The 55357-nt window shown below is 70.2% G+C and carries 55 protein-coding genes, 4 tRNA genes and 2 pseudogenes (1 of these 61 cut by a window edge); 34 read left to right on the plus strand and 27 right to left on the minus strand.

Annotated features, from left to right (window positions below; translation table 11 throughout):
• The 4 genes and pseudogenes from AB0P17_RS02645 to AB0P17_RS02660 all read right to left on the minus strand — a co-directional run.
• Positions 1–327: pseudogene (locus AB0P17_RS02645) on the minus strand (hypothetical protein); the annotation flags it as partial.
• Positions 328–646: 319 nt separating this feature from the next.
• Positions 647–1318, minus strand: a complete 672-nt coding sequence (locus AB0P17_RS02650; RefSeq protein WP_365806941.1) for a response regulator transcription factor — start codon at positions 1316–1318, stop codon at positions 647–649.
• Between the two features lie 246 nt (positions 1319–1564).
• Positions 1565–2878, minus strand: coding sequence for a sensor domain-containing protein (locus AB0P17_RS02655; protein WP_365806942.1), 1314 nt, complete (start codon positions 2876–2878; stop codon positions 1565–1567).
• A 346-nt stretch (positions 2879–3224) separates the two neighbouring features.
• Positions 3225–4448: a sensor domain-containing protein gene (locus AB0P17_RS02660; RefSeq protein WP_365806944.1), complete on the minus strand. Its 1224-nt coding sequence runs from the start codon at positions 4446–4448 to the stop codon at positions 3225–3227.
• Positions 4449–4640: 192 nt separating this feature from the next.
• Here AB0P17_RS02660 and AB0P17_RS02665 point away from each other — a divergent pair, with 192 nt between their 5' ends.
• The 13 genes and pseudogenes from AB0P17_RS02665 to AB0P17_RS02725 all read left to right on the plus strand — a co-directional run bounded on the left by AB0P17_RS02665 (position 4641) and on the right by AB0P17_RS02725 (position 16524).
• Positions 4641–5060, plus strand: a complete 420-nt coding sequence (locus AB0P17_RS02665) for an NADH-quinone oxidoreductase subunit A (protein WP_365807315.1) — start codon at positions 4641–4643, stop codon at positions 5058–5060.
• A complete protein-coding gene (locus AB0P17_RS02670; protein WP_365806946.1) occupies positions 5051–5815 on the plus strand; it encodes an NADH-quinone oxidoreductase subunit B family protein in 765 nt (254 codons plus the stop codon). Before AB0P17_RS02665 ends, AB0P17_RS02670 begins: the two co-directional genes overlap by 10 nt.
• Positions 5812–6579: pseudogene (locus AB0P17_RS02675) on the plus strand (NADH-quinone oxidoreductase subunit C); the annotation flags it as partial. The gene AB0P17_RS02670 and the pseudogene AB0P17_RS02675, both read left to right, overlap by 4 nt.
• 119 nt (positions 6580–6698) lie before the next feature.
• Entirely contained in the window at positions 6699–7667 is a 969-nt protein-coding gene (locus tag AB0P17_RS02680; protein ID WP_365806947.1) for a complex I subunit 1 family protein, read from the plus strand.
• A 2-nt stretch (positions 7668–7669) separates the two neighbouring features.
• Positions 7670–8221: an NADH-quinone oxidoreductase subunit I gene (locus tag AB0P17_RS02685; RefSeq protein WP_365806949.1), complete on the plus strand. Its 552-nt coding sequence runs from the start codon at positions 7670–7672 to the stop codon at positions 8219–8221.
• A complete protein-coding gene (locus tag AB0P17_RS02690; protein WP_365806951.1) occupies positions 8218–8769 on the plus strand; it encodes an NADH-quinone oxidoreductase subunit J in 552 nt (183 codons plus the stop codon). The genes AB0P17_RS02685 and AB0P17_RS02690 overlap by 4 nt, the downstream gene beginning before the upstream one ends.
• On the plus strand, positions 8769–9134 hold the full coding sequence (nuoK, locus tag AB0P17_RS02695) for an NADH-quinone oxidoreductase subunit NuoK (protein ID WP_365806953.1): 366 nt from the start codon (positions 8769–8771) through the stop codon (positions 9132–9134). The genes AB0P17_RS02690 and nuoK overlap by 1 nt, the downstream gene beginning before the upstream one ends.
• The gene (locus tag AB0P17_RS02700; protein WP_365806955.1) at positions 9131–11134 is read left to right on the plus strand and encodes an NADH-quinone oxidoreductase subunit L; all 2004 of its coding nucleotides are present in this window, start codon (positions 9131–9133) and stop codon (positions 11132–11134) included. Before nuoK ends, AB0P17_RS02700 begins: the two co-directional genes overlap by 4 nt.
• 27 nt (positions 11135–11161) lie before the next feature.
• Positions 11162–12835: an NADH-quinone oxidoreductase subunit M gene (locus AB0P17_RS02705; RefSeq protein WP_365807316.1), complete on the plus strand. Its 1674-nt coding sequence runs from the start codon at positions 11162–11164 to the stop codon at positions 12833–12835.
• The gene (locus AB0P17_RS02710) at positions 12832–14412 is read left to right on the plus strand and encodes an NADH-quinone oxidoreductase subunit N (protein WP_365806958.1); all 1581 of its coding nucleotides are present in this window, start codon (positions 12832–12834) and stop codon (positions 14410–14412) included. Before AB0P17_RS02705 ends, AB0P17_RS02710 begins: the two co-directional genes overlap by 4 nt.
• A 272-nt stretch (positions 14413–14684) precedes the next feature.
• Positions 14685–15548, plus strand: coding sequence for a zinc metalloprotease HtpX (gene htpX, locus AB0P17_RS02715; protein WP_365806960.1), 864 nt, complete (start codon positions 14685–14687; stop codon positions 15546–15548).
• Positions 15545–15937, plus strand: coding sequence for a YccF domain-containing protein (locus tag AB0P17_RS02720; protein ID WP_365806962.1), 393 nt, complete (start codon positions 15545–15547; stop codon positions 15935–15937). Before htpX ends, AB0P17_RS02720 begins: the two co-directional genes overlap by 4 nt.
• A 317-nt stretch (positions 15938–16254) precedes the next feature.
• The gene (locus AB0P17_RS02725; protein WP_365806964.1) at positions 16255–16524 is read left to right on the plus strand and encodes a GlsB/YeaQ/YmgE family stress response membrane protein; all 270 of its coding nucleotides are present in this window, start codon (positions 16255–16257) and stop codon (positions 16522–16524) included.
• On the opposite strand, the gene AB0P17_RS02730 is transcribed toward AB0P17_RS02725, so the two are convergent.
• From AB0P17_RS02730 to AB0P17_RS02740, 3 genes are all read right to left on the minus strand, one after another.
• The gene (locus tag AB0P17_RS02730; RefSeq protein WP_365806965.1) at positions 16510–17250 is read right to left on the minus strand and encodes an alpha-ketoglutarate-dependent dioxygenase AlkB; all 741 of its coding nucleotides are present in this window, start codon (positions 17248–17250) and stop codon (positions 16510–16512) included. The two genes, AB0P17_RS02725 and AB0P17_RS02730, sit on opposite strands and share 15 nt — an antisense overlap.
• Positions 17247–17768 (minus strand): methylated-DNA--[protein]-cysteine S-methyltransferase, encoded by a 522-nt coding sequence (locus AB0P17_RS02735; protein ID WP_365806967.1) that lies wholly within the window; start codon positions 17766–17768, stop codon positions 17247–17249. The genes AB0P17_RS02730 and AB0P17_RS02735 overlap by 4 nt, the downstream gene beginning before the upstream one ends.
• 139 nt (positions 17769–17907) lie before the next feature.
• Positions 17908–18396: a YajQ family cyclic di-GMP-binding protein gene (locus AB0P17_RS02740; protein ID WP_365806968.1), complete on the minus strand. Its 489-nt coding sequence runs from the start codon at positions 18394–18396 to the stop codon at positions 17908–17910.
• A 220-nt stretch (positions 18397–18616) separates the two neighbouring features.
• Between AB0P17_RS02740 and AB0P17_RS02745 the strand changes: the two genes are divergently transcribed.
• Positions 18617–18698 (plus strand) — tRNA-Tyr (locus tag AB0P17_RS02745).
• Positions 18699–18811: 113 nt separating this feature from the next.
• Here AB0P17_RS02745 and AB0P17_RS02750 read toward each other — a convergent pair.
• Positions 18812–19471 carry an NAD(P)H-binding protein gene (locus tag AB0P17_RS02750; protein WP_365806970.1) on the minus strand — a complete coding sequence of 220 codons (660 nt, stop codon included), beginning with the start codon at positions 19469–19471 and terminating at the stop codon, positions 18812–18814.
• Positions 19472–19538: 67 nt separating this feature from the next.
• Positions 19539–20828 (minus strand): hydrolase, encoded by a 1290-nt coding sequence (locus tag AB0P17_RS02755; protein ID WP_365806971.1) that lies wholly within the window; start codon positions 20826–20828, stop codon positions 19539–19541.
• Positions 20829–21087: 259 nt separating this feature from the next.
• On the opposite strand from AB0P17_RS02755, the gene AB0P17_RS02760 reads away from it, so the two are divergent.
• From AB0P17_RS02760 to AB0P17_RS02785, 6 genes are all read left to right on the plus strand, one after another.
• A tRNA-Thr gene (locus AB0P17_RS02760) sits at positions 21088–21160 on the plus strand.
• A 47-nt stretch (positions 21161–21207) separates the two neighbouring features.
• A tRNA-Met gene (locus AB0P17_RS02765) sits at positions 21208–21280 on the plus strand.
• 93 nt (positions 21281–21373) lie between these two features.
• On the plus strand, positions 21374–21538 hold the full coding sequence (gene rpmG, locus AB0P17_RS02770; protein WP_003956487.1) for a 50S ribosomal protein L33: 165 nt from the start codon (positions 21374–21376) through the stop codon (positions 21536–21538).
• Positions 21539–21625: 87 nt separating this feature from the next.
• On the plus strand, positions 21626–22078 hold the full coding sequence (locus AB0P17_RS02775; protein WP_365806973.1) for a MaoC family dehydratase N-terminal domain-containing protein: 453 nt from the start codon (positions 21626–21628) through the stop codon (positions 22076–22078).
• Positions 22079–22083: 5 nt separating this feature from the next.
• Positions 22084–22512: a MaoC family dehydratase gene (locus tag AB0P17_RS02780; RefSeq protein ID WP_365806975.1), complete on the plus strand. Its 429-nt coding sequence runs from the start codon at positions 22084–22086 to the stop codon at positions 22510–22512.
• Positions 22513–22699: 187 nt separating this feature from the next.
• Complete coding sequence (locus AB0P17_RS02785) at positions 22700–23755, plus strand: UDP-N-acetylmuramate dehydrogenase (protein WP_365806977.1); 1056 nt, start codon at positions 22700–22702, stop codon at positions 23753–23755.
• Positions 23756–23788: 33 nt separating this feature from the next.
• Here the strand turns inward: AB0P17_RS02785 and AB0P17_RS02790 are convergent, their stop codons facing one another.
• Together AB0P17_RS02790 and AB0P17_RS02795 are read right to left on the minus strand one after the other, a co-directional pair.
• On the minus strand, positions 23789–24820 hold the full coding sequence (locus AB0P17_RS02790) for an adenosine deaminase (RefSeq protein ID WP_365806978.1): 1032 nt from the start codon (positions 24818–24820) through the stop codon (positions 23789–23791).
• 168 nt (positions 24821–24988) lie between these two features.
• On the minus strand, positions 24989–26215 hold the full coding sequence (locus tag AB0P17_RS02795; protein WP_365806980.1) for a pyridoxal phosphate-dependent aminotransferase: 1227 nt from the start codon (positions 26213–26215) through the stop codon (positions 24989–24991).
• A 386-nt stretch (positions 26216–26601) separates the two neighbouring features.
• Between AB0P17_RS02795 and AB0P17_RS02800 the strand changes: the two genes are divergently transcribed.
• From AB0P17_RS02800 to AB0P17_RS02845, 10 genes are all read left to right on the plus strand, one after another.
• Positions 26602–26674: transfer RNA gene (locus AB0P17_RS02800), tRNA-Trp, on the plus strand.
• Positions 26675–26777: 103 nt separating this feature from the next.
• A complete protein-coding gene (gene secE / locus AB0P17_RS02805) occupies positions 26778–27062 on the plus strand; it encodes a preprotein translocase subunit SecE (RefSeq protein ID WP_365806981.1) in 285 nt (94 codons plus the stop codon).
• Positions 27063–27134: 72 nt separating this feature from the next.
• Positions 27135–28004, plus strand: a complete 870-nt coding sequence (gene nusG / locus AB0P17_RS02810; RefSeq protein ID WP_365806983.1) for a transcription termination/antitermination protein NusG — start codon at positions 27135–27137, stop codon at positions 28002–28004.
• 165 nt (positions 28005–28169) lie between these two features.
• Entirely contained in the window at positions 28170–28604 is a 435-nt protein-coding gene (rplK, locus tag AB0P17_RS02815; protein ID WP_030351419.1) for a 50S ribosomal protein L11, read from the plus strand.
• Between the two features lie 82 nt (positions 28605–28686).
• Positions 28687–29409: a 50S ribosomal protein L1 gene (gene rplA, locus AB0P17_RS02820; protein WP_365806985.1), complete on the plus strand. Its 723-nt coding sequence runs from the start codon at positions 28687–28689 to the stop codon at positions 29407–29409.
• Between the two features lie 157 nt (positions 29410–29566).
• Positions 29567–30493 (plus strand): hypothetical protein, encoded by a 927-nt coding sequence (locus AB0P17_RS02825; protein WP_365806987.1) that lies wholly within the window; start codon positions 29567–29569, stop codon positions 30491–30493.
• A 247-nt stretch (positions 30494–30740) separates the two neighbouring features.
• Entirely contained in the window at positions 30741–31301 is a 561-nt protein-coding gene (gene rplJ / locus AB0P17_RS02830) for a 50S ribosomal protein L10 (RefSeq protein ID WP_365806988.1), read from the plus strand.
• Positions 31302–31405: 104 nt separating this feature from the next.
• Positions 31406–31789, plus strand: coding sequence for a 50S ribosomal protein L7/L12 (rplL, locus tag AB0P17_RS02835; RefSeq protein WP_365806990.1), 384 nt, complete (start codon positions 31406–31408; stop codon positions 31787–31789).
• A gap of 620 nt (positions 31790–32409) precedes the next feature.
• On the plus strand, positions 32410–35892 hold the full coding sequence (gene rpoB, locus AB0P17_RS02840) for a DNA-directed RNA polymerase subunit beta (RefSeq protein WP_365806992.1): 3483 nt from the start codon (positions 32410–32412) through the stop codon (positions 35890–35892).
• Positions 35893–36017: 125 nt separating this feature from the next.
• Complete coding sequence (locus AB0P17_RS02845) at positions 36018–39932, plus strand: DNA-directed RNA polymerase subunit beta' (protein ID WP_365806994.1); 3915 nt, start codon at positions 36018–36020, stop codon at positions 39930–39932.
• Positions 39933–40014: 82 nt separating this feature from the next.
• Here the strand turns inward: AB0P17_RS02845 and AB0P17_RS02850 are convergent, their stop codons facing one another.
• The 10 genes from AB0P17_RS02850 to AB0P17_RS02895 form a co-directional block, all read right to left on the minus strand.
• Positions 40015–40278 carry a hypothetical protein gene (locus AB0P17_RS02850; RefSeq protein WP_365806996.1) on the minus strand — a complete coding sequence of 88 codons (264 nt, stop codon included), beginning with the start codon at positions 40276–40278 and terminating at the stop codon, positions 40015–40017.
• Between the two features lie 12 nt (positions 40279–40290).
• A complete protein-coding gene (locus AB0P17_RS02855; RefSeq protein WP_365806998.1) occupies positions 40291–41196 on the minus strand; it encodes a peptidoglycan-binding protein in 906 nt (301 codons plus the stop codon).
• Between the two features lie 107 nt (positions 41197–41303).
• Entirely contained in the window at positions 41304–42761 is a 1458-nt protein-coding gene (locus tag AB0P17_RS02860; protein WP_365807000.1) for a phage tail protein, read from the minus strand.
• Positions 42762–42816: 55 nt separating this feature from the next.
• Positions 42817–43530: a hypothetical protein gene (locus AB0P17_RS02865; protein ID WP_365807002.1), complete on the minus strand. Its 714-nt coding sequence runs from the start codon at positions 43528–43530 to the stop codon at positions 42817–42819.
• 4 nt (positions 43531–43534) lie between these two features.
• Positions 43535–44653: a hypothetical protein gene (locus AB0P17_RS02870; RefSeq protein WP_365807318.1), complete on the minus strand. Its 1119-nt coding sequence runs from the start codon at positions 44651–44653 to the stop codon at positions 43535–43537.
• A gap of 11 nt (positions 44654–44664) precedes the next feature.
• Positions 44665–45801: a hypothetical protein gene (locus AB0P17_RS02875; protein WP_365807004.1), complete on the minus strand. Its 1137-nt coding sequence runs from the start codon at positions 45799–45801 to the stop codon at positions 44665–44667.
• Positions 45802–45850: 49 nt separating this feature from the next.
• Positions 45851–46777 carry a phage tail protein gene (locus AB0P17_RS02880; RefSeq protein ID WP_365807005.1) on the minus strand — a complete coding sequence of 309 codons (927 nt, stop codon included), beginning with the start codon at positions 46775–46777 and terminating at the stop codon, positions 45851–45853.
• Between the two features lie 49 nt (positions 46778–46826).
• Positions 46827–48122: a tape-measure protein gene (locus tag AB0P17_RS02885; protein WP_365807007.1), complete on the minus strand. Its 1296-nt coding sequence runs from the start codon at positions 48120–48122 to the stop codon at positions 46827–46829.
• Positions 48119–49315: a phage tail protein gene (locus AB0P17_RS02890; RefSeq protein WP_365807008.1), complete on the minus strand. Its 1197-nt coding sequence runs from the start codon at positions 49313–49315 to the stop codon at positions 48119–48121. The genes AB0P17_RS02885 and AB0P17_RS02890 overlap by 4 nt, the downstream gene beginning before the upstream one ends.
• Positions 49316–49358: 43 nt before the next feature.
• Entirely contained in the window at positions 49359–50039 is a 681-nt protein-coding gene (locus AB0P17_RS02895) for a hypothetical protein (RefSeq protein ID WP_365807009.1), read from the minus strand.
• 35 nt (positions 50040–50074) lie between these two features.
• Here AB0P17_RS02895 and AB0P17_RS02900 point away from each other — a divergent pair, with 35 nt between their 5' ends.
• Entirely contained in the window at positions 50075–50770 is a 696-nt protein-coding gene (locus AB0P17_RS02900) for a hypothetical protein (protein WP_365807010.1), read from the plus strand.
• 11 nt (positions 50771–50781) lie between these two features.
• On the plus strand, positions 50782–51159 hold the full coding sequence (locus tag AB0P17_RS02905; protein WP_365807011.1) for a hypothetical protein: 378 nt from the start codon (positions 50782–50784) through the stop codon (positions 51157–51159).
• Between the two features lie 18 nt (positions 51160–51177).
• Here AB0P17_RS02905 and AB0P17_RS02910 read toward each other — a convergent pair whose 3' ends face one another.
• The 4 genes from AB0P17_RS02910 to AB0P17_RS02925 form a co-directional block, all read right to left on the minus strand.
• A complete protein-coding gene (locus AB0P17_RS02910) occupies positions 51178–51540 on the minus strand; it encodes a hypothetical protein (protein ID WP_365807013.1) in 363 nt (120 codons plus the stop codon).
• Between the two features lie 65 nt (positions 51541–51605).
• Complete coding sequence (locus AB0P17_RS02915; protein WP_365807014.1) at positions 51606–51899, minus strand: hypothetical protein; 294 nt, start codon at positions 51897–51899, stop codon at positions 51606–51608.
• 80 nt (positions 51900–51979) lie between these two features.
• Complete coding sequence (locus tag AB0P17_RS02920) at positions 51980–52567, minus strand: phage tail protein (protein ID WP_365807016.1); 588 nt, start codon at positions 52565–52567, stop codon at positions 51980–51982.
• Between the two features lie 143 nt (positions 52568–52710).
• Positions 52711–53118 (minus strand): hypothetical protein, encoded by a 408-nt coding sequence (locus AB0P17_RS02925; RefSeq protein ID WP_365807018.1) that lies wholly within the window; start codon positions 53116–53118, stop codon positions 52711–52713.
• Between the two features lie 299 nt (positions 53119–53417).
• On the opposite strand from AB0P17_RS02925, the gene AB0P17_RS02930 reads away from it, so the two are divergent.
• The gene (locus AB0P17_RS02930; RefSeq protein WP_365807019.1) at positions 53418–53717 is read left to right on the plus strand and encodes a hypothetical protein; all 300 of its coding nucleotides are present in this window, start codon (positions 53418–53420) and stop codon (positions 53715–53717) included.
• Between the two features lie 113 nt (positions 53718–53830).
• Here AB0P17_RS02930 and AB0P17_RS02935 read toward each other — a convergent pair whose 3' ends face one another.
• Together AB0P17_RS02935 and AB0P17_RS02940 are read right to left on the minus strand one after the other, a co-directional pair.
• Positions 53831–54022 carry a hypothetical protein gene (locus AB0P17_RS02935; protein ID WP_365807021.1) on the minus strand — a complete coding sequence of 64 codons (192 nt, stop codon included), beginning with the start codon at positions 54020–54022 and terminating at the stop codon, positions 53831–53833.
• A complete protein-coding gene (locus AB0P17_RS02940) occupies positions 54019–54846 on the minus strand; it encodes a hypothetical protein (RefSeq protein ID WP_365807023.1) in 828 nt (275 codons plus the stop codon). Before AB0P17_RS02940 ends, AB0P17_RS02935 begins: the two co-directional genes overlap by 4 nt.
• 297 nt (positions 54847–55143) lie before the next feature.
• On the opposite strand from AB0P17_RS02940, the gene AB0P17_RS02945 reads away from it, so the two are divergent.
• A protein-coding gene (locus AB0P17_RS02945) for a helix-turn-helix domain-containing protein (protein WP_365807025.1) crosses the window boundary here: on the plus strand, positions 55144–55357 show its 5' portion. The gene runs 245 nt beyond the window's last position; only the first 214 of its 459 coding nucleotides appear in the window; its start codon is at positions 55144–55146; its stop codon lies beyond the right edge, outside the window.

Here is a 55357-nt window from a genome sequence, read left to right on the forward strand (position 1 = left end):
GGACGCGGTCTCCGAGGTGAACCGGTCACCCGTGAGCTGCATCCCGTCACCGGAGTCACCCGCGAAACGAATGATCACCCGCTCCAGACGACGGACTTCCTTGTCGCCGGTGCTCTCTCCCGTGCTCTCCGCGGCGCCTTCGTCGGCGTTCTCCCCGGCGTTCCCGCCGGTGCGCTCTTCGGCCTGGGAGCCGGCATCCGGGACGGCCGGGCTGTTGCCCGGCCGTCCCGGAGTGCCCGAAGGGCCCGAAGAGGCTGAATCGCTCGGATCGCTCGCGTCGTTGGCCTCATCGGCCTGCTCGGCTGGGCTACTGACCTGGCTGGTCACTGAACTGGACCTCCCTCGAGGCGGCGGCTCGGGACTGACCGGCCGCCCGGCAGTCCCGGATGACCACCCTACGTCGGTAAGGGTCGCCTTCCTTGGACCGGCCATATGGTGGACGCTCTTTTGAGACGTCACGGCATACCAATTTGTCGCTTTTGTTGTAGTTCTACGGCTCCGGAATCCTTCGGAGGGAGCCGTTCCGCTCTCATTCTTTGGGTGTAGGGCTTCCGACCTACGGCGCGTTCCCAAACGCCGGATTCAGGCCACGGTCGGCTCGGCCCAGCTCCGTACTCGTGCGGTTCCGTTGGTTCCGCCGGCTCCGTCAGTTGCGCAGATACGTCAGCACGGCCAGAACCCGGCGGTGATCCCCGTCACTCGGGGAGAGCCCCAGCTTCAGGAAGATGTTGCTCACGTGCTTCTCGACCGCCCCGTCGCTCACGACGAGCTGCTTGGCGACCGCCGAGTTCGTACGTCCCTCGGCCATCAGCCCGAGCACCTCGCGCTCGCGCGGGGTCAGCCCGGCCAGCACGTCCTGCTTCCGGCTCCGGCCCAGCAGCTGTGCCACCACCTCGGGGTCGAGGGCGGTGCCGCCCCTGGCGACCCGCACCACGGCGTCCACGAACTCCCGGACCTCGGCCACCCGGTCCTTGAGCAGATAGCCGACGCCCGAGCTGCTGCCGGCCAGCAGCTCGGTGGCGTACTGCTCCTCGACGTACTGCGACAGCACCAGCACGCCTACTCCCGGATGGTCCCGGCGCAGCCGCACGGCCGCCCGTACCCCCTCGTCGGTGTGGGTCGGCGGCATCCGTACGTCCGCCACCACCACGTCCGGCAGCTCGTCCCCGTCCGCCAGCTCGCGGATGGTCTTGAGCAGCGCTTCCGCGTCCCCGACGCCCGCGACCACGTCGTGCCCGCGGTCGGTCAGCAGCCGGGTCAGCCCCTCCCGGAGCAGCACCGAGTCCTCGGCGATGACCACCCGCACCCTGTCCTCCACGACCTTCAGCCCCCATGTCGAAGTGTGTCCGCCCCTGTGCCCTCCAGCATCCCAGTATTCGGATGGCGCCGCCCCCACCTGCCCCGAATTCCGCCCGGCCGGGGCACGGCGCGCGCATGCCCCCGGGAGCCGGAGCCTCCGGGGGGGTACGCGCCCGTGCCGTGCCGTGCCGTGCCGTGACGGGTACGGGTGGGGGTACGGGTACGGATACGGGTGGGGGTACGGGAACGAGCGGGGCGGGCCGAGTCAGCCGCGCCAGGGCAGTTCCGCCGTGATCGTGGTCGGCCCGCCGGCCGGGGAGTCGATGACCAGGACGCCGTCGACCGCGTCCAGCCGCTCCGTCAGCCCGGCGAGCCCGCTGCCCGACGTCGCGCCCGCCCCGCCCACGCCGTCGTCCCGTACCTGGAGCATCAGCCGGTCCTCCGTCTGCCAGACGTCCACGGCGGCCCGCCGGGCCCGGGAGTGCTTGCTGATGTTCTGGAGCAGTTCGGAGACGGTGAAGTACGCGATGCCCTCGATCGCCGGCGCGGGCCTGGCCGACAGGTCGACCTCCACCGTCACCGGGACCGTGCAGCGGGACGCGACGGCGGAGAGCGCCGCGTCGAGCCCCCGGTCGGTGAGCACGGCGGGGTGGATGCCGCGCGCCAGGTCCCGTAGCTCCTGGAGGGCGAGCTTCACCTCGCCGTGCGCCTCGTCCACCATGCCGGCCGCGGCCTCCGGGTCCTCCGCCAGCTTCTCCTTCGCCAGCCCCAGATCCATCGCGAGGGCGACGAGGCGGGCCTGTGCGCCATCGTGCAGGTCGCGTTCGATACGGCGCAGGTCGGCGGCGGCGGTGTCCACGACCACCCCGCGGTCCGACTCCAGCTCGGAGACCCGGTTGGCCAGCAGCGACGGGCCGAGCAGACCGATGACCAGCACCCGGTCCATGAAGGTCAGCCCGCGGATCAGCCAGGGGGAGATCAGCACCAGCAGGAATCCGAGCACGCTGGTGACGGCTATTTCGAAGGGGGTGTCGAGGTAGAAACCGTTGCCTTCGCCGTCCATGTAGAGGGCGATGCCCGGCTGGTCCGTGTTGTCGGCGAGCGTCCACTGCCACAGCGGATAGAGGAAGAGCGCCCAGCTCACACACCAGAACGTCACGGAGACGATGAACGCGAACAGCGCCCACGGCATGTGCAGCAGCGCGTAGAGCAGATGGCGCCAGGACACCCCGCTCTTCAGGACCGCGCCGACCCAGGACAGCAGCCCGCCCTTGCGGCCCCTGGCCGGCGCGGGCTCCGCCACGTCGAGGCCCAGCAGCGCCCGCGCGCGGGCCCGCTCCAGCATGCCGAAGGCGCGGCAGCCGGCCAGCGAGGCGGCCAGCACGGGGATGCCGAGGAAGGTGACGAGCAGCCCGGCACCGGCGGCGGTCATGGTCACCGCGTAGCAGAAGAGCGCCAGGCTGATCGGCAGGCTCAGCAGCAGATAACCGAACTCGCGCCACATGCGGCCCTCGACGGGGGCACGCAGAGCCTGTGGGAGAACGTGGGAGCGTGACCGCGATCCGTAGTCGATGGCCATCTGAGGTGTCCGTTCTGCGAGTCGGTGGGCCGGTGGGTCGATGAGCCGGTGAGCTGATGAGCGGTGAAGCTGTGGGCCTGTGGGCCTGTGAGGCGGTGTGCCCGCGGGGCGGTGGGGCCCCGAGTCGGGCTGGGCAGGTACTCCATGCTCCCGGCGCTCCGGCCGCCCCACCATGAGGCCGGTATCCCTCTTCGCCCTGGGGTTTTCCCCACCCCGGCGGTGACCCCTGCATCCCCGGCGGGAGTCCGGGGATGGGCCGGGTGGGAGTCAGGGCAAAGGGCAGGGCGGAGAGTCCGGGCGTATCGGAGCCCGCGCATCGGAGTCCGGGCGTATCGGGCGGCGGGTCCTACCCCCGCTCCCGTGCCCGCCAGGGCAGTTCGGCGGTGACGACCGTGGGGCCGCCCACCGGGGAGTCGAGTACGAAGACCCCGTCGACCGCGCCGAGCCGTTCGGCCAGCCCGGACATCCCCGTACCGCCGTCCAGCCGGGCGCCGCCGCGTCCGTCGTCCCGTACCTGGAGCAGCAGCCACTCGTCCGTGCGCCACACGTCGACCGAGGCCGAGTGCGCCCCGCTGTGCTTGCTGATGTTCTGGAGCAGCTCGGAGACGGTGAAGTACGCGATGCCCTCGATCGCCTCGGCGGGCCGCTCGCGCAGATCGACGGTGACCTTCACCGGGACCGTGCAGCGCGACGCGACGGACGACAGCGCCGCGTCGAGCCCTCGGTCGGTGAGCACGGCGGGGTGGATGCCGCGCGCCAGGTCCCGTAGCTCCTGGAGGGCGAGCTTCACCTCGCCGTGCGCCTCGTCCACCATGCCGGCCGCCGCCTCCGGGTCCTCCAGCAGCTTCTCCTTGGCGAGGCCGAGCCCCATCGCGAGGGCGACGAGGCGGGCCTGTGCGCCGTCGTGCAGGTCGCGTTCGATACGGCGCAGGTCGGCGGCGGCGGTGTCCACGACCACCCCGCGGTCCGACTCCAGCTCCGCGATCCGCCGCTCCAGTTCGTCGGAGGGCGAGAGCAGCCCCCGCACCATGGCCCGGTCGGCGTTGGCGAGCCCGCGCACGACGAAGGGCAGGACCGGCCAGAGCACGAGGAGGCCCACCAACGTGACGCCGAACGTCAGCACCCCCCACGGCAGCCGGATGAACCCGTACAGCAGCGTCCGCCAGGCCACCGGGTCCTTCAGTCGGTCCCACACCCACCCGAACCAGGAATCGGGAGCGCCCCGCCCCTGTCCCTTCCGGCGGCGCCTGCGGGCCCGGGAACCGTGCAAGGGGCTCGGCTCGTCGATCCGCACGCCCAGCAGCGCGCGCGCCCGCGCCCGCTCCGCCCGGCCGAGCAGCCGCGCCCCCGTCAGCCCGGTGACCAGCCACGGCAGCCCGATGACGGTCACCGAGAGGCCCACGCCGGTGGCCATGGTGAACACGGCGTAGAGAAATCCGGCGAGGGCCAGCGGCAGATTGCTCAGGAGATGAGCGATCTCCTTCCAGGTGTGCCGGTCGTACGCGAAGCGGACCGGTGGTGGCCGGTCGTCGTCGGGGAGGCCGCCGTGGGCGGTCGGGCTCGCGGTCATGAGCACCAAGCGTGCCCGGGGCGGAGGCGGGGCGCCATGGGGTGGCTGGGTGGGCTCCGGGTAGGGATAACCCCACTAGGTGAGACGCGGCTGCTTACCACTTCTTTAACAGGGCCTAGACTCCCGTGCGTACAGATCACGGATCGTCGAAGACATCGACGGTCGAGTCGATGAGTCGTTACGAGGCCAGGGATACGAGGCCGGGGAGAAGGGGCGGACGTGTCGCAACCGACCGTTCTCGCGTCGGACTACTTCCAGAGCTATTCGGTCGTCGGGCTGCTCGCGGTCGTCGGTGTGGTGTTCGTCGCCGTCGCCTTCGCGGCGGGCCGGCTGCTGCGGCCGGTGGTGCCGACGCCGGAGAAGCTGCTCACGTACGAATGCGGAGTGGACCCGGTGGGCGAGGGCTGGGCCCACACGCAGGTCCGCTACTACGTCTACGCGTTCCTCTACGTGATCTTCGCGGTCGACTCGATCTTCCTGTTCCCGTGGGCGACGGTGTTCGCCGCGCCCGGGTACGGCGCCACGACGCTGGTCGAGATGTTCATCTTCCTCGGCTTCCTGGCCGTGGGACTGCTCTACGCATGGAAGAAGGGCGTCCTGGAATGGACGTGACCCCCGCCGCCCCGGCCCCCGGCTCGGCTGCCGGCCCCAGTGCCGTCTCGGCCTCTGGTGCCGCTCCGGCCTCCGGTGCCGCCGCGGTCTCCGCGCCCGTACCGCTGCCGGAGCCGAAGCGCCTCGGGGTGCTCTCCCGGCTGGCGCCCGAGCCGATGAAGGTCGTCCTCAACTGGGGACGCCGCTACAGCCTCTGGGTCTTCAACTTCGGGCTCGCCTGCTGCGCGATCGAGTTCATCGCCGCTTCCATGGCCCGGCACGACTTCATCCGGCTCGGTGTGATCCCCTTCGCGCCGGGGCCGCGCCAGGCGGATCTGATGGTGGTCTCCGGCACGGTCACGGACAAGATGGCCCCCGCCGTCAAGCGGCTGTACGAGCAGATGCCCGAGCCCAAGTACGTGATCTCCTTCGGCGCCTGCTCCAACTGCGGCGGCCCCTACTGGGACTCCTACTCCGTGACGAAGGGCGTCGATCAGATCATCCCGGTCGACGTCTACGTACCGGGCTGCCCGCCGCGCCCGGAGGCGCTGCTCCAGGGCATCCTGAAGCTCCAGGAGAAGATCGCCCGCGAATCGCTCCAGGAGCGGTACGCGACCGGCGGCGGCCCCTCCACCGCCGCACTGCGCAGCGGCCTGGTGCCGCCCCCGCCACTCCCCGGCACGGATACGAGTACGGGCGGGAACCCGAGTACGGGCACGGATGCAGGGCCGGATACAGGGCCGGATACAGGTACGGCGGGGGAGTCCGCGTCGTGACCGCCTCCGACCGGACGTCCGCCGCCGCCGCGTACGACCGGCTGCCCGACGCCGCCGCCGAGATCTTCGGCGAGGGGGCCACGGCCGAGCTGGCGTACGACCTGCTCACGGTCGACGTGCCCGCCGCGTCCTGGCTCGACGCCCTCGAAACCGCCCGGTCCACCCTCGGGTGCGGCTACTTCGACTGGCTGAGCGCCGTCGACGAACCGGGCACCGGCTTCCGGGTCTGCGCGCACGTCGCCGCCGTCGGCCCCGGCACGGTCCGCCGCCTGCTCGTCCGTACGACCGTCCCGCACGAGGCGGCCGTCCTGCCCACCGCCGTCGAGGTCTACGCGGGCGCGGGCTGGCACGAGCGGGAGACGCACGAGATGTTCGGCGTCACCTTCACCGGCCATCCGAACCTCGTGCCGCTCCTGCTCCCCGAGGAGTTCGAGGGGCACCCGCTGCGCAAGGACTTCGTCCTCGCGGCCCGCGTCGCGAAGGCGTGGCCGGGGGCCAAGGAACCGGGCGAGTCCGAGCACGGCGGCCCCAAGCGCCGCCAGATGCTCCCGCCGGGCGTTCCCGACCCGAACGAATGGGGCCCCCTGAAGGGCCAGCTCCCGCCGGCCCCGGCCCGCCCCGCGCGCGGCGCCCGTGCCGGAGGCGGGCCCGGGGCTCGCGCCGGAGCCGGGGCCGCCGCCGGTGACCGCCCGGCCCGCCGGGCGCGGAGCGTCTCCGAGGGCTCCACCTCCCAGCGCCCCGAACCGACCGCGCCGGACGCGCCCTGGCGCCGTCCGGCCCCGGCCACGGACGAGACAAAACCCGAACCACAGCCCAAGCCCGAACCGCAGGCCGAGCCCGCCCCCAAGCCCGAGGGTCAGGAACAGGAACCGGAAGGAGACGCGTGAACGACGTACTCGACGTCGCCCTCCGACTGCTCGTCGTCTTCGCCGTGTTCATGGTCGTCCCCCTCGTGGTCGGCCAGACCGAACACAAGGTGATGGCCCATATGCAGGGCCGCCTCGGCCCCATGCACGCGGGTGGCTTCCACGGCTGGGCCCAGCTCGTCGCGGACGGGGTGAAGTTCGCGCAGAAGGAGGACGTCGTCCCGGCCGACGCCGACCGCCGGGTCTTCCAGCTCGCCCCGGCCGTCGCGCTCCTCCCGTACCTCCTCGTCGTCCTCGTGATCCCGGTCGGTCCCGGTGAGGGCGCGGTCGGCCAGGTCGTCGACGCGGGCATCTTCTTCGTGCTCGCCGTGATGGGCATCGGCGTGCTCGGCTCGCTCATGGCGGGCTGGGCCTCGGCCAACAAGTTCTCCCTCCTCGGGGGGCTGCGCACCGCCGCCCAGCTCCTCGCGTACGAACTGCCGATGCTGCTCGCCGCCGCGTCCGTCGCGATGGCCGCCGGCACCGTCTCCCTGCCGGGCATCCTCGACGCCTTCGAGTGGTGGTGGCTGCCCTGGCAGATCGTCGGCGCGCTGGTCTTCTTCACCGCGGGCCTCGCGGAACTCCAGCGGCCGCCCTTCGACATGCCGGTCGCCGACTCCGAGATCATCTTCGGCGCCTACACCGAGTACACCGGGCTGCGCTTCGCCCTCTTCCTGCTCGCCGAGTACGCGGGCATCGTCGTCCTGTGCGGGCTGACCACCGTCCTCTTCCTCGGCGGCTGGCACGGTCCGCTCGGCGCCGACGGACTCGGCTGGGTCTGGACCCTCCTCAAGACCGCCGTCCTCGCCTTCGTCGTGATCTGGCTGCGGGTCAGCTACCCGCGGCTGCGCGAGGACCAGCTCCAGAAACTCGCCTGGACCGTCCTCATCCCCCTCGCTCTCGCGCAGATCGCGCTCACCGGCATCGTGAAGGTGGCGATCAGCTAACCATGTCCCCGATCCCCGGATCCGGCCTGGCCAAGGGCCTCGCAGTCACCCTGCGGACGATGACGAAGAAGACCGTCACCGCGCAGTACCCCGAGTCACAGCCCGAACTCCCGCCCCGCACCCGGGGCGTGATCGGCCTGTTCGAGGAGAACTGCACGGTCTGCATGCTCTGCGCCCGTGAGTGCCCCGACTGGTGCATCTACATCGACTCCCACAAGGAGACGGTCCCGGCCGCCGCCCCCGGGGGCCGCGAGCGCAGCCGTAACGTCCTCGACCGCTTCGCCATCGACTTCGCGCTCTGCATGTACTGCGGAATCTGTATCGAGGTCTGTCCTTTCGACGCGCTGTTCTGGTCACCGGAGTTCGAGTACGCGGAGACCGACATCCGCGAACTCACCCACGAGCGGGACAAGCTCCGCGAGTGGATGTGGACGGTGCCGGCGCCCCCCGCGCTCGACCCCGCCGCCGAGGAGCCCAAGGAACTCGGCGCCGCCCGCAAGACCGCGGAGAAGCTCGCCGCCACGGCCCAGCAGGAGCGGGAGGCAGGGGAGTGAGCCCCGCACTGACCGCCGCGGCCGGCGGCCACGCGTTCCTGTCACCGTCCGGCGTCGAGATCGCCTTCGTCCTCGTCGGCCTGGTCACCCTCGGCGCGGCCCTGATCACCGTCACCACCCGGCAGCTGGTGCACGCGGCCCTCTGGCTGGTCGTCGCGCTCGGCGGCCTGGCCGTCGAGTACCTCCTGCTGACGGCGGAGTTCATCGCCTGGGTGCAGGTCCTGATCTATCTCGGTTCCGTGGTGGTCCTCCTTCTCTTCGGGCTGATGCTCACCAAGGCGCCCATCGGCCGCTCCCCGGACGCCGACTCGGGCAACCGCCCGCTCGCGCTCGCGGTGGCCACCGTCGCCGCCGTCTGTCTGGTGTGGGTCGTCGTCGACGCGTTCCGTACGACCTGGATCGACCTGCGGGGCCCCGCCCAGGGCTCCACCGAGGTCACGGGAGCGTTCCTGTTCCGGAACTGGGTGCTGCCCTTCGAGGCGCTCTCCGTGCTCCTGCTGGCCGCCCTCGTCGGTGCGATCGTCCTGTCCCGCAAGGAGCGGCGCTGATGCATCTCGCCTATCCCGCCGTGCTCGCGGTCCTCCTCTTCTGTGTCGGCCTGTACGGGGTGCTCGCGCGCCGTAACGCGATCCTCGTCCTGATGTCCGTCGAGCTGATGCTCAACGCCGTCAACCTCAACCTCGTCGCCTTCGACGTCTGGCTCCGCGACGCCCTGCACTCCGGCCAGGCGCTCACCCTCTTCGTCATCGCCATCGCCGCCGCGGAGATCGGCATCGGCCTGGCCATCGTACTGATGGTGTACCGCAACCGGGGCACTTCGGACATCGACCGGCTCCGCGACACCGCCGAGGGCCCCGACGGGACCACCCCGGCCCAGCAGGCTCCGACGCAGAAGACTGAGGCCACCGCGTGACCACCACGACCCTCGCCGTCCTCGTCCCCGTCCTGCCGTTCCTGGGCGCCGTCGCCGGGCTGCTGCTCGGCCGTACCGCCCCCGGGTTCGTCCGCCCCCTGGCCGTCCTGCCGACCCTGGCCGCCGCCGCGCTCGCGGTGGTCGTGGCCGTACATCAGGGTGGTGGCGCGGGCAGCGGCAAGGCGCCCCTGGAGGCCGCGACCCAGCTCACCCCCACCGGCTCGGTCCCCATCGACCTCGCCCTGTACATCGACGGCTTCGCGGCCCTGGTCGCCGTCCTCGTCGGCGTCGTCGCGTCGTGCGTGCAGATCTACTCGACGGGCTATCTGCGCGGTGACGCGCGCTACCCCTCGTACGCCGCTCTGGTCTCGCTCTTCACCTCCGCGATGCTGCTCGTCGTCTACTCGGGCGACCTGATGGTGCTGCTGGTCGGCTGGGAGATCATGGGCATCTGCTCGTACTTCCTCGTCGGCCACTACTGGGAGACGCCCGAGGCGCGCGCCGCCTCCCTCAAGGCGTTCCTGGTCACCAAGCTCGGCGACGTCCCCTTCCTGATCGGTCTGTTCGCGCTCGCCACCGACGCAGGCACGTTCCGCATCACCGGCATCCTGCGGACCGTCGCCGAGGGCGGTCTCGACCACCCCACCCTCGTCGCGCTGCTCCTGCTCGCCGGGGTGGCGGGCAAGTCCGCGCAGTTCCCCCTGCACACCTGGCTGCCCGACGCGATGGCGGGCCCCACGCCGGTCTCCGCGCTGATCCACGCCGCCACCATGGTCGCGGCCGGCATCTACTTCATCGCCCGGCTCCTCCCGGTCTTCGCCGCCTCGGAGGCGGCGCTGGTCGTCCTGGCCGTGATGGCCGCGGTCACCATGGTCGGCTCGGCGCTCGCCGCCCTCGCCCAGGACGACATCAAGCGGGTCCTCGCCTACTCGACCATCGGTCAGCTCGGCTACATGTCGGGCGCCCTGGCCGTGGGCGACCGGAGCGCGGCCGTCTTCCACCTCGTCTCGCACGGCGCCTTCAAGGCCCTCCTCTTCCTCGGCGCCGGTGTCGTCATCCACGCCGCCGGCACCAACTCGCTGGCCACCATGTCCCGGATGCGCGGCCTGCCCCGGCGCATCCCCGACGCGTACTGGACGATGACCGTCGCCCTGCTCGCGCTCGCCGCGATCCCTCCCTTCGCCGGTTTCTTCTCCAAGGAATCCGTCCTGGTCGCCGCCGAGCACGCCGCCCTCGACGAGTCCGCCGCCCCCGGCGCCGCGGGCTGGACGGTGCTGGCCGCCGGACTCCTCACCGCCCTCCTCACCGCCGCGTACGCCACCCGCCTCTGGCTGCTCGCCTTCCGCGGCCATGGTGCCGAGGCTCCCGACCACGGCAGGCAGCCTGTGTCCATGAGCGCGGTCCTGTGGGTGCTGGCCCTGCCCTCCCTCGGGTTCGGTCTGACCGTCGGTTATCTCGCCGAGTGGTTCGACGGCCACAGCCTCGCCCCGAACCTCACCACCTCCGTCCTGGGCACCGGCGCCGGGCTCGTCGGCGGACTGATCACCTACGGCTGCTGGCGCCACACCACAGCGCTCGCCGCCCGTACACCAATGGGCGCCGTCACCGCGCACCCCCACACCGAGCCCGCGCTCACCGAGGCGGAAGCCATCGAGACCCACACCGCCACCTACGGCTCGATCTCGGCGGCCGACGACCCGGCCGACCCCGGACGGCTGCTGCTGGGCCCGCTCCACCGCCACGCCGCCTCCGGCTTCCACCTCGACGCCGTCTACCACCACCTGTTCGTACGACCCGTCCTCGCCGCCGCCGAGCTGGTCCGCTTCCTCGACCGCGAGGTCGTCGACACCTACGTACGCGGTGCGGGCACGGGCACGCGGTGGCTGGGCGCCGCCGTGCGCCGCGCGCAGACCGGCAATGTGCAGACCTACCTCGGCGCCCTGCTGGCCGGGTCCGTCGTCCTGGCGATCGCCGCCGTACTCGTCGCCGCCGGAGCGTGAGCCGTGATCGATATCAGTGAGTCCGTGATGCAGTTCCTTCTCGCGTTGATCATCGTCGGACCGCTCGTCGGCGCCGTCGCGGCCCTGCTCCCGGCGCCGCCCGGGCTGCGGGGCACCAGCCCCGACCAGGCCGTCCTGCGCCACGGCGTGACCGTCACCGGCGCGGTCCTCATCGCCGCGATCGTCCTCGCGCTCGGCTTCGACCACGACCAGCCGTCGAAGATGCAGGCCACCACGGACATCAGCTGGATCGCGGCACTGGACGTGCGCATCCACCTCGGCGTCGACGGCATCTCACTCCCCCTTCTGGTCCTGACCGCGCTGCTGACCTTCCTCTGCGCGCTCTACAGCTACTTCAAGATGCCTCAGGGCCCCTCGCCCAAGGCATTCGTCGCCCTGCTGCTCGTGCTCGAATCCGGCACGCTGGCGACCTTCGCCGTCCTGGATCTGATCCTGTTCTTCCTGGCCTTCGAGATGGTGCTCATCCCGATGTACTTCCTCATCGCCCGCTGGGGCGGCTCGGAAGGCGTCACCGGCGGCCGGCAGGCCGCCGCCTGGAAGTTCATCCTCTACACACTGCTCGGATCCGTCGTCATGCTGCTCGGGCTGCTCCTGATCGGGCTCAGCGCGGGCACATTCGACATGATGGCACTCGCCACTGACAACGGGTCAGAACTCAGCACATCCGTGCAGGTCACGGCCGTTCTGGCGATCGGTCTCGGGCTCGCCGTGAAGACGCCGATGTGGCCCCTGCACAGCTGGCTCCCGGACGCCCACACCGCCGCGCCGACCGTCGGCTCCGTACTCCTCGCCGGCGTACTGCTCAAGATGGGTACGTACGGATTCGTCCGGATCGTCCTGCCGGTCGCCCCCGAGGGCATGCGGGTCTTCGCCCCCTACCTCGCCGCCCTCGCCGTCGTCGGCATCATCTACGGCTCCCTCGCCTGCCTCGCCCTGGCCAAGGAAGGCGCGGGCGGCGACCTCAAACGCCTGATCGCCTACTCCTCCGTCGGCCACATGGGCTTCGTCCTGCTCGGCATCGCCACGATGACGCCGACCGGCGTGAACGGCGCGCTCTTCGCCAACATCGCCCACGGCCTCGTCACCGGCCTGCTCTTCTTCCTGGTCGGCGCACTCAAGGACCGGTACGGCACCGCCGACCTCGACACCCTCGCCGGGGCGACCGGCGCCGCGCTGTACGGCCGCGCCCCCCGCCTCGGCGGACTGTTCGCCTTCGCCGCGGTCGCCTCCCTCGGGCTGCCGGGCCTCGCCGGGTTCTGGGGCGAGATGCTCGCCCTGTTCGGCGCGTTCGACCCGGCGGAGGGGCTGAGCCGCCCCGCCTTCCTCACCTTCATGGCCGTCGCCGGGTTCGGCACTCTGCTGACCGCCGCGTACCTGCTGATCGTCGTACGCCGCGTCTGCATGGGTGTGCCCTCCGGCGACCATGGCCACGGTCCGGGCACGCACGGAGCCCTGGGCACCGCGGACGGACCGGGCGGACCGGGCGGACGGGGCGCGCCGGGCGGACGGGGCGCGCCGGGCGGACCGGGCGCGCCGGGCTTCGCCGACGTACAGACCTACGAGATCGCCGCCTGGACCCCGCTCGTCGCGCTGACCGTGCTCGCCGGTCTCTGGCCCGCGGTCCTCCTCGGCCTCACCGACCCCGCCGTGCAGCAGCTCCTCGCAGGAGGCAAGTCGTGACCGTGGCCGCCGAGAGTGCCGGGGCCACCGGCCTCGTCCAGTCCGTCGACTGGCTCGCGATCGCGCCGCCCACCCTCGCGGCGGTGGTCGCCCTGATCATCCTGGTCGCCGACCTCTTCGTACCGGAGCACCGCAAGCCGCTCCTCGGCGGCCTCGCGATCGCCGGTCTCGCCGCCGCGCTCGGCACCCTCCTGCCGCTGCGCTCCGGTGACCGCGCCACGTTCTGCCTCACCACCGCCCCGGACGTGTGCAGCTACACCGCGGACCACTTCGCGCTCGTCATCCAGCTCCTGGTGCTCGGCGGGGCGCTGCTCACCGCGCTGCTCTCGTACCACGACACACGCCGGCTGCCCGCGGGCGAGTTCTGGTTCCTGCTGCTCGCCTCGGCGGCCGGTGCGGCCCTGCTGCCCGCCGCCCGCGACCTGGCCACCCTCGTCGTCGCGCTCGAAGTGGCCTCCCTGCCGGCCTTCGCGCTGGTCGGGCTCCGCCGCGGCGACCGGCTCTCCTCCGAGGCCGCGCTGAAGTTCTTCCTCTCCTCGGTCACCGCGACCGCCGTGATGCTGCTCGGCGTCAGCTTCGTGTACGCGGCCACCGGCACCCTGCACCTCACCGAGATCGCCACAAGGCTGGACGACGTCCCGGGACAACTCGGCACCCTCGCCGAGGCGGGCGTCGCCCTCACCCTCGTCGGCTTCGCCTTCAAGACGGCAGCGGCGCCTTTCCACTTCTGGGTGCCCGACACGTACGTGGGCGCGCCGCTGCCCATCGCCGCCTATCTGTCCGTCGTCGGCAAGGCCGTCGGGTTCTCCGGCCTCATCCTGGTGACGGTCGTCGCGTTCCCCTCGTACCACGCCGTCTGGGGGCCGGCCCTCGCCGTCCTCGCCGCGTTGACGATGACGGTCGGCAATGTGGCCGCGCTCCGGCAGTCCGCCACGCGCGCGTGGAGCGCCGTACGGCTGCTGGCCTGGTCGTCCGTGGCCCAGGCGGGCTACCTCCTGGTGCCGATCGCCGCCGCCGCGTACGGCGGGGACGGCGGAAGCGGCACGGACGGCGGCGCGGACCGGATCGGGTCCACCGTCGCGTACGCCCTGATGTACGCGGTCGTCAACCTCGGCGCGTTCGCCGTCGCCGCCCTCGTCGCCCGTACGAAGCCGCTGAACCGTCTCTCCGACTACCAGGGTCTCTACGCCCACCGGCCGCTCGCCGCGCTCGCGATGGGCTTCTTCCTGCTCTGTCTGGCCGGGCTGCCGCCGGGCATCATCGGCCTCTTCGCCAAGGTCACCGTCTTCTCCACGGCGGTCGACGCCGGACTCGGCTGGCTTGCGGTCGTCATGGCCCTCAACGTGGTCGTGGCGCTCTACTACTACCTTCAGTGGACCGCCGTTCTCTTCCGCTCCCCGGAGGGGCGGGCGGAAAGCGCCGACACCCACGGAGCGGTGACCGCCGACGGTGAGTCGGCGGCCCTGACCCCGGCGCCCGCCCTCACGGTGGCCATCGCCCTGACGGCCGTCGCCGGCATCGCCCTTTCGGGCGCACCGCAACTGGTGCTGCGTTTCGCCGGAGTCAGCCTCTTCTGAGGGCGGCGCCGCCACGCGGCCACACCGGCCCGAGGCCACGACCGCACCGGCCCGAGGCCACGACCGCACCGGCCCGAGGCCACGACCGCACCGGCCCCGAGGCCCGGGCCGGTGCGCGTGCCACGACCACCCGGACGGCGTACGCCCCCGTCCGGGCGCGTCAGGGAACCCCGACCGCCCGCCTGGCGTTGACCAGAACGGAAGGGTCCACTGGAGAGGTGGGCAGCACCAGGCAAAAGGGTTCCCCTGCCACATGACTTGGAGGGCGTACCGTGCACCGCCGGCACAACGGGCTCAGGACCGCCGTACTCCTCGGGGGACTGTCCGCACTCATCATCGCGATCGGCAGTTTCTTCGGCAGTACGGGTCTGATCGTCGCGCTTGTCGTGGCGGTCGGCACCAACGCGTACGCGTACTGGAACAGCGACAAGCTGGCTCTACGCGCGATGCGGGCCCGCCCCGTCAGTGAATTCGAGGCGCCGCAGCTCTACCGCATCGTCCGCGAGCTGTCGACGGCCGCACGCCAGCCCATGCCGCGCCTGTACATCTCGCCCACCCAGGCGCCCAACGCGTTCGCCACCGGCCGCAACCCGCGCAACGCCGCGGTCTGCTGCACCGACGGGATCCTGCAGATCCTGGACGAGCGGGAGCTGCGCGGTGTCCTCGGCCACGAGCTGAGCCATGTCTACAACCGCGACATCCTGATCTCGTCGGTCGCCGGAGCACTCGCGTCCGTCGTGATGTTCCTGGTGAACTTCGCCTGGCTCATCCCCGTGGGCCGCTCGGACGACGACGACGGTCCGGGCATCTTCGGCATGCTCCTGATCATGATCCTGGGGCCGCTCGCGGCCTCGGTCATCCAGCTCGCGGTGAGCCGTTCACGGGAGTACGAGGCCGACGCGTCCGGCGCCCAGCTCACCGGCGATCCGCTCGCTCTGGCAAGCGCGCTGCGTAAGCTGGAAAGCGGAACGAAACAGCTACCGCTGCCGGCCGAGCCGCGCATCGAGACAGCCAGCCACATGATGATCGCGAACCCCTTCCGCCCTGGCCAGGGATTCTCGAAACTGTTCTCCACGCACCCGCCGATGGCGGAACGCATCGCCCGACTAGAACAGATGGCAGGTCCTCGAGCATGAAGACAATCCTGAACATTATCTGGCTCGTACTGAGCGGATTCTGGCTCTTCCTCGGGTACATGCTGGCCGGCGTCCTGCTGTGCATCACGATCATCGGCATCCCCTTCGGAGTAGCAGCCTTCCGTATCGGCGTCTACGCCCTGTGGCCCTTCGGCTACACCGCGGTCGACCGCCACGACGCGGGCGCGCCCTCGTGCGTGGGCAACGTCCTGTGGCTGGTCCTCGCGGGGTGGTGGCTCGCCCTCGGCCACATCGTCACCGGCATCGCGCAGTGCGTCACGATCATCGGCATCCCCCTGGGCCTGGCCAACTTCAAGCTGATCCCGCTCTCCCTGATGCCGCTCGGCAAGGAGATCGTCTCGACGGACCAGCCCTTCGTCTCCCGCTGACGGAGCCACCACGGCCACCACGGCCACGAAGGCCATGACAGCCACCACGGCCGTCACGGCCACCACGGACGGGACAGCCACCACAGCCGCGATCCCGGGAGCCTTCGGGGCTCCCGGGATACGCGTGCGCGCCGGGCACAACCCCGGCGCTGTTACCGAACGCGGACGTATGCCCTGGTGAACGCGGGGTAGTTGATCATTCAGCATCAGGGGCCCGGCCGGCCGTGTCGTCTGCCGCAGGCCCCTGATCACCGCAACCACGCCCCGCCCCAGCGGCGTCATTGAGGGCGATACCGCAAGAAAGGCAGGTTCAGGGCATGGGTGTCATCAGCTGGATCATTCTCGGGCTACTGGCCGGCGCCGCCGCCAAGATTCTGCTCCCCGGACGCGACCCCGGCGGACTGATCGGCACGACCCTCATCGGGATCGCGGGGGCCTTCATCGGCGGCTGGATCTCGACGACCTGGCTCGACCGGCCGATCAGCAACGACTTCTACGACGGAGCCACCTGGATCGCCGCCATAGGCGGCGCGCTCGTCCTGCTGATCGTGTACCGGATCCTCTTCGGCCACTCACGCTCCCGCTGACCCCGCCGGCGCCGTCAGGCCCGTCTCGCGCAGGGTGATGTTGAGCCGGCCGCCGCGCATCCCCGTCCCGGGACCGGCCGTCCCCGGATACACCTTGGGCACGCCGTGGTACGCGAAGCGGGACTCTCCTCCGAAGACGAAGAGGTCACCGGAGGAGAGCCGCACATCCGTGTACGGGCGGCCCCGCCCCTCCGGATGGCCGAAGCGGAAGACGCAGCTGTCCCCGATGCTCAGGGAGACCACCGGCGCGGCGGACCTCTCGTCCTTGTCCTGGTGCATTCCCATCCGCGCGTCGCCGTCGTAGAAGTTGATCAGCGCCGTGTCCGGGGCGTACGCCGCGGCGGTCGCCCGATCGGCGCCCGCCGCCACGAGCGCCGCGCGCCCCAACTCCGCCAGCCACCCGGGGAACTCCGCGACGCGGGCGCCGTTCACATCGCCCGCGTTCCGCGTGTAGCGGTACGGCTGCCAGTGCCAGCCCACACACACCGTCTGTACGGACATCACCCCGCCGTTCGGCAGCACCGTGTGCCGGATCGGCACCGGCCCCCGCGCCCAGCCCCGGCAGACCTCCACCAGCTCCCGCTGACGCCCGGCCGGCAACCACCCCGGCACATGCACGGCCCCGGGCGCCACCACGGTGCGCCCCCGTCCCGCCGCGACCGGCTCCGGGAACAACGCGTCGGGGCCTCCCGCCGCGCCGCGTTCTCCCGCCGGGCCGGCGCTCATGACGTCAGCGCGCCCTCCAGCCGGAGGAGCCGCTCCTTGCGCTCCAGTCCGGCCGCGTACCCCCGCAGCGCCCCGTCCGCGCCGATCACGCGGTGACACGGCCGTACGACGAGCAGCGGGTTGCGCCCGATCGCCGTCCCCACGGCCCGCACCCCCGCGCCGGACGCGCCGACCCGCGCCGCGATCTGCCCGTACGTCACCGTCACGCCGTACGGGACGGCGTCCACCGCCGCCCAGACCCGGCGCTGGAACTCCGTGCCCCCGGCCGCGTACTCGATGCCGAACTCCGTCAGCGCGCCCTCGAAATACGCCCCGAGCCGCTCCGCGATCGCGGCGAACGCCCCCGGCGCCCGGACCCAGCCGTCCCGGACGACCGCCGCGCCCTTCTGGCCCGGCAGGGAGAGCGAGGCGAGCGCCACACCGCCCCGCGCCGTGGCGGACTCCGCGCCGGCCAGGAGGACTTCACCCAGCGGGCTGTCCACAGTGGCGTACAAGGTGGTCCTCAAGGTGACTGTCATCACTCGCTCCTCTCCGAGCGGTGCGTTCCACACCCGCCCGCCCGCGCTCAGTGACGAGTCTGCGTCCTCCGGAACCACGAAGCTGGCGGAATTCGGACACCGCACCCACCGCCCGGGCGCGGTCCCCGAACCGCCTTCCTCAGCGGTAGTTGACGAACTGGAGGGCGAAGTCGAAGTCCTGCCCCTTCAGCAGCGCGATCACGGTCTGGAGGTCGTCCCGGCTCTTCGAGCTGACCCGCAGCTCGTCGCCCTGCACCTGTGCCTTGATGCCCTTGGGGCCCTCGTCACGGATGATCTTCGCGACCTTCTTGGCGTTGTCCTGGGAGATGCCCTCCTCGATCGACGCGAAGATCTTGTACTCCTTGCCGGACAGCTGCGGCTCGCCCGCGTCCAGCGCCTTCAGCGAGATGCCACGCTTGATCAGCTTGGACTGGAAGACGTCGAGGATCGCGCTGACCCGCTCCTCCGAGTTGGCCTGCATCAGGATCTTCTCGCCGGACCAGCCGATCGAGGCCCCCACGTTCTTGAAGTCGTAGCGCTGGGAGATCTCCTTCGCGGCCTGGTTGAGGGCGTTGTCGATCTCCTGCCGCTCGACCTTCGAGACGATGTCGAAACTGGAGTCGGCCATGTCCTGTGGCTCCTTGTATCGGTCTGCCTGTATGGATGCTTGGGCCGTGCCGGACGCCCCGGACGCCGACGGCCGTTCGCCGTAAAGCCTAGTCACCCGGGACCGCTCCGAGCGCGGAACAATCCGGTGGCGGAGCACCCCCTGGCATCGGGTATCGTTTACGTCGTTGCCAAGGAGCACCGGCCCGAAAAGGCCGGCTCGGACGGCAATGACATCCCATGGCGGTGTGCCCGAGTGGCCAATGGGAGCGGACTGTAAATCCGCCGGCTTAGCCTTCCCAGGTTCGAATCCTGGCGCCGCCACGCGATCGAGATGGCCCCTTCCGCACGGAGACGTGCGGAAGGGGCCATTCGCATGAGGGCGGCCACCCCGAACGGACGGGGCGGCCGCCCGTTCGCCGCCGCCCCGCCCGTGGTCAGCCGCCGTTCGCCGCCGCGTTCACCGCGTCCGCCACCGGGACCGTCCCGCCGATCAGCTCCAGGGTCAGGCCCGCCGTGCCCGGCGTCTCCAGCAGCGCCGCCAGCACCGCCGCCACGTCGTCGCGCGGCACCGCGCCCCGCCCCGTCGACTCCGCCAGCGCGACCAGCCCCGTACCCGCGTCGTTCGTCAGCGCGCCCGGCCGCAGGATCGTCCAGTCAAGACCCGGCCTCGACCGTACGGAGACGTCCGCCGCGCCCTTGGCGCGCTGGTACGCGTCGAAGACCTCGTCGCCCGCGTGGTCGGGGTCCGCGCCCATCGACGAGACGACCAGGTGGCGGCGGACGCCCGCGCGCTCCGCCGCGTCCGCGAAGAGCACCGCCGCGCCGAGGTCCACCGTCTTCTTGCGGGCCGCGCCGCTGCCGCCGCCCGCGCCCGCCGCGAACACCGCCGCGTCCGCGCCGGCCAGCACCGCCGCCACCGCCTCGACCGAGGCCGACTCCAGGTCCAGTACGACCGGTTCGGCGCCCGCGTCCCGCAGCTCCGCCGCCTGAGCCGGGTCGCGGATGATGCCCGCCACCCCGTGTCCGCGCGCGGCGAGCAGACGCTCCAGCCGCAGCGCGATCTGGCCATGTCCTCCGGCAATCACGATTCGCATGGTCACGACCGTACGCCGGGACGCCGCGTCCCGCGCAGGGGTGCGGCCGACGGCCGGCCGCCGTGCCTCACGGGCCCGCGCCCGACCGTCCCTGGCGCGGCAGCTCCGGCAGCTCGGGCAGGGCCGCCGCGGCCGAGTCGCAGTACTCCCGTACCGCACTGGTCCGCGCCACCACCCGCCCCCGGTGGATCACGATCCTGCTGTACGCGAGCGACAGCGCCCCCTCGATCCGCTCCCCGCGCACCGCCAGCAGCTCCGCCGGGAAGCCCGCCTCCACCCGCACCTCCGGCAGCCCCATCGCGGCCCGCGCCACCCGGCTCACCGCGCCGTACGCGTCCGCCGCCCGTACCCCGCCCTGCGAGGCCAGCAGATACGCGGCCTCCAGCGGATCGCCGCGCCCCACCGGGTTCGACACGTCCCGCAGCGCCCCGCCGCCCGCCGCCAGCCGCACGCCCGCCGCCCGCAGCAGCTGTACGGCAGCCACCCCGCCCACCCCGCGCGCCCCGCCCGCGGGCTCCCTACCGGGCCGCTCCACGCCCCCGCAGCCGCCCTGCGGCAGGCAGACCACGGTCACCCCGGCCGCCGCCAGCTGGTCCGCCGCCCGCGCCGCCACCTCGGCGGGCAGCGCGGCCAGCCCCGCGCACGGCCCGAGCGTCACCCCGGCCTGCACCCCACCCGCCAGTGCCGCGAGCCGCGCGATCCTGGCCGGCTCCGTGCCCTGCGTGTGCAGATCGACGGGGCAGCCGTGCTCCGCCGCGATCTCCAGCACCGCCTCCACGTACCCGGCCGGATCGGGGTCGAGGTCCGGGCAGCCGCCCACCACCCCCGCGCCCATCTTCACCGCGTCGCGCAGCATGGCGAGCCCGTCGGCACCCGCGAGCCCGGTCAGCAGCCGGGGCACCGCGACGGCGGTCAGATCGGCGAGCCCGCGCAGCGAGCGGCGCGCCTGGAGCACCGCGGCGAGCCGGCCCAGCTCCTGCGCGTCCCCGATCCGTACGTGGGAACGCAGCGCGGTCGCCCCGTGCCCGAGCTGGAGGAGCGTGGCCTCGGTGGCCCGGCGCTGCACGTCTTCGGAGGTGTACGGGACGGGCCCCGAGGCGGCGAGGTCGGCGCTCAGCGCGGTGTCGCTGTGGGCGTGCGGCTCGGCCGGGGCGGGGAGCAGCAGATAGCCGCCGAGGTCCAGGCGCGCGGCGCCGGTGCCCGGCGGGAGGCTGCCCGCGGTGCCCACGGCCTCGATCCGGCCCGCGCCGATCCGTACGTCGACGGTCCGGCCGTCGGCGAGCCGGGCGCCGCAGAGCACGAGCGCGCTGGTGTCGGCCGTGGCCCCGTCGGGCGGCTGCGGCGGGCTGTCGGACATCGGGCTCCTGGGGGGAGGTGTTCCGCGCGGTGTGCAAGGTCACGGAGCGTGTGCCGAGCCTAGGGGCGCCCGGGCCGGGCTTCACGGAGGAGCGGAATAGTCGTACCGGCGAGCCCGTGGCAGGACGCCGGACCCGCGCAGGAACCGTGCCGGAGCGGGTCCGGAAGTGGCCTGTGACACAGGGCGTGACAGCTGGGGCGACGGGCCACGAAACGGATTTGGGCGATCGGCGGGCGACCGTGTAATGTCTTCATCGCTCGCCCCAATAGCTCAGTCGGTAGAGCGTCTCCATGGTAAGGAGAAGGTCTACGGTTCGATTCCGTATTGGGGCTCAGATGTTCGGTGATCCTCGCCTCCGGGCGAGGAGATCCAGCATCGAAGCGGTGTAGCTCAGTCGGTAGAGCAAGCGGCTCATAATCGCTGTGTCACCGGTTCAAGTCCGGTCACCGCTACACAAAAGTAGCCGATTGTGGGGTCGGTCCTTCGATCGGCTACTCTTTTATGCGTTCATCCTTTCATCCGTTGTCCGTCCAAGGAGCACTCACGTGGCTGCCACCGACGTCCGCCCGAAGATCACGCTGGCCTGCGTGGAGTGCAAGGAGCGGAACTACATCACCAAGAAGAACCGGCGTAACAACCCGGACCGTCTTGAGATGAAGAAGCACTGCCCGCGCTGCAACTCGCACACCGCGCACCGCGAAACGCGCTGAATCAGGCTCGCATGCGAGGCCGTCCCCGGTTGGGGACGGCCTCGCGTCGTTTGTTGTGGTCACTTACATCAGGGAGGGAGCGAGTCAGTGGCGCTCGATCAGTCCTTCGTGGGGCGGAGCTATCCGCCCACCGCGCCGTACGAGGTCGGCCGGGAGAAGATCCGTGAGTTCGCCGAGGCGGTGGGCGACACCAACCCGGCGTACACCGACCCGGAGGCCGCCAAGGCGCTGGGACACACCGATCTGATCGCGCCGCCGACCTTCGTGTTCGCGATCACCTTCAAGGCCGCGGGCGAGGTCATCGCCGATCCGCAGCTCGGTCTCGACTACAGCCGGGTGGTCCACGGCGACCAGAAGTTCACGTACTCCCGCCCCGTGCGCGCGGGGGACCGGCTGGCGGTCACCTCCACCATCGAGGCGATCAAGTCGCTCGCCGGGAACGACATCATCGACGTGCGCGGCGACGTGCACGACGAGGCCGGCGAGCATGTCGTGACCGCCTGGACCAAGCTGGTGGCACGCGCCGCCGAGGGGGCGTGAGACCGATGACCGCGAAGATCGGTTACGACGACGTCGAGGTCGGTACGGAGCTGCCGCCGCTGAGCGTGCCCGTCACCCGCGCGACGCTGGTGCGGTACGCGGGCGCCTCCGGGGACTTCAACCCGATCCACTGGAACGAGAAGTTCGCGAAGGAGGTCGGACTCCCCGACGTCATCGCCCACGGCATGTTCACCATGGCCGAGGCGATCCGCGTGGTGACCGACTGGACGGGCGACCCGGGAGCCGTCGTCGAGTACGGGGTCCGCTTCACCCGGCCCGTCGTCGTCCCCAACGACGACACGGGCGCGCTGGTCGAGGTCAGCGCGAAGGTCGCCGCGAAGCTGGAGGACGGCCGGGTCCGGGTGGATCTGACGGCGACGAGCGCGGGGCAGAAGGTGCTGGGCATGGCCCGCGCCGTCGTCCGCCTCGCCTGACGCACCACCGGGCCCTCCGGCCCCGCCGGTAAGGGGCGCCCGCAATTGGCGGGTGCCCCTTACGCATGCCCGCCCCGGGCCTCGGCTCGCGCCCGCTCGTGCCGGTTCACGCCCCCCCCGCTCGTGCCCGTTCACGGCCCGCCCCGGGCGACGGCCCGGTGCGGGCCACGGCCGTACTCTTGTCCCCGTGCACGAACTCCACGATGCCCCCCTCGCCCCCCTGACCACCTTCCGCCTCGGCGGCCCCGCCACCCGCCTCGTCACGGCGGTCACCGACGACGAGGTGATCGCCGCCGTGCGGGAGGCGGACGATGCGGGCACCCCGCTCCTCATCATCGGCGGCGGCAGCAATCTGGTCATCGGCGACCGGGGCTTCGAAGGCACCGCCCTGCGCATCGCGACCAAGGGCTTCACGCGCGACGGTACGGCGCTGGAGCTGGCCGCCGGTGAGGTGTGGACCGACGCCGTCGCCCGGACCGTCGAGGCGGGCCTCGCGGGCGTCGAGTGCCTCGCCGGCATTCCGGGTTCGGCCGGCGCCACCCCGATCCAGAACGTCGGCGCGTACGGCCAGGAGGTCTCCACGACCATCACGGAGGTCGTCGCGTACGACCGCGCCGCCCGCAAGACCGTGACACTCACCGGCGCCGAGTGCGGCTTCTCGTACCGCCACAGCCGCTTCAAGCAGCACCCCGGGCGCTGGGTCGTGCTGCGGGTCCGTTTCGGCCTGGAGGACGCGGGCGGGCTCTCCGCCCCCCTCAAGTACGCCGAGACGGCCCGTGTCCTCGGCGTCGAACCCGGCGACCGGGTCCCCGCCACCACCGCCCGGGACACCGTCCTCAAGCTGCGGGCCGGAAAGGGCATGGTGCTCGACCCGGAGGATCACGACACCTGGTCCGCGGGGTCCTTCTTCACCAACCCGATCCTCACCGACGCGCAGTACGCGGAGTTCGTGGCACGCGTCCGGGCCCGGCTCGGCGACGACGTGACACCCCCCGGCTTCCCGGAGGGGGAGGGGCGCACGAAGACCTCGGCGGCCTGGCTGATCGACCGCGCCGGCTTCACCAAGGGGTACGGCACGGGCCCGGCCCGTATCTCCACCAAGCACACCCTCGCCCTCACCAACCGGGGCGCCGCGCGCACGGAGGACCTGCTCGCCCTCGCGCGCGAGGTGGTCGCGGGGGTGTATGACGCCTTCGGGATCACCCTGGTCAACGAGCCGGTGACGGTGGGCGTCAGCCTCTGAGGCCCCTGAAACCGCGAAGCCTCTGCGGACCGGTCAGGCGGCCAGCCAGCCGTCGATCCCGGCCAGCAGTTTCTCCCGCACCGCGGGCGGCGCCGCGGACCCCCGTACCGACTGGCGGGCCAGCTCGGCCAGCTCCGCGTCGGTGAAGCTCTGGTGCAGCCGCGCCAGTTCGTACTGCGCCGCCAGCCGGGAACCGAAGAGCAGCGGGTCGTCCGCGCCGAGCGCCATGGGGACCCCGGCGTCGAAGAGCGCCCGCAGGGGGACGTCCTCGGGCTTCTCGTAGACGCCCAGCGCGACGTTCGAAGCGGGACAGACCTCGCAGGTCACGCCCCGCTCCGCGAGCTTGCGCAGCAGCCGGGGGTCCTCCGCGGCGCGGACGCCGTGCCCGATCCTGGAGGCCCGCAGATCGTCCAGGCAGTCCCGTACGGACGAGGGCCCCGTCAGCTCGCCGCCGTGCGGCGCGGCCAGCAGCCCGCCGTCCCTGGCGATCGCGAACGCCCGGTCGAAGTCCCTGGCCATGCCGCGCCGCTCGTCGTTGGAGAGCCCGAACCCGACGATGCCCCGGTCCGCGTACCGCACCGCGAGCCGGGCCAGCGTCCGTGCCTCCAGCGGGTGCTTCATCCGGTTCGCGGCGACCAGCACGCGCATCCCGAGCCCGGTCTCCCGCGACGCGGAGTCCACCGCGTCCAGGATGACCTCCAGCGCCGGGATCAGTCCGCCGAGGTGCGGGGCGTACGAGGTGGGGTCGACCTGGATCTCCAGCCAGCCGGAGCCGTCCCGCACGTCCTCCTCGGCGGCCTCGCGCACCAGCCGCTGGATGTCCTCGGGCGCCCGCAGGCAGGACCGGGCGATGTCGTACAGCCGCTGGAAGCGGAACCAGCCGCGTTCGTCGGTGGCGCGCAGTTTCGGGGGTTCGCCGCCGGTCAGCGCGTCGGGGAGATGGACGCCGTACTTGTCGGCGAGCTCCAGCAGCGTCGAGGGCCGCATCGAACCGGTGAAGTGCAGATGCAGATGAGCCTTGGGCAGCAGGCTGAGGTCCCTGGGGCGGGGGGTGGTGCTCTCCATCCATAGATTCTGCTGCACGGAAAGGGCACCGGCGGCCACTTTCCCCGATCGAGATCTTGTCCGAAGGCGGCTCCGAGTGCGGCTCCGGAACCGGGAACGGGTCCCCGGCCGGTGGCCGGGGACCCGTCGAGTCGCTGGTGGGAGCGGGTGGGGCGGGCGGGTGAGCCGTCAGGCCCTGGCCTCGGCCAGCAGCTTCTGGACACGCCCGATGCCCTCGGCGAGATCCTCGTCACCGAGCGCGTAGGAGAGCCGCAGATACCCGGGAGTGCCGAACGCCTCGCCCGGGACGACCGCGACCTCGACCTCGTCCAGGATCAGCGCGGCCAGCTCGACGGAGGACTGCGGGCGGGTGCCGCGGATCTCCTTGCCGAGCAGGGCCTTCACCGACGGGTAGACGTAGAACGCGCCCTCGGGCTCCGGGCAGACCACGCCGTCGATCTCGTTGAGCATCCGGACGATCGTCCGGCGGCGCCGGTCGAAGGCGGTCCGCATCTCGGCGACGGCCTCCAGGTCGCCGGAGACGGCGGCGAGGGCCGCGGCCTGCGCGACGTTGGAGACGTTGGACGTGGCATGCGACTGGAGGTTCGTCGCGGCCTTGACGACATCCTTGGGGCCGATCAGCCAGCCGACGCGCCAGCCGGTCATGGCGTACGTCTTGGCCACGCCGTTGACCACGACGCACTTGTCGCGCAGCTCGGGGACGACGGCAGGCAGCGAGGTGAAGACGGCGTCCCCGTAGACGAGGTGCTCGTAGATCTCGTCGGTCAGCACCCACAGGCCGTGCTCGACGGCCCAGCGGCCGATGGCCTCGGTGTCCGCGGCGCTGTAGACGGCGCCCGTCGGGTTGGACGGCGAGACGAAGAGCACGACCTTCGTACGCTCCGTGCGGGCGGCCTCCAACTGCTCGACGGAGACGCGGTAGCCCGTGGTCTCGTCGGCCACGACCTCTACCGGGACACCACCGGCCAGCCGGATCGACTCGGGGTAGGTCGTCCAGTACGGCGCGGGGACGATGACCTCGTCGCCCGGGTCCAGGATGGCGGCGAAGGCTTCGTAGATCGCCTGCTTGCCGCCGTTGGTCACGAGGACCTGGGACGCCTCGATCTCGTAACCGGAGTCACGCAGCGTCTTCGCGGCGATGGCGGCCTTCAGCTCGGGGAGCCCGCCCGCCGGCGTGTAGCGGTGGAACCGGGGGTTGTGGCACGCCTCGACCGCGGCGTCGACGATGTAGCCGGGGGTCGGGAAGTCGGGCTCGCCGGCGCCGAAGCCGATCACCGGACGCCCGGCGGCCTTCAGGGCCTTGGCCTTGGCGTCCACGGCGAGGGTCGCGGACTCGGAGATCGCGCCGATGCGGGTGGAGACCCGGCGCTCGGTGGGAGGGGTTGCAGCGCTCATGCGGCCCATGGTCCCAGACCGGATACCTCCACGACACATACGTTTCGCTCTGCGAACAACAAGAGGATGGCTCTGCGAACAACAAGAGGATGGCTCTGCGAACAACCAAGAGGATGGCTCCGCGAACCAGAAGGAGGATGGCTCCCAGTCAGAACGAGGACGGCTCCCCGAACCCATGGGGACGGCTCCCCGAACCCATGGGGACGGATCCCCGAGCCAACAGTGGACGGCACCCCGAACAGGTGGGGGAGGGCCGGGTCCCGGGGAAGCTGTTCGACGCACGGCTCATCACCACGTACACTCACTGGTCGTTGGCCTTCATCACCGAAGCCGCACCGGGCACTCCGTGCATCCGGTCGGATGCGGTAGGTTGAGGGAGAACGCAAAGGGTCGTAGCTCAATTGGTAGAGCACTGGTCTCCAAAACCAGCGGTTGGGGGTTCAAGTCCCTCCGGCCCTGCTACACACACCTTCGCCAGGATGTGTGCGCATGTACGTTCATTCATCGCCGTGCGGCTCCCCCGGGCGCGGCACGGTCACGACCCGGAATCAGGTGAGAGAGAGTGGCGGACGCCGTGGGCTCCATCGACAAGCCTGATGCCGACGATGAGTCCGCCGAGTCGAAGAAGCCCCGCAAGGGCGGAAAGCGCGGCAAGAAGGGTCCCCTGGGCCGTCTCGCGCTCTTCTACCGACAGATCGTCGCCGAGCTGCGCAAGGTCGTCTGGCCGACTCGTAGCCAGCTGACGACGTACACCACCGTGGTGATTGTCTTCGTGGTCGTCATGATCGGTCTGGTGACCGTGGTTGACTATGGCTTCCAGCAAGCAATCAAGTACGTCTTCGGCTGATCCCGCGAAGGGCGCCCGGTGCGGCGCCCCTTTCGCGTGTTCCAGCCATTGAGCCAGGAAGAAGCAGCCACCGTGTCTGACCCGAAACTGAACGACGCCAGCGAGTCGGTGGAGTCCCGGAAGGACCAGACCGACATCGTCGAGGCGGCGGACGCTGTCGAGGCGGACCAGGCCGAAGCAGCTGACATCGCCGCCGGCGAGCCGGCCGAGAAGGCCGCGCTGCACGTCGAGGACGAGAGCGAAGAATCCGCCGAGGACGCCGCGGACGCGGCCGCCGACGATGCCGATGCCGAGGACGAGACGGAAGCCGTGGCGGAAGCCCCGGCCGACCCGGTCGCCGCCCTGCGTGACGAACTCCGCGGGCTGCCCGGCGAGTGGTACGTGATCCACACCTACGCGGGCTACGAGAAGCGCGTGAAGGCGAACCTGGAGCAGCGCGCCGTCTCGCTCAACGTCGAGGAATTCATCTACCAGGCTGAAGTCCCCGAGGAAGAGATCGTCCAGATCAAGAACGGCGAGCGCAAGAACGTCCGCCAGAACAAGCTTCCCGGGTACGTCCTGGTCCGCATGGACCTGACCAACGAGTCCTGGGGCGTCGTCCGCAACACCCCCGGCGTCACCGGCTTCGTGGGCAACGCCTACGACCCGTACCCGCTGACCCTCGACGAGATCGTCAAGATGCTCGCCCCGGAGGCCGAGGAGAAGGCCGCCCGCGAGGCCGCCGAGGCGGAGGGTAAGCCCGTGCCGTCCCGCAAGGTCGAGGTCCAGGTGCTGGACTTCGAGGTCGGCGACTCCGTCACCGTCACCGACGGCCCCTTCGCCACGCTCCAGGCGACGATCAACGAGATCAACGCCGACTCGAAGAAGGTCAAGGGTCTGGTGGAGATCTTCGGCCGCGAGACCCCGGTCGAGCTGAGCTTCGACCAGATCCAGAAGAACTGACCCTTCTTCCGGAACACCTGCTTCCGACAGGTCAGACAGGATTCGTACCTGTCTGACCTGTCGGTTTTTGGCCGTACGGCTATACCCGTTATCGTTGTGCGGTATGCCTCCATCCGGATGACCGGACGGCGGGCTGAAAACTCTCAACTGGACCCGGAGAGAGCAATGCCTCCCAAGAAGAAGAAGGTCACGGGGCTCATCAAGCTCCAGATCAGTGCCGGCGCGGCCAACCCGGCTCCGCCGGTCGGCCCCGCGCTGGGCCAGCACGGCGTCAACATCATGGAGTTCTGCAAGGCCTACAACGCCGCGACCGAGTCGCAGCGTGGCATGGTCGTGCCGGTGGAGATCACGGTCTACGAGGACCGCTCCTTCACCTTCATCACCAAGACTCCGCCGGCCGCCAAGCTGATCCTCAAGGCCGCTGGTGTGGACAAGGGCTCCGGCGAGCCGCACGTCAAGAAGGTCGCGAAGCTCACCCGCGACCAGGTGCGCGAGATCGCCACGACCAAGATGCCCGACCTGAACGCCAACGACCTGGACGCCGCCGAGAAGATCATCGCCGGCACCGCCCGTTCCATGGGCGTCACGGTCGAGGGCTGACCCAGCCGGGCACATCCCAGTGGAAGGGCCGAGCGCGGCCCGCACCACGAACTCCACACCTGAAGAAACACCAGGAGAAGAAGTGAAGCGCAGCAAGGCTCTCCGCGGCGCGGACGCGAAGGTCGACCGGGAGCGTCTGTACGCCCCGCTCGAAGCCGTCCGTATCGCCAAGGACACCACCACCACCAAGTTCGACGGCACCGTCGAGGTGGCCATGCGGCTGGGCGTCGACCCGCGCAAGGCCGACCAGATGGTCCGTGGCACCGTGAACCTTCCGCACGGCACCGGCAAGACCGCCCGGGTCCTGGTCTTCGCGACCGGTGACCGCGCCGAGGCCGCGCGTGCCGCGGGCGCCGACATCGTCGGCGCCGACGAACTGATCGACGAGGTCTCGAAGGGCCGTCTGGACTTCGACGCCGTCGTCGCCACCCCGGACCTCATGGGCAAGGTCGGCCGCCTCGGCCGCGTCCTCGGCCCGCGTGGTCTGATGCCGAACCCGAAGACCGGCACGGTCACCCCCGATGTCACCAAGGCTGTGAACGACATCAAGGGCGGAAAGATCGAGTTCCGCGTCGACAAGCACTCGAACCTGCACTTCATCATCGGCAAGGTCTCCTTCGACGAGACGAAGCTGGTCGAGAACTACGCCGCGGCGCTGGAGGAGATCCTCCGTCTCAAGCCGTCCGCCGCCAAGGGCCGCTACATCAAGAAGGCCACCCTGGCCACCACGATGGGCCCCGGCATCCCGCTGGACGCCAACCGCACCCGTAACCTCCTCGTCGAGGAGGACCCGGCCGCCGTCTGATCCGACGGTGGCCACGGGCCGCACCGCACACGCGAAAGCCGGGCCCCGCACCTCTCCGGAGGTGCGGGGCCCGGCTTTCGGGGTACCAGGCTGTGTCAGACCTGTGCGCTACGGTTTAGGACAGTTGTACGACGAAACAGGGGTGGGGATCATGAACATGTCCGTATGGAGGCGTGGGGGCGTCTGCCTGACAGCGGTGGCCGTCATGGCCGGTGTCGCGGGGTGTCAGGGCGGCGACACGGAGAAGAAGAGCGCCCCGGCGGCCGAGAAGGCGCCGGCGAAGTCGAGCGCCACCGAGGTCCTCACGGCGGCCTACGAGAAGACCTCGGAGGCGAAGTCCGCCAAGGTCCGGATGACGATGTCGATGCCGGAGTCGGCGGGCATGGTCGAGGGCGACATGGAGATGTCCGGGGTCATGGGCTGGGACCCGACCGTGATGGACCTGACGGTGAAGGGCTCCGCGCTGAGCGCCGAGAACGCGGGTCTTGAGAACACCCGGATGGTCTGGGTCGACAACGTCCTGTACGTGGACGCGGGCGCCGAGGCGGCCAAGGAGATGGACGGCAAGCGCTGGATGAAGCTCGACATGGCCGCCGCGGCCGAGGCGTCGGGTGACAAGGCGCTGGAGAAGCAGATGACGAGCGGCCTGGAGAACATGAACCAGGACCCGGCGCAGCAGCTCGCCCTGCTGCTGGACTCGCCGCAGATCAAGCACGTCGGCTCCGAGAAGGTGGACGGGGCTCCGGCCGAGCACTACAAGGGCACGCTGACCCTCGAAGAGCTGATGAAGTCCGACGGCGCGTTCGGTGTGCTGGACGAGAAGGAACGCCAGGACATGATCGACTCGATGAAGAAGTCGGGCATGAAGGGGTACGACACCGAGGTCTGGGTCAACGAGGACGACTACCCGGTGCAGATGAACATCGGCATGAAGACCTCCGAGGGCCTGGTGAAGATGTCCGCGCACTACTCGGACTACGGGGCGAAGACGCAGGTCGAGGTGCCGCCGGCCGGTGAGACCTTCGACCTCGCCGAGATGATGGCGGGACTGGCGGACGAGGGCACCGCGGGCGCCACCGGCTGATTTGCCCGGCGCGCCGGTATTCACGTACTCTTCGCAGGAAGCCAAAGACCGCTGGTCGTTGCCGTGTGCTCGTAAGAGGGTGCGGTGGCCGAAGGATCCGCTAGCTGCGGACGACCCGCGCAGGTGACTGTGGAGAGCTCCCGGATCCCATTCGGTCGAGCTACGCCCCGTGCGCCTGCGCCGGGGCGTTTCGTTTTGCCCAGCCCCTTCTGAGCGGTCCTCATCACCCGGAAGGAGGCCGACGCTCATGGCAAGGCCCGACAAGGCTGCCGCGGTAGCCGAGCTGGCGGATCAGTTCCGCAGCTCGAACGCCGCCGTGCTGACCGAGTACCGGGGTCTCACCGTGGCGCAGCTCAAGGAGCTGCGCCGTTCTCTCGGTGAGAACGCCCAGTACGCCGTGGTGAAGAACACGCTGACCAAGATCGCGGCCAACGAGGCCGGGATCAACGCGCTGGACGACCTCTTCGCGGGTCCGACGGCGGTTGCCTTCGTCACCGGTGACCCGGTGGAGTCGGCGAAGGGTCTTCGTGACTTCGCCAAGGACAACCCGAATCTCGTCATCAAGGGCGGTGTCCTTGACGGCAAGGCGCTCAGCGCCGACGAGATCAAGAAGCTCGCGGACCTCGAGTCCCGTGAGGTTCTGCTTTCCAAGCTGGCCGGTGCCATGAAGGGCAAGCAGTCGCAGGCTGCCGCTCTCTTCCAGGCGCTTCCGTCGAAGTTCGTCCGCACCGCGGAAGCTCTTCGTGCCCAGAAGGAAGAGCAGGACGGTGCCGGTACGCCGGCCCCCGTCGAGGCCGACTCCGAGTAATCACGCTCGGTTCCGGGTGATCACACCCGGTCGGTCACAGCGGGCCGGTACGCCCGCGGAACTGTACATACGGCACCAGCCGAATTAGTGGAAGGACCGCCATCATGGCGAAGCTCACCCAGGACGAGCTGCTCGCGCAGTTCGAGGACATGACCCTCATCGAGCTCTCCGGCTTCGTGAAGGCCTTCGAGGAGAAGTTCGACGTCACGGCCGCCGCCCCGGTCGCCGCTGCCGCCGCCGGTGGCGCCGCTGCCGCCGCCGTGGAGGAAGAGGTCCAGGACGAGTTCGACGTCATCCTCACGGGTGCCGGCGACAAGAAGATCCAGGTCATCAAGGTCGTGCGCGAGCTCACCTCCCTGGGCCTCAAGGAGGCCAAGGACCTCGTGGACGGCGCCCCCAAGCCCGTCGTCGAGAAGGTCGCCAAGGAGGCCGCCGAGAAGGCTGCCGAGTCCCTCAAGGCCGCCGGCGCCTCCGTCGAGGTCAAGTGACCTCGTACGGGTCCGTCACCGGCCGCTGAGGGGCCCGCGAGGGCTTCCGGGCGCACGGGGACAGTCCCGGCGCCGCAGGGCACCACGTTCGTGGTGTCTCGCGGCGCGGCGTTGACATGAAGGGCGATCACCCAGTCGGGTGGTCGCCCTTCCGCGTTCCCGCAGGGGCTGCCTTGCTCTTCGCGCGGCGGCGGGTATCGTGATCATCGCCGTGCCACCGCCCGCCGAGTGACCTTCCGCATGGGGTGGGGGGCCTTGACGAACCGCACGGAGCGCGCAATTCTCAGGACGCGTCGTCACAATCGATCCGGTTCCGAGGCATGGATCGGTGACGAAGAGGGCAGTAATGGTGTGCGCCTACGGCGCGAGGCTTGCAGCGGTTGAGACAAGGGTGTTGAGAACAACGAGGGTGTCGGAAAACCGGCTCTGGACATCAGTGTGCCAAGTGGCTACACTGACCCTTTGCGCTGCCTGTTAGCTGCTCCCTGCCCGTCACCAGGGGCACCCCCTCGCATGAGCATCGGTGATTGAACAGCTCTGAACTGGGCTTTCTCTCTCGATGTCCGGCTTGGGACACCGGTACGCGCGTAGTGAGTCCGAGCCCTCGGAAGGACCCCCTCTTGGCCGCCTCGCGCAACGCCTCGACCACGAATACGAACAACGGCGCAAGCACTGCCCCGCTGCGCATCTCCTTTGCAAAGATCAAGGAGCCGCTTGAGGTTCCGAACCTCCTGGCGCTCCAGACCGAGAGCTTTGACTGGCTGCTCGGCAACCCCGCCTGGAAGGCTCGTGTCGAGGCGGCTGTCGAGAGTGGACAGGACGTCCCCAGGAAGTCCGGTCTGGAGGAGATCTTCGAGGAGATCTCCCCGATCGAGGACTTCTCCGGGTCGATGTCGCTGACCTTCCGCGACCACCGCTTCGAGCCCTCGAAGAATTCGATCGAGGAGTGCAAGGACCGCGACTTCACGTTCGCCGCCCCGCTCTTCGTGACCGCCGAGTTCACCAACAACGAGACCGGCGAGATCAAGTCCCAGACGGTCTTCATGGGCGACTTCCCGCTCATGACCAACAAGGGCACCTTCGTCATCAACGGCACCGAGCGTGTCGTGGTGTCGCAGCTCGTCCGCTCGCCGGGCGTGTACTTCGACTCCTCCATCGACAAGACGTCCGACAAGGACATCTTCTCCGCCAAGATCATCCCGTCCCGGGGTGCCTGGCTGGAGATGGAGATCGACAAGCGCGACATGGTCGGTGTCCGCATCGACCGCAAGCGCAAGCAGTCCGTGACCGTCCTCCTCAAGGCTCTCGGCTGGACGACCGAGCAGATCCTGGAGGAGTTCGGCGAGTACGAGTCCATGCGCGCCACCCTGGAGAAGGACCACACCCAGGGCCAGGACGACGCGCTGCTCGACATCTACCGCAAGCTGCGTCCGGGCGAGCCCCCGACGCGCGAGGCGGCCCAGACGCTGCTGGAGAACCTCTACTTCAACCCGAAGCGCTACGACCTCGCCAAGGTCGGCCGCTACAAGGTCAACAAGAAGCTCGGTGCGAACGAGCCGCTGGACGCCGGCGTGCTCACCACCGACGATGTCATCGCGACCATCAAGTACCTGGTCAAGCTGCACGCCGGCGAGACCGAGACGATGGGTGAGTCCGGTCGCTCGATCATGGTCGAGACCGACGACATCGACCACTTCGGCAACCGCCGCATCCGTAACGTCGGCGAGCTGATCCAGAACCAGGTCCGTACGGGTCTCGCCCGTATGGAGCGCGTCGTGCGCGAGCGCATGACCACCCAGGACGTCGAGGCGATCACGCCGCAGACCCTGATCAACATCCGGCCGGTCGTCGCCTCCATCAAGGAGTTCTTCGGCACCAGCCAGCTGTCCCAGTTCATGGACCAGAACAACCCGCTGTCGGGGCTGACGCACAAGCGTCGTCTCAACGCCCTCGGCCCGGGTGGTCTCTCCCGTGAGCGGGCCGGCTTCGAGGTCCGTGACGTGCACCCCTCGCACTACGGCCGCATGTGCCCGATCGAGACGCCGGAAGGCCCGAACATCGGTCTGATCGGCTCGCTGGCCTCGTACGGCCGGATCAACGCGTTCGGCTTCATCGAGACCCCGTACCGCAAGGTCGTCGGCGGTGTCGTCAGCGACGAGGTCGACTACCTGACGGCCGACGAGGAAGACCGCTTCGTCATCGCCCAGGCCAACGCGACGCTTTCCGAGGAGATGCGGTTCATCGAGCCGCGCGTCCTCGTCCGGCGCCGTGGCGGCGAGATCGACTACATCCCCGGCGACGACGTCGACTACATGGACGTCTCGCCGCGCCAGATGGTGTCGGTCGCGACCGCGATGATCCCCTTCCTGGAGCACGACGACGCCAACCGTGCCCTCATGGGCGCGAACATGATGCGTCAGGCCGTGCCCCTGATCACGTCCGAGGCGCCGCTCGTCGGCACCGGCATGGAGTACCGCTGCGCGGTCGACGCCGGTGACGTCGTCAAGGCGGAGAAGGCGGGTGTGGTCCAGGAGGTCTCCGCGGACTACATCACCGTCACCAACGACGACGGCACGTACACCACGTACCGCATCGCCAAGTTCTCCCGCTCGAACCAGGGCACCTCGGTCAACCAGAAGGTCGTCGTCAACGAGGGCGACCGGGTCGTCGAGAGCCAGGTCCTCGCCGACGGGCCCGCCACCCAGCAGGGTGAGATGGCGCTCGGCAAGAACCTCCTCGTGGCGTTCATGCCGTGGGAGGGCCACAACTACGAAGACGCGATCATCCTCAGCCAGCGGCTGGTCCAGGACGACGTCCTCTCCTCGATCCACATCGAGGAGCACGAGGTCGACGCCCGGGACACCAAGCTCGGCCCCGAGGAGATCACCCGGGACATCCCGAACGTCTCCGAGGAGGTCCTCGCGGACCTCGACGAGCGCGGCATCATCCGTATCGGTGCCGAGGTCGTCGCCGGGGACATCCTGGTCGGCAAGGTCACGCCCAAGGGTGAGACCGAGCTGACCCCGGAGGAGCGCCTGCTCCGCGCGATCTTCGGCGAGAAGGCCCGTGAGGTCCGCGACACCTCGCTGAAGGTGCCGCACGGCGAGGTCGGCAAGGTCATCGGCGTCCGCGTCTTCGACCGCGAGGAGGGCGACGAGCTGCCGCCCGGCGTCAACCAGCTCGTCCGCGTCTACGTCGCCCAGAAGCGCAAGATCACGGACGGCGACAAGCTCGCCGGCCGTCACGGCAACAAGGGCGTCATCTCGAAGATCCTGCCGATCGAGGACATGCCGTTCCTGGAGGACGGCACCCCGGTCGACATCATCCTCAACCCGCTGGGTGTCCCGTCCCGAATGAACCCGGGACAGGTCCTGGAGATCCACCTCGGCTGGCTCGCCAGCCAGGGATGGAAGGTCGAGGGCAACGAGGAGTGGATGGAGCGGCTGAAGTCCATCGGCGCCGACGACGTCGCGCCCGGCACCAATGTCGCCACCCCGGTCTTCGACGGCGCCCGCGAGGACGAGATCTCGGGCCTCTTCGAGTCGACCATCCCGAACCGCGACGGCGAGCGGATGGTCAAGGGCTCCGGTAAGGCCCGGATGTTCGACGGCCGCTCCGGTGAGCCGTTCCCCGACCCGATCTCGATCGGGTACATGTACATCCTCAAGCTCCACCACCTGGTCGACGACAAGCTGCACGCCCGCTCGACCGGCCCGTACTCGATGATCACCCAGCAGCCGCTGGGTGGTAAGGCTCAGTTCGGTGGTCAGCGCTTCGGTGAGATGGAGGTGTGGGCGCTGGAGGCTTACGGCGCCGCGTACGCCCTCCAGGAGCTGCTGACGATCAAGTCCGACGACGTGACCGGCCGCGTGAAGGTCTACGAGGCCATCGTCAAGGGCGAGAACATCCCCGAGCCCGGCATTCCCGAGTCCTTCAAGGTGCTCATCAAGGAAATGCAGTCGCTCTGCCTCAACGTGGAGGTGCTGTCCTCGGACGGCATGTCCATCGAGATGCGAGACACGGACGAGGACGTCTTCCGCGCGGCGGAGGAGCTCGGTATCGACCTGTCCCGGCGCGAGCCGAGCAGCGTCGAAGAGGTCTGACGGGTTCGCCGGCCGGATCCCGTATCCGGCCGGCTCTCCCCGGACCCGTTCAGACCATTGCTGAAGTGCCCCATCTACTCGCTCACGCGAGGGGCTCGAACCCCCGAAAGAGGGATTGACGACAAGTGCTCGACGTCAACTTCTTCGACGAGCTGCGGATCGGCCTTGCCACCGCGGACGACATCCGGACCTGGTCGCACGGCGAAGTGAAGAAGCCGGAGACCATCAACTACCGCACGCTCAAGCCCGAAAAGGACGGACTCTTCTGCGAGAAGATCTTCGGTCCGACCCGGGACTGGGAGTGCTACTGCGGCAAGTACAAGCGTGTCCGCTTCAAGGGCATCATCTGTGAGCGCTGTGGCGTGGAAGTCACGCGCGCCAAGGTGCGCCGTGAGCGGATGGGCCACATTGAGCTGGCCGCGCCCGTCACCCACATCTGGTACTTCAAGGGCGTGCCCTCGCGCCTCGGGTACCTGCTGGACCTCGCGCCGAAGGACCTGGAGAAGGTCATCTACTTCGCCGCGTACATGATCACGTTCGTGGACGAGGAGCGCCGTACGCGCGATCTGCCGTCGCTGGAGGCGCATGTCTCCGTCGAGCGCCAGCAGACCGAGAACCGCCGCGACTCCGACCTCGAAGCCCGCGCCAAGAAGCTTGAGACCGACCTGGCCGAGCTGGAGGCCGAGGGCGCCAAGGCCGATGTGCGCCGCAAGGTGCGCGAAGGCGCCGAGCGTGAGATGAAGCAGCTCCGGGACCGCGCGCAGCGCGAGATCGACCGTCTCGACGAGGTGTGGAACCGCTTCAAGAACCTCAAGGTCCAGGACCTGGAGGGCGACGAGCTGCTCTACCGCGAGCTGCGCGACCGCTTCGGCACCTACTTCGACGGCTCGATGGGCGCCGCCGCGCTGCAGAAGCGCCTGGAGTCCTTCGACCTGGACGAGGAGGCCGAGCGCCTCCGCGAGATCATCCGTACCGGCAAGGGACAGAAGAAGACCCGTGCGCTCAAGCGCCTCAAGGTCGTCTCCGCGTTCCTGCAGACCAGCAACAGCCCCAAGGGCATGGTGCTGGACTGCGTGCCGGTGATCCCGCCGGACCTGCGTCCGATGGTGCAGCTCGACGGTGGCCGCTTCGCGACCTCCGACCTGAACGACCTGTACCGCCGTGTGATCAACCGGAACAACCGCCTCAAGCGTCTCCTCGACCTCGGTGCCCCCGAGATCATCGTGAACAACGAGAAGCGGATGCTCCAGGAGGCCGTCGACGCGCTGTTCGACAACGGCCGTCGCGGCCGTCCGGTCACCGGTCCGGGCAACCGCCCGCTGAAGTCCCTGAGCGACATGCTCAAGGGCAAGCAGGGCCGTTTCCGTCAGAACCTGCTCGGCAAGCGAGTCGACTACTCGGCCCGTTCCGTGATCGTCGTCGGCCCGCAGCTCAAGCTGCACCAGTGCGGTCTGCCGAAGGCCATGGCGCTGGAGCTCTTCAAGCCGTTCGTGATGAAGCGCCTGGTGGACCTGAACCACGCGCAGAACATCAAGTCGGCGAAGCGCATGGTCGAGCGCGGCCGTACGGTCGTGTACGACGTGCTCGAAGAGGTCATCGCCGAGCACCCGGTGCTGCTGAACCGTGCGCCCACCCTGCACCGTCTGGGCATCCAGGCGTTCGAGCCGCAGCTCGTCGAGGGCAAGGCCATCCAGATCCACCCGCTCGTCTGCACCGCGTTCAACGCGGACTTCGACGGTGACCAGATGGCCGTCCACCTGCCGCTCTCCGCGGAGGCGCAGGCCGAGGCCCGCATCCTGATGCTGTCCTCGAACAACATCCTCAAGCCGGCCGACGGCCGTCCGGTCACCATGCCCACCCAGGACATGGTGCTCGGCCTCTTCTTCCTCACCACCGACGAGGAAGAGCGCACCGTCAAGGGCGAGGGCCGCTCCTTCGGCTCCACCGCCGAGGCCACCATGGCGTTCGACAACCGGGAGCTGTCGCTCCAGGCCAAGGTCGACATCCGCTTCCCGGTGGGCACCATCCCGCCGCGCGGCTGGACCCCGCCGGTCTCCGAGGAGGCCGACACCGACGGCACCGCGGTGCCGTGGCAGCAGGGCGACCCGTTCCGGCTGCGGACGACCCTGGGCCGCGCGCTCTTCAACGAGCTGCTGCCCGAGGACTACCCGTTCGTCGACTACTCGGTCGGCAAGAAGCAGCTCTCCGAGATCGTCAACGACCTCGCCGAGCGCTACCCCAAGGTCATCGTGGCGGCGACGCTCGACAACCTGAAGGCGGCCGGCTTCTTCTGGGCGACCCGCTCCGGCGTCACCGTCGCCATCTCCGACGTCGTCGTGCCCGAGGCGAAGAAGGCGATCGTCCAGGGTTACGAGGCGCAGGACGAGAAGGTCCAGAAGCAGTACGAGCGCGGTCTGATCACCAAGGACGAGCGCACCCAGGAGCTCATCGCGATCTGGACCAAGGCGACCAACGAGGTCGCCGAGGCGATGAACGCGAACTTCCCGAAGACCAACCCCATCTTCATGATGGTCAACTCGGGTGCTCGTGGAAACATGATGCAGATGCGTCAGATCGCCGGTATGCGTGGTCTGGTGTCCAACGCCAAGAACGAGACGATCCCGCGTCCCATCAAGGCGTCCTTCCGTGAAGGCCTGTCCGTGCTGGAGTACTTCATCTCCACGCACGGTGCCCGTAAGGGTCTGGCCGACACCGCCCTGCGTACCGCCGACTCGGGTTACCTGACCCGTCGTCTGGTGGACGTCTCGCAGGACGTCATCATCCGCGAGGAGGACTGCGGCACCGACCGCGGCCTGAAGCTGCGGATCGCCGAGCGCGGCGCCGACGGTGTGCTGCGCAAGGCGGAGGACGTCGAGACGTCCGTGTACGCGCGGATGCTCGCCGAGGACGTCGTCGTCGACGGCAAGGTCATCGCGCCGGCCAACGTCGACCTGGGCGATGTCCTGATCGACGCCGTCGTGGCCGCCGGGGTCGAGGAGGTCAAGACCCGCTCGGTCCTGACCTGCGAGTCCGCGGTCGGCACCTGTGCCTTCTGCTACGGCCGCTCGCTGGCCACCGGCAAGCTGGTCGACATCGGTGAGGCGGTCGGCATCATCGCCGCCCAGTCCATCGGTGAGCCCGGTACCCAGCTCACGATGCGTACCTTCCACACCGGTGGTGTGGCCGGTGACGACATCACGCAGGGTCTGCCCCGAGTCGTCGAGCTCTTCGAGGCCCGTACGCCCAAGGGTGTCGCCCCGATCTCGGAGGCGGCCGGCCGCGTCCGTATCGAGGAGACCGAGAAGACCAAGAAGATCGTCGTCACCCCGGACGACGGCAGCGACGAGACGCCGTTCCCGATCTCGAAGCGTGCCCGTCTGCTCGTGGGCGAGGGCGACCACGTCCAGGTGGGCCAGAAGCTCACCGTCGGCGCCACCAACCCGCACGACGTGCTGCGGATCCTCGGTCAGCGCGCGGTCCAGGTCCACCTGGTCGGCGAGGTCCAGAAGGTCTACAACTCGCAGGGTGTGTCGATCCACGACAAGCACATCGAGATCATCATCCGGCAGATGCTGCGCCGTGTGACGATCATCGAGTCGGGTGACGCGGAGCTGCTGCCCGGCGAGCTGGTGGAGCGGTCGAGGTTCGAGACCGAGAACCGCCGTGTGGTCACGGAAGGCGGCCACCCGGCCTCCGGCCGTCCGCAGCTCATGGGTATCACCAAGGCGTCGCTGGCCACCGAGTCGTGGCTGTCGGCGGCGTCCTTCCAGGAGACGACCAGGGTCCTGACCGACGCGGCGATCAACGCCAAGTCGGACTCCCTGATCGGCCTCAAGGAGAACGTCATCATCGGTAAGCTCATCCCGGCCGGTACGGGTCTCTCCCGCTACCGCAACATCCGGGTCGAGCCGACCGAGGAGGCCAAGGCCGCGATGTACTCGGCCGTCGGCTACGACGACATCGACTACTCGCCGTTCGGCACGGGCTCCGGCCAGGCCGTTCCGCTGGAGGACTACGACTACGGTCCGTACAACCAGTAAGGCGTGAGCGAGACGGAGGGCGGTCATCCCGTACGGGGTGGCCGCCCTCCGGCGTGTACGGGGGTACCGGGCCGTACGGGGATTACCGTACGGCCAGTTCCCAGGCGGCGACGGCGAGTCCGCAGGTGGCCGTCAGCGCGGCGATGTTCGCCAGCGGCCAGCGGGAGCGCTCCAGGGAGTCCAGCCGGGCCTCGTGGTCGGCGAGCTGCCGGTCGGTCTGGTCGCTGCGCTGGACGAGCAGCGCGAGCGAGCCGTCGGTCCGGGCGAACCCCGCCTCCAGCGTGCCGCGCAGCCGCTCCAGTTCGACGGCGACGGCGACCGGGTTGTTCGGTTCGGTGTCGGTCATGGGCGCCCTCCTTCAGGTGGTGTACGGGACCTTCAGCGCGGTCCACGAGGTGGGGCCGGGGGTGCCGTCGGCATCGGCACCGCGGAAGCCGAGCTTGCGCTGCCAGGCCGCGTACGAGCGGCGGTCGGCCTCGGTCCACCGCGGGCCCGGACCGACCGCGTAGGCGGAACAGCCCTCGGCGACGAGCCGCCGCCCCATCGCCGTGATCACGGGGGAGCTGCGGCGGTCGGTGAAGAACGCGGCGCCGGGGAACGGCTGGTGGCGGGGGGTGGCGGGGGGCGTGGGCGCCGGTGGCGCGGGTGTCGCGCCGAGCCGGGCGGCGATCCGGGTGCGCAGGCCGGGCAGGGTGAATCCGCGCGGGTCGATCTTCTGGTCGGACCACTCGGTATGCCCGATCACGCTCCGCGCGCTCCAGCCGTGGGCGCGGCAGATCGCGGCCGAGACCCGCTCGATCGCGGCGAGCTGGGCCGCGGGCCAGGGGTCCTTGCCGTCGCCCAGGTTGACGCATTCGAAGCCGTAGAAGCGGGCGTTGCCGTCGGCGGCGCCGGCGCTCCCCTCGTGGTGGCGGGGCGCGGGCGGGCGTTCGCCGTAGTCCTCCGCGATCACCCGCCGCAGTACGGCCGGATCGCCGCCGCCCGCGTGGTTGGCGCGGCCGTTGCCGACCAGGTGGACGGTGCCGTCCTTGGCGATGACGCCGTGGCAGAGCGGCCCCGGCAGGGTGGCGTAGCCGTGATAGCAGAGGGAGACGGAGCCGGCGGTGCCGCTGGTGACGGTGTGGTGGATCATCACGCCGTTCAGCGGTCCCCAGGCTCCTTTGTGGTTGCGGTGGTGGGTGCGCCAGCCGGGGTGTTCGACGACGGTGACGCCCTCGGCGCGCAGGGCGGTGACCATCTGGTCGGCGGTGAGCGGGGTGGCCATGGGGGATTCCTTTCGGACGGTGTACGGCCCCCGGCCCGGACGCGCGTGCCCCGTACCGGAAGGGGCCGGTACGGGGCACGCGCGGGGCGGTCGGGGCGGGACGGGGGTCAGGAGAGGGCGGCCCAGATGGCGTTGGAGTCGGCGATCACGGTCGACGGGGTGAAGGAGGCCGGCAGCGAGGTCTGGCCGGTGACGTTCATCCGTCCGTGGCGGACGAAGGACCCCGGCATCCGGGCGCTCCCGCCGGGGGTCTGACCCATGCTGGAGCCCCGCATGAAGGCGGGGCCGCTGTTGCTGGGGTTCGGCCCGTTGACCAGGAGGGCCACCCAGTAGTTCCCGGCGGCGGCGTTGTACGCGCCGGTCAGCGGTATGACGACGGTCTGCCCCTCGGTGGCCTTGATCGGTGTGGTCAGGGGAGCGGTCAGGCCGACGCGGGTCCCGGCCGCCGTGTACAGCCCGGCGAACGAGCTGGCGCTGAGGCCGGTCCCCGCGTAACCGGGCACGTAGAAGACCACGTTCCGTACGGTGGTGGCCGCGTGCAGCGGGATCCCGATCAGGTACACCCAGCCGTTGATGCAGTACTGCACGGTGCTGCCGGAGGCCGCCGCCGGGTCGAACGCCCAGCCGGCGAAGCCCATCGCGGCCGGGGACCAGGTGCCCGCCCCGGCGACCGTGTCCAGGTATCCGCGCCGGACCAGATGGTCGGCGCTGGAGGGACCGGCGGTGGTGGCGGGCGGGACCGCGAAGGTCTTGGTGCCCTGCACCGTCTGGTTCCCGTCCAGCAGCACCGCGCCGCCGGCCGGGACGGCGCCCACGTCGCCGGCGGTGAGCGCGACCGCGCCCGTCCGTTCGTTGACGGAGGTGACCGGCGCGCCGTCCAGCGGCAGATAGCGCAGGTCGGCGGCGGGTGTGTCCAGGGCGCCGACATCGGCGGCGGTCAGGACGACCGCGCCCGTTCTGCCGTTGACGGAGGCGACCGCTCCGCCGGAGGCCGCGGGCAACTGGCCGGGCGGCACCAGCCCGTCCGCGCCCAGGGTGGCCACGCCGCCGCGGGCGCCGGCCGCGGTGGCCGGTACGGCGGCCACGTCGGCGGCGGTGAGAACGATGTCGGCCTCGCCGCGCCCGTTGACGGAACGTACGGCTCCGGGTTGCCCGGCGGGCCCCGCGGGTCCCGGTTCCCCGGCGGGCCCGGCCGGTCCCGGTACCGCCACGTAGTCCGGGGTGGCCGGGTCCGCCGGGGCGAGATCGGCGAGGTCGACGCGCTCCTGGCCGGCGGCGAGCACGATCCGGTACGTGCGGGGCCGGGACAGGCCGCGCAGCTTCTCGGTGACGGTGTACGTCCACCCTTCGGGGTTCCAGCCGGGGCCGTCGGTGGCGGGCAGCACGACCCGGATCGCGCCCTCGTCGTCCAGCGTGGCCCGCGTCGGCCCGCCGAGGAAGAGATCGGCCTCGGCGTGGGTGAGGAGGACCGGCGGCCGGAACTCGACCTGGCCGGTCATGGGGTGGCCGTCCGGCGTCAGATAGCGCGCGGTGACGGCCACCGTGGGAATGGATTCGGGCAGCACTCGGGTGCCTCCTTGCGAAGAGGAGTGATGGAGGGGCGGGCGTGCGGCCGTACGGTCAGGACTGCACGCCGTACAGGGCGAGGGGCCGGCAGCGCACGGTGCCGCCCGCCGCCAGGACCCGCGCCTGCACCTCGAAGGTGACGGCAGCGTCGTACGCCGCGTTCAGGACGGCCGTGAACTCCAGGCCGCGCGCGTCGCCCACCGGGCCCACCGGCACGCCGTCGGCGAGCAGCCGCAGCTCGGCGTCCCCGGCGCTCTCGGCCGCGATCCGGCAGTACAGCCGCGCGTGCTGGGCGATGCCCGTGCCCCGGTACAGCGTCGTCCAGCCGGTCGCGCCGGTGGACTCCCACCGGTCGGCGGCGACCGGCTGCGGCAGCGGGTAGGGCACGTAGGGCCGGGCCAGCCCGTGTCCCACGGCGTCGTCCGCGACGACCACATTGCCCTTGCGGTCGAGGATCTGGACCGGCTGGACGGGCAGCGTGTCGGGGGTGCCGGTCCAGACGGTCAGGGCGAGGGAGCCGTCGTCCCTCCGTACCATCAGGCCCTGCTGCGGGGACTCCTCGGCGCGGTCGGGCTGGACCCGGCCCAGATAGAGCAGGTCGTCGCCCTGGCCGGTGCGCACCCGCAGTCTGCCGCCGTCGCCGATGACGACATCGCCGCCCATGATCTGGTTCATCGCCGGGCGGGTGTTGGCGCTGCCCATCAGGTCGCGTACCTGCCGCTCCAGAGTGCGGATCCGGTCCAGCAGGTCGATGGGGATGATCGCCACGGTGTCACACCCCTTCCAGGTAGAGCGTGGCCGTCTCGGGCTTCGCCCGCTGCGGCGGATTGACGGCGAGCCCGACGACCCGGAACCGGGTGTCCGAGCCGCCGGGGTGCCACAGGTCGTGGACGCGCAGCCGGATCAGGGCGCCCATCAGCGCGGGTGTGATCCGGCCGTCCATCCACACCGTCAGCTCCGGGATCGTCTCCGGGCGGCGGTGCCGGGAGAGTTCGGCGCGGGCGAGGGAGCCGAGCGCGGCCGCGTCGTTCACCGACGTGTGGTCCGAGGTCTGCTCCAGCCGGGGCCAGCCGCCCGCGATGTCCTCGTCGCTGACCACGCGCACGGTCAGCGGCTCGGATTCCTGCGACTGGTCGCTGTTGCCCGATTCACCGCGCGCCACCCACACATTGGCCTGCACGGTCGAGTCCGACGGCAGGCTGTAGGTGTGCACCGGACCCGGATGATCGAGCACGATCTCCGTACGACCGGTGGTGATCACCGGATGGCCGAGCTGAAGGTGTTTGACGCGCCTTCCTTCCGCGTCCCGGTAGCAGTGGATCCGCCACTCGAATCCGTCGTCGAACTGGCAGAGCTTGTCGAGCAGTTCCCTGACCCGGGCCAGCCCGCTGTAGGCGTACGCGAAGTCCCTCCGCACCCCGGACGCCTCGGTCCCGTAGCGGATCCCGATGTCGCCGCCGGGCTGCTCCTGTACGTGGTCGATCAGCAGCCGGACGATGTCGAACTGCTCGGTGCCCGCCCCGACCAGATCGCCGGAGAGGATCCGGTGGTCGAGGTACGAGTCGAAGGTGCCGGCCTGGAACTGGACGGTCAGCCGGCCCTGTTCGTCCATCTGCGGGGTGCTGGTCCACAGCACCCCGCCCCACCAGATGTCCCCGTTGCGCTCCAGCCAGACCGCCGTGCGGCCGGGCACCAGCGCGGCCCGCGTCCGTGCGGCGAGGGCGGCGTCGGGCAGCGGGATCGTCGCGGAGAGGGAGCCGGCCTTCCCGATGAAGTCGTCGAACTTCGCGTCGGTGAGCGGGAGTACGTCGAGCACCTGGTCGGTGCGCAGATCGCAGAACAGGGCGCGGTACACGGCGGTGCCGGGGGTCCTGAGCGCCCCCGAGTCCATCGTCACCGGCGTCACAGGGCGCCCTCCGCCGCCTCGTAGGTGAAGCTGCCGGAGATCCGCATGCCGGCGGCCCAGGGCCACGGGGTGATCGCGTCCACGATGCCGCCGTACGGCAACGGCACGGTGCCGGACGAACCGGAGGCGAGCTCCAGCTCCATGGTCCTGGGGTTGGTGATCCGGACCCGGCACGCGTACCGCTCCTTGTTGGTCGCCCCCAGGAGTCCGGCGAAGCCCACGGCCTGCGCGAGGTCGGCGGCGGCCACCGGCAGGGTGAAGCGCCAGTTGTCGCCGGAGTCGCCGCCGCCGAACCGGGTGGTCGAGCCGAAGACGATGTCGAACGAGCCGTGCACCACGGTCCCCGTCTGGACGTAACGGCACGTGAGCGCGGTGTTGCCGAAGGACGGTGTCGCCACGCCGGTGGACGTCGTCCAGACCGGGGTCCAGTTCCGCCACCGCGGCAGCGGCGGGTACGGCTGCCAGGCGGCGCCGTCCCAGCGCTGGAGGCCGCCGGCACCGGTGTCCCGGTACTGGCCCGGGTAGGCGCCGGGAATGTCGCGGGCCCACTCCTCGGGCAGGATGCCGCCGACCGCGACGGTGGTACGGCGCAGATCGGAGACGGCGGAGGTCCAGTCGATCCCGCCGCTGCCCGCCGAGGCGCCCGCCGGGACCCGGACGGTGGCCAGCGGCAGGGCGGCGGCCGGGAGTGCCGGGGCGCTCGGGTTGGGGTCCGGGGCGCCCTGGACGATCTCCAGCGCGGCCTCCGTACGCTCGCCGCCGTCCTGGGTCCCGTCGTACACGCGCAGCACCACGAGGTCGATCCGGGGGTTGGCCGGGTCGCCGTCGGCGAGGAGGAGCGGGGTGTACTCGGTGACGGCGACGGGGTAGGAGCCGGCCGTCTCGCTGCTGTGGACGACGGCGCGGCCCGAGGCGACGGTGGCGGTCATCCCGGCCGACTCGCCGTACACGTACAGCCCGGACAGGACGTACCTGCCGTCCGGCGAGCCGGGGAGCACGCCGCCGCGGGTGGTGAGCTGTCCGGTCGGGGTCATGGCGCCGAGCGGGGCGAGCCGGGTGTCGGTACGGGACTGACCGGTGGCGCCGGTGCCGTCGGCGGAGCGGTTGAGCAGCCATGCGGAACGGATGGGCATGAGGTCTCCTCTGCGGGATGGGTGGGGTGGTGGCGGGTGGGGGCTCGTGTCACCAGTGGGAGTGGCGCCAGCGCACGGTCGCCTGCGCGGCCGGGGCCGGCGCGGCGTCCTCGGAGCGGAAGGCCAGCGAGGTCTCGCCGGGCTCCAGGAGGAACAGCTGCTCCGGGGCCGAGGCGGCGGTGGCCGTGTAGAGCCGGGAGGCGGTGCCGTTGAGGACCACCGTCCCGGTCCAGGTGTCCACGGTCAGGACGTCGTCGGCGGCGAGGGTGATGTCGTACTGGAGGCGGCGGCCGTCGGACAGCCGGGTCAGCGAGGGACGCCGCACCGGGCCGCGGAACTCGATCAGCGGATGGGCCGCCGTGTCACCGGAGTTGACGGCGGTGAGGGCGCCGTTCGTACCGGCCGTGCCCCAGTCCAGCGGCCAGTCCAGCCCGCCGTCCGGCCATTCGAGGCCCGGCTCGGCGGCGGGCAGGCCGGTCCGTGCCGCCTGCTCGTCCGTACCGAAGCGGCGCGGATCGGTGGCCGTCCACTGAAGGCTGGTCTTCGACGTGCCGTTCAGTTGGAAGGAACGGTCCTGCGGTACGACGCGCCGGCTGATCCGGGCCCGTACCGCCAGGGTCTCCCCGTGCAGCCGGACCGCGAGCCACCGTTCGGCGCCGTCCAGCCCGGTGCCGGACCGGAACTCGCCGAGGGTGGTACGCGCCTGCGTACGGGACGCGGGCAGCAGCCAGACCGTCGCGTCGATCAGCCGGGGCTGCGCCCAGCGTGAGCCGGGCCAGGAACCGTGCTGGTCGGGGCGGGGTACGTCACCGATGTCGATGCCGGGCAGATCGTCCCAGCCGCTGAGGCCGGCGCGGTCGATCTCGAACGGGGTACCGGGGCCGAGCAGCAGTCCGGCCCACTGGATCTGCCCGTCGCGGGTGATCAGTGAGCCGGGGGAGGGATCTTCCTGGTACGTGGTCGTGGTCTCGGCCATGGGCCGTCACCTCATTTCGTAAGGGAGCCGTGGGTTCTTCCGCCCCTGGTCACGCGGCGGCCGTCCGGTTCAGGAACAGCAGGTCCCCGGCGATGACCAGCGCGCTGCGCCCCTCGGGCTCGTGGTAGCAGGGCAGGACGGCGCGGTGCGCCGGACGGCCGGGCGGCCCACGGTGTCCCGGCTCGGCCGGCCGCAGCCGGTCGAGCGCGGAGAGGGGGAGCACGGCGGGGTGCGGGCCGCCGGTGGCGGGCAGGACGATGCCGCCCTCGGCGAGTTGGGGGATCTTCGGGAGGTCGACCCCGAACTTCTTGCCGAGGATGGAGAAGCTGAGGCCGTTGAGGCCGTCGATGACCCAGTTGGCGAACGAGATCAGGCCGTTCAGCGGGCCCTTGATGACACCGAGCAGGTTCTGCATCGCGCTGGTGACGAAGTCGCCCAGGCCGCGCAGGGTCCGGGACATGGCGTCCTTGACCCGCTGGAAGCCGCGCGGGATGTCCCGGGTGATCCAGTCGATCACCGGCCGGACCGCGGATTTCAGGCCGTTCCACGCCGTACGGATCAGCCCGGTGAGGGCACGGGTCGCGGTGGAGACGGCGCTCCGGGCGCGTTCGAAGCCCTGGGAGAGCGCGGGGCCGAGCACCTTCAGCACGCCGCCGATGACGGTGCGTACGGCGGAGAAGGCGGTGGCGACGGTCTTCGCGTACAGCTTCACGACGGGCGCCAGGAAGGCCCAGATGCCCTGGACCACCTTGAGCGCCTGTTCGAAGACCTGCTTCATGATCCGCTGACCGGCCTGGGAGTTGACCGCCAGATCGATCAGATACGCGGCGAGCGGGGTGACCAGACCGATGACGAAGCCCCACGGGCTGGCGCGCAGGGCGACATTGACGGCGGTCATGGCCCCGGTGGCGACGGTGAGCCCGGTCGCGAGCGGCCCCATGACCTTGCTGATGGTGCCCGCGCCGGAGCCGAGCCGCCCCGCCAGTCCGCCGAACAGCCCGGCGCCGGTGGCCAGGGGCGACAGCGCCCCGGCGACGCCCTTGGCCCTGCCGCCGCCGGTACGCACGCGTGAGGCGGCGCTTCCGGCCGACCCGCCGGCCCTGGCGAGCGACTGCCCGGTGGTTCCGGCACGCTCCTTGACCTGCCGGAGTCCGCTCGCGGCCGGGGCGGCGCCGGACGTGATCCGGCCGGCCGCGGTGGCGCACCGCTGAACGCCCTGCCGTAGCGACTGGAGCGCGTGCCCGCCCTGGCCGAGCTGGGCACGGAAGGCGGCGAGGGCGGGGCCCACACCGGCGAGCGGATCCCGGGCGGCTCCCGCGGCGGGGCCGGCCGCCGCGGCGCTCATCCGCGTGCCTTGGACAGGAACATCAGCGCCATCGCGGTCTCCCGGAGGTCACTGCTCGCCGCCTCGTGGTAGTTTTCGATGAGCAGTCCGCCGCCCACGGCCCCGGCCCCGAACGCCTGGGCCCGGCCCTGCCGCGCGGTGTGGCGCAGCAGCCGGTCGAGCTTGGACAGCGGCAGTACGGCCTCGGCCTCCCCGGCCTCGGCGACCAGCGCGGCCACGCCGCCGCGCCGGGGGGTGACGATGCCGCCCTCGGCGAGCCGCGGGATGGTCGGCAGGTTCACCCCGAAGGTCTTGCCGCCGACACCGGGGACCCAGCCGGGGATCGAGACCTTGATGCCGTTGAGCTTCCTGATCGCGGAGTTGATCAGGTCGATGACTCCGTTGAGCGGTGATTTCACCGCGCTCTTCACGGAGTTGAAGGCCCGGGAGGCGATCCCCTTGAGGCCGCCCCAGATGCTGGAGAGCTTGCTCTTGACGGTGCTGAACGCCTGCGGGACGACGTTCCTGATCCAGCTGACGACGGGGGAGATGACCTTCTTGACGCCGTTCCAGACGCTGGAGACCACGCTCTTGACGGCGTTCATCGCCGTGGTGATGACCTTTTTCCAGGCGTTGAAGTACGTCTTGATGACGGTGCCGACGGCCTTGACGACGGTGGAGACCGCCGTCTTGATCCCGTTCCAGACCGACTTGATCAGCGAGCCGGCCTTCTTCATGATCGGGCCGATCGCGTTCATGACCGCGCTGATGACCTTCTTGATCGCGTCGAAGGCGGTCTTCATGATCTTCTGCATGGTCTTGGAGCGGGCGGCGGTCTCGACCACCTTCTCGATCAGCGGGGCGAGCAGTCCGAGCAGTACGCCGATGAAGTTGCCCTTCATCGACTTGTTCAGTCCGTTCATCCCCTTGGACGCCTTGTCGGCCCCGGACTTGAACTTCCCGACCTGCGTCCCGCCCTTCTGCCCGGCCTGCCCGGCCTTGGTGAGCGAGGTGGCGGCACCGTCGGCCCTGGTCCTGAGGGTGCTCAGCTCGCGGGCGGAGGACTGGGCGCCCACCTGAAGCTTCTTGAGCCCGGCTTCTCCGGATGTGGCCTTCTGCCGGAGTCCGTCGGCGGCGCGGCCGGCCTCCTGGGCCCTGTCCTTGAAGCCCCTGAGTGTGCCGGAGGCTCTGCCGAGGGATTGCACCAGCGACATTTGTCTCTCCTCTTCCTCGTGGTGGAGTCGGATCTCGGCCCATTCATCCCAGGGCGGCTACCAGGGCGTCGATCCGCGTGTGGAGACTGTTGAGTTCCCTGGCGGTGTCGTGTGCCTGAGGAATGGAGCCGGGCGAACGCGGAACGGCTGTCGCGACCTGGTTCCGCGTATTGCTGTAGGAGGTGTTGGTGGCCGCCAGCCGCCGCTCCACGAGGTCTATCCTTCTGTTGAGGTTCCTCCGGAGAGTCGCGATCCGGTTGTCCAGTGCCGAGAAGCGCCGATTCAGCGCACGCTCCGCTTTCTGCTCGGCCGTCCGGAACCTCCTTTCGGCGGTGTGCCGTCTGGTGGCCGCATTGGCGAGGCGAAGAGCGAAGCGATTGAATTTTTCGGTAAGGTCCAGCACGGTGAAGTCGTATTTTATGATGGTGGTGGCGATCATGGTGCCGGTCACTGCGGTCACGAGGCCCATGATTTCGGGGGTTTTGAACTGCCGTATATCCGGGGTCCAAGTGGATTTCCCCGCCTCTTCGATGGCGCTGTCCACATAGTTCTTGAGCTGCTTCTCGTACGTCTCTGCCTCGGACTTTTTCTCGTCCTTCTTCTTCTCTTCCAGGAAGGAGAATTTATCCTTGTCGAGTTTTTGCTGTATACGGGTCGAGAGTTGGGTATCGGCGGCGGTGAGGTCTCTTCTCAGCTGGCTGATCTGCTCTTCCGCAGTGGTCATGGTGGGATTCCTGCCCTTCTGGTACCGTCCGGCCCATGAGTAAATCCATGGGGGGGCCTACCAAGCCGGAAGATGCTCAAGGGGGCGCACCCGCGGGGCATCTTTTATCAATATTTGCGATATTTGTCACCTATTGGGGCGTTACAGTCACTTTGGGGCTCTTTTGGGTCCTGGCGAACCGTGGAAATTGTGGCTATCGGTTCGGTCCCGCCTGTCAGTCGGGTCAGGAATATCTGTCTCTGGGACCCGCCGCTCTCATTGCCGGCATATTGCTCGCCGGGAAGCTCACCGAGAGGGTGGGATGGCAAGGGCCGCTCTCGCCCTTCATCGGGGTCTCCTTCTTTTACGGCTCCGGTGGGGCTTCCATTGCGTTTCTGTCGGGTATTACGCAATCGGGCCGTTTTCTCTGGGTGCTGCTGCCGTTCGGTCTCCTTTCCCTCGGGGTTTTTGTTTTCCTGGTCCATGGTTTTCTGACGGGGCATCGGGGGAGTTTCAAGGAGAAACTGCGCAGTTATTTCTGGATTCTGGAGGAACTTCCGAGCCAACAGGGCAAGCGTAAGCGGATCATGCGTGAAAGGGGATTCCCGGTGGAGCGGGGGGAGCATGGCCTGCTTGTTCCCGAGACCCCGAGGGAGAAGGCTTTCTGGCGCCTCTTCGTGATCGAATCCTGTGTGGCGGTGGTGGCCGGCTGTGTTGGGGCGCGAATATCGATCGATCTCTTCATGGGGTGAGTGCTCGCGCAATGCTTTACTGGGTAATTTTCAGCGGTTCAGGCTTCTTCTGTTTCGGGATGGCCCTGGTTATTTCGGACCTGCGCGGCATCAAGCGCCGCGAGCGGGCCTTCGCCACCTGTAAAGGGACCAGGCCGGATGATTTTGGTGCGACGATCTACGAGATGGGGCCGGTCGTACGGAACGGGAAGGTTGCCGAAGGGTCGGTGCGAGGGAAATCCCTGGGGATCCGTGTCGGAGATCGGGTCGAAGTTGTTTATGACTCGAAGTATCCGCATCGAATGTTTCTCGCGGACCGGCCCCCTCGCCTTCCAACACTCCCGGCTGCTGCTTTCTTTGCGATCGCCGGAATGCTGGTGGCGCTGTACGGAGTTATTCGCTACGGATGAGGTGGTCGCCTGTGATCGTCAGTGGAAGAAGCGGGTGAGGTCGGCGTGGGTGGGGGGTTCCGGAGCCGGCGGTGGTGAGGGGTTCGTGGGTTCGCCGGGCGGAGCGTGGCCGGGATGATCGCCGGGGCGGTCGCCGGGGCGGGGGACGGGGAGCGGGGGTTCCGGGGCGTCGGCGGATTCGTCGGTGTTGACCGTGGCGAACATCCAGTTGGCTGCAGCCAGGTGGTCGACCGCGGCGGCGAGGAGGTGGTCGGTGACCGACCATTCGGCTTCCTCGCCGTGGAGTGCCAGGGTCAGGGCGCTGTCGCGTGGCATGTGCTTGACCAGCACCGCGAGCCGGCGGCTGGTGAGCCGGCCGCGGTGCCAGTCGAGCAGGTCCACGCCGTAGTGCCGGAGGAGGTCGGCTTCGAGGGCCTCGGCGTGTTCGTCGACGAACGCGACGAGGCTCAGCCTTCCCCCAGGCCGAGCCCGGTCTCCTTGCCGTACGCCTCCAGGATCGCGGCGATGTCCTGGACGGTGATGTCGTGCCGGGCGAAGCGGGTGAACTGCTGCTCTCCCAGGAGGAGTTCCAGCAGGCCGTCGACGTCGTTGTCGTCCAGGCCGCGCAGGGCCTTCGCGGTGGCGCGGCTCAGCTCGGTGGGGAGTTCGAACGTGTCGCCGTCCAGCTCGAACGACCAGGTCCGGCCGAGCGCTTCGAGGCGCTGGGCCCGCGCCGCGTTGACGTTGAAGGAAGTCGTCATGGGTGTCTCCTGCCGATGAGGGGGTGGGGTGGGACGCGCAGGGAACGGGGGCGGGGCCGTTGGGCCCCGCCCCCGGGTTCTCAGGCCACCGGCGACGCGTACGCCGGGTCCTTCATCAGGAAGGTGGCCAGCGGCTCGCCCTCCTTCGCGGCGAGCGCGGTGAACGTGACGCCGAGCAGCGCCGCGGCCTTCCGGGCCAGCTTGATGTCGTCCGAGGCGGTGACCTGGCCGCGCGGGATGACGAAGCGGTACGTCACGTCCGTACCGTCGGTGAACTCCAGGCCGAGGGCGCGCTCGTCGAACTGCGGGCCGTCCGAGATGGCGTACGAGAAGACGCCCTCCGCGTTGGCCACCGGCTCGACGGCGTCGCCGCCCATGAAGAACGGCAGCGTCGCCTCGTTGAACTGGAGCATCGAGAACTTCAGCGTCAGGTCGCGGTCCGCGTAGATGAACCGGGCCGGGCTGACGGACTGCCAGGTCTCCACCGGGTCGAGCTTGTCCTTCTTGGCGAAGGTGACGCCGTCGGTGGAGGTGTAGCCCAGGTCCTTCCACACCTGGGGGTCCCAGTCGGTCGCGAAGTTGGCCGGCGCGCTCGCGCCCGCCTCGGCGACGAAGAGCCGGCCGGTGCCGGCGATGCGGATCTGGGAGGAGTCGTTCGCTGATGCCATGAGGGCTCCTTGGTGAGGTGTTCGTGTGTGTGAGGTGGTGTTGCCGGATGGGTGGTGCTGCCGTGGGTACGGCAAAGGCCCCGCCGGATCGGCAGGGCCTTGTCTGTGGGGCGTACGTGGCGGAAGGGCCGGGTCGGTCCGTGTCAGTCCGTACGCATCGAGAACCGCAGCACGCAGAGGTAGCGGTTGGCCGCGGGGTAGAGGTATTCGGGCAGCCAGCGCGGTCCGTCCGCCTCGACGACATCGGAGATGGTCGTGGGGCCGTACCGGGTACCGCGCGCCTTGAGGAGTTCGGCCCGGGCCGCGTTGGCCAGCAGATGGGCCGTGGGCTTGTCCGGCCCGTAGCACTCCAGCTCGATCAGCGGCAGGTCCATGTGGAGGTCGTCGATCCAGGCGCCGCCCCTGCGGGAGACGATCACGGCCTTCTGGGTGCCGTCGAAGCCGGGCGGCGGGGTCTCGTCCACCGTCGCGTCGGCCAGTTCGGGCCGGTCGGAGAGAAGCTCCACGACGATGGCCTCCACATCGGGAAATGTATTGGGGGGAGTGCTCATGACGGGATATCACTCCTGTTCGTAGGGGTCGGGCCGAAGGCGGATCCGGAGCCGGTGCCGGAGTCGGAGTCGGATCCGCCTCCGGCCCGGGAACGCCAGCGGCGGAGCTGCACCCCGGAGGGAGGTGGGCACAGCTCCGCCGCTGCACCCATTGTGATCCATGACGAGCGAGAGCGCAACTAGTTCGCGTGAGCGCGCAATTAGTGACGGTCCGGAGCCGATCACGTTCACAGTGGTCACTCAGGGCTTGTGGGCGATACGCTGCGTATCGAACATGTATTCGAGAAGGTGGCGGTGAGATGAGCGAGGAGTACGAGAGTGACGCACAGAAGCGGCTTAGCGAGATCGTCGGTGTGGTGGTGGAGGTCGCGGCAGAGGCGGGTGAATCCGGGACCTACACCGGCGAGACGGCCCGGACGCTCACCGCGGTGGCCGTGAAGGTGGGGGCCCGGATCGCCGTCGAGGCGGAAGTGCGCGGATTCACCGGCGGCTGGCAGGAGGCCGTCGTTCTCCTCGGTACGGGGGCGCCGGCGCCCCTCCGCGCGGACTCGGCCGCTCCTGAGGGGCCTGACGAGCCGCGCGGGCCCGCGGCGCTCTGACCCGGCCACACCGAAGAGCCGACCGCCCTCCCTCGCGCTGTCGCGAGGAGATGAAGGCGGCCGGCTGGACTTGCCGTTCGGGTCAGGAGGCCGGGTCTTGGTCAGGGGGTCGGTTACGGCCGGCGTCCGTGCGCCGCGCGTTCCGCGGCGAATACGTCCTCCAGCCGGTAGAGCAGGGTGCGGCCACGGCTTCCGGCCCGTGCCAGATGGCCGAGCTGGACCCACTTGCGGATGGTCGCCGGGGCCACCTCGACCTCACCGGCCGCCAGCGCGCCCGTGATCAGTGGTGTCGTGGAGGCGTTCACCGCGTGCTCCCGTCCGCCGGGTCCTCCGACACCGCCCCGGTCATCTCCCGCGCGTCGCCGCCGGTCGCGGCCGCGAGCCGCGCCCAGGAGTCCCGCTCCCACAGATGCCGGTAGGCCGGATCCGTGCGGCAGTCGCACTCACCGGCGTCGCACCGGCAGGCCGGGTTGACGCAGAGCACCGCCCCGCGGGACGGGAACGCGCGCAGGGAGACCGAGTCGCACCACGGGCAGCGGCCGCCCACCCGCGCCATCGGTTCCGTATCGCCGAGCGCGCGTCCGCAGCGCCGGGCCATGCGGCGGGTCTCGTCCCTCACGTGCGCCGCGAGCACCCGATGGGCGGCGATACGGTCCAGCAGCCGGGCCAGCCGTCCCAGCCGCTCGGGCACCGTCGCGCGGCGCGGGCGGCCGAGGCCCAGCTTGTCGTGGACGGCCTCGTCCAACTCGACGACTCCGTCGGTGATGTCGCGGATCGCGTCCGAGATGTGCAGCCGCAGCGGGGCGGCGGAGTGGCCGGGAACGGTGAGGCCGTGGCGCTGCTCGACGAGCAGGGCGTCCGCGCGCTCGGCGCGGATGCGTCCGGACTCCGCGGCGAGCCGGTCCGGGGTGCGCTGCGGGCGGTCACCGGCCGTGGTGGCCCCGGGGCCGGAGCCGGAGCCGGAGCCGGGGGCCAGCTCGGTCAGCAGCTCCGGGAACTGACGTGTCAGTACGTCCAGCCAGAGGGCGGCGGCGTCGGCCGCGGCCCTGCCCGGGCGGGCGCCGGCGGTGGTGTCGGCGGGGTGGCCGGGGGTGTCGTAACGGCTGGTGGTGTGGCTGGTGACGGGCATGGGCGCTCTCCCAGGGCAGACAGGGCCGGGCGTATGGAAGTGGGCGTATGGATCCGGACAGGCGGATCCGGGGCCGGCGGCAGGGTGGTGACCTCATGGTCACTCCGTGTCGTGACACCGACCCTGGCATGTTGCGCGCTCGCGCGCAATCAACTTGGAGTGTGAGTTCCTGAGGCGACAGTGATTCAGTGGGATGAGGTCTTTGCTGAATCCGCACACTTGGTCTCTTACTCGTGCATAATTCCGTGCGCGCAAGCGCGATACGCTGGTTCGGCTTCGGAGGGAGGCACTCCACCCATGACCACCAGTGACCTTGATCAGTTCGCCGCCTGGGTCGAAGAGCTGATCCGTCGTCGCGGCTTCGACATCGACAGTCCGCGTGGCGGAGGCAAGTCCCGGCTGGCCGACGAGGCCGGAGTGCACCGGGCGGCCATCACCAGACTTCTGCACCGCCAGAGCATGCCGGACCTGGAGACGACCCGGCGGCTCGCGCGGGTGCTCGGTGTTCCGG

Source organism: Streptomyces sp. NPDC088124 (genome assembly GCF_040685895.1).
Taxonomy (GTDB): Bacteria; Actinomycetota; Actinomycetes; order Streptomycetales; family Streptomycetaceae; genus Streptomyces.

What these genes read in the sequence shown, in the direction of transcription:
- AB0P17_RS02655 (WP_365806942.1), bottom strand. Translation starts at nt 2,878, where the DNA reads ATGGCCATCGACTACGGATCGCGGTCACGCTCCCACGTTCTCCCACAG.
- AB0P17_RS02660 (WP_365806944.1), bottom strand. Translation starts at nt 4,448, where the DNA reads ATGACCGCGAGCCCGACCGCCCACGGCGGCCTCCCCGACGACGACCGG.
- AB0P17_RS02670 (WP_365806946.1), top strand. Translation starts at nt 5,051, where the DNA reads ATGGACGTGACCCCCGCCGCCCCGGCCCCCGGCTCGGCTGCCGGCCCC.
- AB0P17_RS02685 (WP_365806949.1), top strand. Translation starts at nt 7,670, where the DNA reads ATGTCCCCGATCCCCGGATCCGGCCTGGCCAAGGGCCTCGCAGTCACC.
- nuoK (WP_365806953.1), top strand. Translation starts at nt 8,769, where the DNA reads ATGCATCTCGCCTATCCCGCCGTGCTCGCGGTCCTCCTCTTCTGTGTC.
- AB0P17_RS02705 (WP_365807316.1), top strand. Translation starts at nt 11,162, where the DNA reads ATGCAGTTCCTTCTCGCGTTGATCATCGTCGGACCGCTCGTCGGCGCC.
- AB0P17_RS02720 (WP_365806962.1), top strand. Translation starts at nt 15,545, where the DNA reads ATGAAGACAATCCTGAACATTATCTGGCTCGTACTGAGCGGATTCTGG.
- AB0P17_RS02725 (WP_365806964.1), top strand. Translation starts at nt 16,255, where the DNA reads ATGGGTGTCATCAGCTGGATCATTCTCGGGCTACTGGCCGGCGCCGCC.
- AB0P17_RS02730 (WP_365806965.1), bottom strand. Translation starts at nt 17,250, where the DNA reads ATGAGCGCCGGCCCGGCGGGAGAACGCGGCGCGGCGGGAGGCCCCGAC.
- AB0P17_RS02735 (WP_365806967.1), bottom strand. Translation starts at nt 17,768, where the DNA reads ATGACAGTCACCTTGAGGACCACCTTGTACGCCACTGTGGACAGCCCG.
- AB0P17_RS02740 (WP_365806968.1), bottom strand. Translation starts at nt 18,396, where the DNA reads ATGGCCGACTCCAGTTTCGACATCGTCTCGAAGGTCGAGCGGCAGGAG.
- AB0P17_RS02750 (WP_365806970.1), bottom strand. Translation starts at nt 19,471, where the DNA reads ATGCGAATCGTGATTGCCGGAGGACATGGCCAGATCGCGCTGCGGCTG.
- AB0P17_RS02755 (WP_365806971.1), bottom strand. Translation starts at nt 20,828, where the DNA reads ATGTCCGACAGCCCGCCGCAGCCGCCCGACGGGGCCACGGCCGACACC.
- AB0P17_RS02780 (WP_365806975.1), top strand. Translation starts at nt 22,084, where the DNA reads ATGACCGCGAAGATCGGTTACGACGACGTCGAGGTCGGTACGGAGCTG.
- AB0P17_RS02790 (WP_365806978.1), bottom strand. Translation starts at nt 24,820, where the DNA reads ATGGAGAGCACCACCCCCCGCCCCAGGGACCTCAGCCTGCTGCCCAAG.
- AB0P17_RS02795 (WP_365806980.1), bottom strand. Translation starts at nt 26,215, where the DNA reads ATGAGCGCTGCAACCCCTCCCACCGAGCGCCGGGTCTCCACCCGCATC.
- rplK (WP_030351419.1), top strand. Translation starts at nt 28,170, where the DNA reads ATGCCTCCCAAGAAGAAGAAGGTCACGGGGCTCATCAAGCTCCAGATC.
- AB0P17_RS02825 (WP_365806987.1), top strand. Translation starts at nt 29,567, where the DNA reads ATGTCCGTATGGAGGCGTGGGGGCGTCTGCCTGACAGCGGTGGCCGTC.
- rplJ (WP_365806988.1), top strand. Translation starts at nt 30,741, where the DNA reads ATGGCAAGGCCCGACAAGGCTGCCGCGGTAGCCGAGCTGGCGGATCAG.
- rplL (WP_365806990.1), top strand. Translation starts at nt 31,406, where the DNA reads ATGGCGAAGCTCACCCAGGACGAGCTGCTCGCGCAGTTCGAGGACATG.
- AB0P17_RS02850 (WP_365806996.1), bottom strand. Translation starts at nt 40,278, where the DNA reads ATGACCGACACCGAACCGAACAACCCGGTCGCCGTCGCCGTCGAACTG.
- AB0P17_RS02855 (WP_365806998.1), bottom strand. Translation starts at nt 41,196, where the DNA reads ATGGCCACCCCGCTCACCGCCGACCAGATGGTCACCGCCCTGCGCGCC.
- AB0P17_RS02870 (WP_365807318.1), bottom strand. Translation starts at nt 44,653, where the DNA reads ATGGACTCGGGGGCGCTCAGGACCCCCGGCACCGCCGTGTACCGCGCC.
- AB0P17_RS02875 (WP_365807004.1), bottom strand. Translation starts at nt 45,801, where the DNA reads ATGCCCATCCGTTCCGCATGGCTGCTCAACCGCTCCGCCGACGGCACC.
- AB0P17_RS02880 (WP_365807005.1), bottom strand. Translation starts at nt 46,777, where the DNA reads ATGGCCGAGACCACGACCACGTACCAGGAAGATCCCTCCCCCGGCTCA.
- AB0P17_RS02885 (WP_365807007.1), bottom strand. Translation starts at nt 48,122, where the DNA reads ATGAGCGCCGCGGCGGCCGGCCCCGCCGCGGGAGCCGCCCGGGATCCG.
- AB0P17_RS02890 (WP_365807008.1), bottom strand. Translation starts at nt 49,315, where the DNA reads ATGTCGCTGGTGCAATCCCTCGGCAGAGCCTCCGGCACACTCAGGGGC.
- AB0P17_RS02895 (WP_365807009.1), bottom strand. Translation starts at nt 50,039, where the DNA reads ATGACCACTGCGGAAGAGCAGATCAGCCAGCTGAGAAGAGACCTCACC.
- AB0P17_RS02900 (WP_365807010.1), top strand. Translation starts at nt 50,075, where the DNA reads ATGAGTAAATCCATGGGGGGGCCTACCAAGCCGGAAGATGCTCAAGGG.
- AB0P17_RS02905 (WP_365807011.1), top strand. Translation starts at nt 50,782, where the DNA reads ATGCTTTACTGGGTAATTTTCAGCGGTTCAGGCTTCTTCTGTTTCGGG.
- AB0P17_RS02915 (WP_365807014.1), bottom strand. Translation starts at nt 51,899, where the DNA reads ATGACGACTTCCTTCAACGTCAACGCGGCGCGGGCCCAGCGCCTCGAA.
- AB0P17_RS02920 (WP_365807016.1), bottom strand. Translation starts at nt 52,567, where the DNA reads ATGGCATCAGCGAACGACTCCTCCCAGATCCGCATCGCCGGCACCGGC.
- AB0P17_RS02925 (WP_365807018.1), bottom strand. Translation starts at nt 53,118, where the DNA reads ATGAGCACTCCCCCCAATACATTTCCCGATGTGGAGGCCATCGTCGTG.
- AB0P17_RS02930 (WP_365807019.1), top strand. Translation starts at nt 53,418, where the DNA reads ATGAGCGAGGAGTACGAGAGTGACGCACAGAAGCGGCTTAGCGAGATC.
- AB0P17_RS02940 (WP_365807023.1), bottom strand. Translation starts at nt 54,846, where the DNA reads ATGCCCGTCACCAGCCACACCACCAGCCGTTACGACACCCCCGGCCAC.